This window comes from Brucella lupini (assembly GCF_002252535.1).
In the GTDB taxonomy this organism is placed as follows: Bacteria; Pseudomonadota; Alphaproteobacteria; order Rhizobiales; family Rhizobiaceae; genus Brucella; species Brucella anthropi.
In genome coordinates, this window is sequence record NZ_NNRN01000046.1 from 458,850 (window position 1) to 504,816 (window position 45,967).

Below are 45,967 nucleotides of genomic sequence, written 5' to 3' on the forward strand. Positions count from 1 at the left end.
TCCTGCGCAATGCGCCGGACTGGGTTGCCGACTGGACCGGCTTCCGCCCCGACAGCGCCCCGCCCATCGAAGGCGGCGAGCGCATCATCGAATGGTGGAAGTCCCGCGGCAAGGATCCGCGCGAAAAGCTGCTGATTTTTTCCGACGCGCTTGATGTGGACACGATCGAGGAGACTTACCGTCATTTCGAAGGGCGTGTGCGCATGAGCTTCGGCTGGGGCACCAATCTCACCAATGATTTTGCAGGTTGCGCCCCGAAGGAAATCGAAGGGCTGAATGCCATCTCGCTGGTCTGCAAGGTGACGGATGCCAACGGCCATCCGGCGGTCAAGCTTTCCGACAATCCGCAAAAGGCGACCGGCGATCCCAAGGAAGTGGCGCGTTATCTCAAGTTCTTTGGAAATGAGGAGCGGGTGGAGCAGCTCGTCCGCGTGTGACGAGCTGCAACGAGCGATTAAAGCGCGTTTCGATCTGACTGGATCAGATCGGCGCCCTAATCTTTTGTTTTGACGCACATCTTATCCGAAAACCGTTTCACACTTTTCGGGATGCGCTCTATTCCATCAACCGTGCGGTGCCGGAAACGCGGATAGAGCCGCCGCGCTCATTGCCGATCTGGGCGCGCAGATGTGACGGACTGCCCATATCCTCGCCCTGAAAGACTTCGATCTCGCCGCCATGCGGCCAGCCGCTATCACGCAGATAGGCGGCAAAGGCCGCCGTGGCCGCGCCAGTCGCCGGGTCTTCATAAACTCCGCCGGAGGCAAACGGGTTGCGGCTGTGGAAGCGCTTCGGCGTCTCGGAATAGATGAGCAGGATCGTCGTCCAGCCTTGCCGCTTCATCAGGATGCGCCCGCGCGCCATGTCGTAATGCATCGAAGCCAGCTTTTCGCGTGAACGAAGCGGAAGCACGATATGATCCGCCCCGGCATGGATCAGGGCGGGTGCCAGACCGGGTGCCAGATCATCCTGTTCGAAACTGAACAGTGCCAGCGCCTGTTCCACTTCCGCATCATTGGCGGCACGCTGGCGCGTCGGCGGCGATTGCAGGCTGGCCGCAAACAGCTCGCCTTCCTTGCGGCCTTCGACGCTGATATCGCCATTGTTGAGCTTGAGTGCGAAACGTCCATCGCCCATGCGCATGGCCAACGCAGCGCCGAGAGCAATGGTAGCGTGACCGCAGAACGGCACTTCCATTTCCGGTGCAAAATAGCGAACGCGCCAGCTATCGTCCTCCGGTGCAGCAAAGGCGGTTTCGGAAAAGCCCACATCCTTTGCAATTTTCTGCATATCTTGCGGGGAGGGGAGGCGATCGGCGATCAACACTCCAGCGGGATTGCCGCCCTGATTGCCTTGCGAAAAGGCAGCAATGCGCAACACGTCCATGGTTTCTCCTCGCCAGTCTGATTCGTGTCCCGCCCACCCCTATAAAAGGCGTGAAATGTGGCTGGTCAAGCAGTCTGTCGGCTAGCGGAAACTATCAACAGCATAGGTCGTTCCATCTCCTCCGACAGTGCCGGCCATGCCGCGATCTGCTCTGGCGACGGATGCCATTCCTCCAGCCGGTTGATGGCAAATCCGGTTTCGATCAGCGCGTTGACGGTGGTGCTGAGGCGGCGATGATACTTGATGACGCCCTCTGCCAGCCAGTCAGTTCGCCTTTCACCTTCCACTGCATAATGATCGACCGGCCAGCGCTTCTGGCCGTTGCCTTCCTCGATCCAGCCCGGCGTAAGCGGCGCCATGAAGATCGGATGCTCGATCGTGAAAACAAAGCGACCTTCTGGCCGCAAAGCTGCATGGATCGCTTTCAAAAGACGCGGGAAGTCGCGGATATAGTGAAAGGCCAAAGAACTGTAGACGAGATCGAAGCTTGCTTCCGGCAGTTCCAGCCCTTCCATATCCGCCTGAATGTAGCGAACGGCGTCATCCTGTGTGTCGTGGCGCGCACGTTCGAGCATGTTCTCCGAAAGATCGTAGCCGGTGAGGGAGGCAGCTCCCTGTTCGCGGGCAAAGCGGCAAAACCAGCCGAAACCGCAACCAAGATCGGCAACGTCACGGCCGGTCAGATCAGGCAAAAGCGAACGGACAAGTGGCCATTCAGGCGCGCCTTCCAGCCCATGCACGGAACGTGGCAACTGGCTGTAAGCGGCGAAGAAGTCGTCGCGATCATAAATATTCTGGGCCATGGTCTATCGTTCGGTCAGTGCGAGTTTTGCCCCGAGCGCGACGAAGGCGGCAGCAAAGCTGCGGCGCATCCATGCAAGCACAGCGGGGCGCGAGATGATCTGGTTACGGACGGCGGCTGCGAACACACCGTAGAACGCAAACACCACGAATGTCATCGCCATGAAGACGAGAGACAGTTCCACCATGCGGGCAACCGTCCCGCCCTGCTGCGTATTTACGAATTGCGGCAGGAAGGCAAAGAAGAATATCGACAGTTTGGGGTTCAGCAGATTGACCAGAATTGCCGACCAGATGACCTCACGGTCCGAACGCGGTGCGTCATCGGTTTCGATCTTCAGTGTGCCATGCTCCTTGAGCGTCATCCACGCCATATAGAGCAGATAGGCAACGCCTGCATATTTGATGACCTCGAAAGCAAGTGCGCTGGTATGGAGCAGAGCCGCCAGCCCTGTCACGGCAGCCAGCATATGCGGCACGATGCCGAGCGTGCAGCCGAGCGCGGCAATGACCGAGGCCCGTGCGCCACGGGACAGCCCTGCCGCAAGCGTTACCAGAACGCCAGTACCAGGCGATGCAACGATGATGAAGGATGTCAGCAGAAATTCGATGCTCATGATGTTCTGGACTCCTGTTCGGGCCTTGTCGGAAAAGGTCGACGCAGGCCGGACGCATCATGTCACGGCTTTGCCTTGCGTCAATCTTTCATCTCATGCGCCCATGGCGGGTTTGCACCTGCACGCGAGACGGTGACGGCAGCAGCCCGGACCCCGAGCGCGACGGCGGAATGAATCTGGTCTTCAGTCAGTCCGGCAAGCGCGTCCTTGTCGAGAAGGCCCTGATTGTGAAGGCTGGCGAGAATGCCCGCATTGACCGTGTCGCCGGCGCCAACGGTGTCAATCACGTCCACTTTCACACCCGGCACGCGCACGGTTGCCCCGGTCGTATAGGCGTCAGCGCCATGCGCGCCCTTGGTAATGACCACCAGTTTCGGTCCGAGCTTCAGCCATTCGGCTGCGATTTCGTCGTGGCTGCCCTTTTCGCCAAACCAGGCGAGATCTTCGTCTGAAAGTTTCACGATATCGGCGAGCGCGATCATGCGCTTCATGCGCGCCAGATGTTTTTCGCGGTTGGTGATGAAGCCAGCACGAATATTCGGGTCGAGGAACATGACCCGCCTTGGTGCCTCACGCGTCATCAGCGCTTCATAGACGCTGCCGCACGGTTCGGAAATCAGGCTGATGCAGCCGAACAGCATGGCGTCGATGGCATCATCGACATAGGGCATGTCGCTCTCGGCCAGCATGCGGCCAGCAGTATTTTCATCATAGAAGGCGTAACGCGCCTGCCCATCGACCAGACGCACGAAAGCCAGTGTCGTTGGTCGATCCGAGATTGCGGCAAAGGAATAATCGACATTGGATCGCGCCAGATTATCGCGCAGTACCTCGCCAAAAAAATCCGACGAAATGCCTGAAAAGAAACCGGTCGGGACTTCGAGGCGTCCAAGCGCGATGGCCGTGTTGAAGACGGAGCCACCTGCGAAAGGCTGGAACGCGGTTTCCCCCGTTGCGGTTTCGCGTGGCAGCATGTCGATCAGGGATTCACCGCAGCAAAGGATCATGAAGGCACAACTCAGTTGTTAAATCGATTGAAACAGACATAACCACAAAAGCGCGAAGAATTTCAATCTCCGCGCTTTGTTAAGATGTCAGACGTGCTGGCCGCCATTGATATGAATTTCCGAACCCGTCACATAGGATGAGGCCTCGGAGCAGAGGAAGTAGATGGTTTCCGCCACTTCCGATGTCTTGCCGAGGCGGCGCATCGGAAGCTGTTCCACCAGCTTGTCGGTTCCCGGTGAAAGGATCGCCGTATCGATTTCTCCCGGTGCAATGGCATTGACGCGGATACCGTAAGGGCCGAAGTCGGAGGCCATTTCGCGGGTCAGGGCAGCAAGTGCGGCCTTCGATGTAGCATAGGCGGTTCCGGCAAAGGGGTGCACGCGGCTCCCCGCGATCGAGGTCACATTGACCACCGAGCCATGTGCAGCCTCGAGTTCCTTGAACAGGCCACGTGCCAGCATGATCGAGGCAAGGAAGTTGACCTGAAATACATCGCGCCAGACCGCCATGGGCGTTTCGATGGAATTCATGCGGCGTCCGCCCTCCGCCTTCGGCGAAATGCCTGCATTGTTGACCAGTGCATGAAGCTTGCTACCATCGGCTTCGAGACGGCGGCGGATCTCGGCGATTGCCTTGCCGACGTCTTCCTGATCGGCGAGGTCGACCTTGATGTGATCTTCCGGACCGGCAGGCCAGGGGCAATTGTCGGAAAAATCCTGTCGCGAGCAGGTGATGACGCGCCACCCGGCCCGCGAAAAACGCTTCACCGTCGCATGGCCGATGCCACGGCTGGCACCGGTCAGGACCAGAGTTTTACGTTCGGTATCCGCCTTGGGAGTATCGGAACCGGCAACGTCTGTTTTGGTGACTTGGGACATGGAAACCTCGCTCTCCAATCTTGAATAGACCAAGCCGCTCAAGATTTCGAGGGGAATTAAAGCGCATCACGAAAAGTGTGAAACGGTTTTCGGAAACTGTGCGTGTTAGCGGAAATAGTGAGAGCGTTGATCTGACTTAATCAGATCGAAACGCGCTCGAACAAGCTTGGATTGAAGCTGCTTCACTTGATCGCGAGTAAAGGCCGCCAGTGGCGGCCTCTATTGATGTTACTGTGAATTACCCATGATGATATCGAGCAATGTCGTGGATTTTCCTGGCTGCTGCGGCTGCCCGCCGCCCACGTCGCCTGGCGGCATCGGGCGGTAATTGTCATTGGCATTGGCCGGGTAAGTCGTAGCGCCGGGCTGTTCGGCGAGTGGGCGGCCCGTCTCATTCGACTGCTGGATGCTGTTGCGGGCCGTGGAATCCGGAGCAGGTGGCCAATAGCCGTCATCACCATTAGCCGCCATCGGCTGATTGCCATAGGAATCCTGCGGCATCATGCCGGGATCGTAAGGCGCATTCGGATCGATGCCATCGCTGCCACCGGGAACGACGTTCTGGATATCGTAATGGCCGGGAAGCTCGGCAACCGGCACGCCCTTATGTGCTTCCTTCATGAAGTTTTTCCAGGCGGCGACCGGTAGGGTCGAACCGAACACGCGCTTCATGCCCTTGCCGTCATCATTGCCGAACCATACACCGGTTGTGAGGTTGGCCGTATAGCCGACAAACCACGCATCGCGGAAATTCTGGCTGGTACCGGTCTTGCCTGCAGCGGGCCAGCCGAAGGCGGCGCGCTTTGCCGTCCCGTCTTCCACCGTGCGCCGCAGCATGGCGTTCATCATGCCGACATTGCGTTCGTCGATGACACGCGGGCCAACGCCATCTTCCTTCTGATAAAGAGTCTTGCCGTCGGAATCCGTCACCTTGGTGATGAAATAGACCGGCGCGCGATAGCCGCCATTGGCAAAAGGCACATAGGCATCGGTCAGTTCCAGCAGGGTCACTTCCGACGTGCCGAGTGCCAGCGAGGCATTGGCTTCGAGTTTGGACTGAACGCCGAGCCGGTGGGCCGTGTCGATCACGGTCTGCGGGCCGACTTCCATCACGAGCTGCGCCGCAACGGAGTTCAGTGAATGAGAAAGGGCGGTAGCCAGCGTCACCTGTCCCATATATTTGCCGTTATCGTTGCTCGGCGTCCATTTGCCGATACGAACCGGAGCATCGTTGCGTACCGAGTCCGGTGTCCGCCCCTGTTCGAGCGCTGTCAGATAGACGAAGGGCTTGAAGGATGATGCAGGTTGGCGGTGAGCATCGGTGACACGGTCGAACTGGCTTGTGGCATAATCGACGCCGCCGACCATGGCGCGCACTGCGCCGGTACTGTCAATGGAAACGAGCGCACCCTGACTGGCGTTCATCTTTGTGCCGCTCTGGGAAATCTGGTCCTTGATCGCCTCTTCACCTGCGCGCTGCAGGTTCAGATCGATGGTGGTCTGGACGGTGATGTCTTCCTTCGCTTCACCGATCAGCTCGGGTAGTTCCGCCACAACCTTGTCGGCAACGTAGTTTTCCGAGCCCTGCCAATAGGATGGCGCGCGCGTCATCGGTTCGCTTTCGGCGATGGCCATCTGGCTGTCATCGATCATACCTTCCTCGCGCATGGCGCCCAGCACCAGCTTGGCACGTGCGGCGGCGGCTTCCGGATCGCGGGCAGGCGACAGGCGCGATGGTGCCTTCAGAAGACCGGCAAGGGTTGCCGCTTCCATCAGGTTCACATCCTTGGCGGGCTTGCTGAAATAACGCCGGGAGGCCGCATCAACACCGAAAGCGCCGGAACCGAGATAGACCCGGTTCAGATACATCTCGAGAATCTGGTCCTTGGTGTATTTGTGCTCAAGCCAGAGCGCGAGCATGACTTCCTGCACCTTGCGCTCAAGCGTGCGGTCGGGAGAAAGAAACAGGTTCTTGGCAAGCTGCTGGGTCAGCGTTGATCCGCCCTGAACGGCGCGGCCCGAAACAACGTTGGTTACTACTGCGCGGGCAAGGCCGATGGGGTCAATGCCGAAATGCGAATAGAAGCGGCGATCCTCGATAGCGATGACGGCCTTCGGGATAAAGGGCGACATTTCATGCAGGCCCACGGCCTCGCCGCCGGTAGTCCCGCGATTGGCGATCAGGTTTCCGTTGACGTCAACGATACGCACATTCGGTGGACGATCAGGAATGGCCCAATCCGTCGTCGGCGGCATCTTGGCGGCGAAATAGACCAGCATGCCTGCAAAGGCGATACCGCCCCAGAGGCCGAGCACGAGGCACCAGTAGATCGAGCGGCGCAGAAAGCCGAAAAAGCCATGCGGCTTCTTCTTGCCACGTCGTGAAGCGCGTGGTTCCGGTTCTTCTGATTGCCTGCGTCGGCGCTGCTGTGAGCGTGCCATGCGATCCTCCTCGTCGACGCGAAAAACCTCGTCATCTTTTTTCTCTTCGCCACCGAAGGAAGGTTCGATGCGCCGGTTTTTATCGTCACGCGATGTCATGTCAGCCTGGATCCGCCCACCCGTTTGCCGGTCCAATCGTGATGTGGACCGGTCATTCTGAATAATGTCTGCGTGCTTTACGGGATTTTGTGCCGCAAAAGCAAATAAGGGCCTAATCCGGTGCAGGGTAAATGCGGCAGTTTAAAGGGACGTAAATCGTTCACACACAAAAAAGGCTCCGCGGGGGCGGAGCCTTTTCTCAGTTATAAGCCCGATTATGTGCTTATCCCAGGGCGACGAAATGCTAACGCATCATGCCCTGAAAATGCTCAATCGCCGCACAGGCTTAACCAAACGCGATGAGCCAAACTCATCGAGTTTGGTATTAGAACTTGTAAGCAACACCGAGGCGGATATCGTTGGTCTTGAACGAACCGCGTGTCGCGGTGTTGCCAAGGTCGAAATCCTTGTTGCCGAAATCGGTATAGCGATATTCGAGGCGCAGAAGGACATTGTCGGTCGCAGCGTAGTCAACGCCGGTACCAACAGTCCAGCCGGTCAGGGTCTTGTCGTTGTTATAGTCGCTGCCGCCGACATTGAGCGAGTTCTTCACGCCGCCGAAAGCAACGCCACCGGCGATGTAGGGCATGAAGCGGTCAACGGCATAACCAGCGCGTGCGCGAACAGCGCCCGACCACTGCAGCTTCGTTTCAGCTGAAGTCTGAACAGCGTTGCTGTTCGAAATATAGTCGTGCGACTTCTTCAGGTCGTTGTAGTCGAAGTTGCCGTCAACGCCGAGAATGACATTGTTGCCCATGTCGAAGTTATAGCCAGCATAGACGCCACCGATGAAGCCGTTCGGCTTGAACTCGTTGGACTGATCCGTGGACTTGTCATCAAGCTTGGCGCGGCCCCAGCCCCAGCCAATTTCACCACCGATATAAGCGCCGCCCCATGAGAAGGCGGGAGCTGCCATTGGGGCAGGTTCCTGCGAAACGATTGCGTCGGCTGCATAAGCACCGGTGCTGGCGACGACTGCAAGCAGGGAAGCGCCAAGTAGAATTCTGAACTTCATCGAAAACTCCTATAAAATATGTTCGATATGGATTTTTAGATAGTATTTCTATGTCATGATGTATGTATCATTATGGCAACATAAATATAGTTTAGAAATAACTTAATATACAATTTGTTATTATTCAATTTTTGCTTTACTAAAAAGCAAACTCCGAATGTTTTTCGTTCTATGTATTTTAGTTATCAATAAATTTTATCCAAATAAATTCAGGCCTATGCCAACGAAAAAAGGCCCCGCGATGCGGAGCCTTTTCAGATATGTTTTCAACCAGAATTAGAACTTGTATGCGACGCCGAGGCGAACTTCGTTGGTCTTGAAGTCCTGATTGACATTCAGGCCGCCAAACTCAATGTCCTTATCGCCATAGTCGGTGTAGCGATATTCGAGGCGAACGATCAGGTTGTCGGTTGCGGCATAGTCAACGCCGGCGCCTGCAGTCCAGCCGGTAAGCGTCTTGCTTTCGGAGAAGCTGCCGATACCGTCAATGCTGCCGCTGTTTTTGATGTTGCCGAATGCAACACCGCCGGCGAGGTAGGGCATGAAGCGATCAACCGCATAACCGACACGTGCGCGAACGGCACCGGACCAGCGAAGCTTGGTTTCGAAATCGCCAACTGCGAGGTCGCCGCTGTAGACATCGATGTCCTTGGAAACATCGTTGTAGGTCACGTCGCCGTCGATACCGAGAACGATGCTGTTGCCGAGATCGAAGTTGTAACCGGCATAGATGCCGCCGAGGAAGCCATCCGGCTTGACGTTGCCAAAGCTATAGACGTCGCCGCTGAAATCGGACTTGCCCCAGCCGTAGCCGATCTGGCCACCGATGTAAGCACCGCTCCAGGTAAAGGTTGGTGCAACCACAACCGGAACTGGTTCCTGCTCGATGACAGCGTCGGCAGCCTTTGCGCCTGTAGCGGCCACAAGGGCAACAGTCGATGCAAGAAGAAGGGCCTTGAGCTTCATGATAAACCTCCTGAAGGAAAGTCTCAGAACCAATATTTGTCCCTAATATAAGCGATTGCTGTCAAAAGTCTGTAGCAAACGAGACACATCAAGGGGAATGTCGCCAGAGCGGTACACGTTAGCGTGAGCACCCTGTGAGGAGTCTTGATGTCGTCAGGCGCTATATGGCGCAGGCACGCCCAAGTTATACCGGATGTAATTCCGCCGTTGTCGCGTTATAGAAAGCGACAGAACTTGCGGGGGAAACGGAAATGCATGACACGAAGGGCATGAATGGTCGGGTCGACTGGGTCGATATTGCCAAGGGTATCTGCATCATCTTCGTGGTGATGATGCATTCGACGCTGGGCGTGGAGAAAGCAGCCGGCGCCCAGGGCTGGATGCACTATGTGGTCGCCTTTGCCAAACCCTTCCGTATGCCGGATTTCTTCATGATATCAGGCTTGTTTCTCAGTCTTGTGATCGACCGGCCATGGCGGCGTTATCTTGACCGCAAGGTCGTGCATTTTCTCTATTTCTATATTCTGTGGCTGACGATCCAGTTTGCGTTCAAGGCGCCGGGCATTGCCAGCGAAGCCGGAGTTTCCGGTGTGGTGAACGCCTATCTGATGGCTTTCATCGAACCGTTCGGAACGCTCTGGTTCATCTATATCCTGCCTGTTTTCTTCATCGCGACGCGGCTTTTGAAGCACGTGCCGGTAGGCGTGACCTTTACGGCGCTGGCATTTCTCGAAATCCTGCCGATCCATACGGGTTGGATTATGGTCGACGAATTCTGCTCCCGTTTCGTCTATTTCTATGCGGGCTATGCTTTTGCTCCCGCCATCTTCCGGGCTGCGGACTGGCTTCGACAGCGCCCGCTCATCGGTGTTGCCGGACTGCTGGTCTGGGGCTTGATCGAATACAAGCTCGTCTTCATGCCAGTGCCGGAAAGCCTTGCCGCGCTGATATCACCCGCAAGCGACCTTCTGGATGGGCGGGGCGCAATCAGCGATCTGCCGGTCGTTTCACTTCTCCTGGGTCTGGTGGGTGCGCTGGCAATCATTTCCATATCTTCGCTCCTCAGCCCGCTGTCAGCCAGAAACTGGCTGCATCGAGGCTTGAGCTGGCTCGGTGCGCATTCGATTGTCGTCTATCTGGCTTTCTTCCTGCCGATGGCCATTGCCCGCGCAGCGCTGCTGAAACTCGGCATTGGCGATATCGGTACAGTCTCGCTCCTGACGACAGCTAGCGGCGTCATCGGTCCGGTCATTCTTTATGGCTGTATCCAGTGGAGCGGTTACGGACAGTTTCTGTTCCGCCGTCCCGGCTGGGCCTATATCGATCAGGCGCCGCAAAAGAAAACGGCGGCTACCGCCGCCGTTTGATCTCATCACGAATGGGCGAAAATGTCGTCCTCGGGCCAGCCCATCAGATCGAGTTCCGAGCGCGTTGGCAGGAACTTGAAGCAGGCTTCGGCCTGTTTCGCACGGCCATCGCGTTCCAGCCGCTGTTCGAGCACGGCTTTCAGACGATGCAGATAGAGCACGTCGGAAGCCGCATATTCGAGCTGCGCAGCCGACAGTGTTTCCGCTGCCCAGTCCGATGATTGCTGCTGCTTGGAAATCGAAACGTCGAGAAGCTCGTTGCAAAGCTCTTTCAGGCCATGGCGGTCCGTATAGGTACGGGTCAGCTTCGATGCGATCTTGGTGCAGAACACAGGTTGCGGCATGGTGCCGAAAGCCTGCGCCAGCACGGCCAGATCGAAGCGGCCAAAATGAAAGATCTTGGTGATCGAGCGATCCTTCAGAAGCTTGACCAGATTGGGGGCCTTCTTCTGGCCGGCTTCAATCTGAATCACATCTGCCGTGCCGTCGCCGGGCGAAATTTGCACCACGCAAAGCCGGTCGCGATGCGGGTTCAGGCCCAGTGTTTCGGTGTCGATGGCGACCGCATCGACTTGATAGTTGTCGAGGTTCGGCAGATCGTTCTTGTGAAAACGGATGGTCATTCAGTTATCCTTACTTCGCGGCGATTGCCGCCATAATACGTGCCCAAGAGCGTTGTCCCTTGTGGAAGGAGTTCAGCTCGTATTTTTCATTGGGCGAATGGATGCGGTCATCTTCGAGGCCAAAGCCCACGAGCAGCGATTCCATGCCGAGGAACTTGTCGAAGTCGCCGACAATCGGGATCGAGCCGCCCATGGCGATCAACACGGCTGGCTTCGGCCATTCGTCGGAAAGCGCATTCTTGGCCTTGGAAACAAGCGGTGAATCGTAGGGTAGCTGGATGGCTGGCGAGCCACCATGCGGATGGAACTCGACCGAACAATCGGCTGGCAGACGTTCCTTGACGAATGTGCGGAAGGCTTCGCGGATTTTGACCGGGTCCTGCTTGTGGACAAGACGGAACGAAACCTTGGCGGAAGCTTCCGCTGCAATGACGGTCTTGAAACCTTCGCCGGTATAGCCGCCGGTGATGCCGTTGACTTCAGCGGTCGGGCGCGCCCATGTCAGTTCCAGAACGCTGCGGCCTTTTTCGCCGGATGGAATGGACAGACCGATCGGACCGAGGAAGTTTTCAGCCGTGCGGCCAAGGCTTTCCCATGACTTCAGAATCTGCGTCGGTGTTTCTTCGACGCCCTCATAGAAATCGGGAACTGTCACGCGCCCGGTTTCGTCGTGCAGGTCGGCCAGAATTTTTGTCAGGATGTGGATCGGGTTTGCCGCAGCACCGCCGAAGAAGCCGGAATGGAGATCGCGATCGGCTGCCTTGATGACGATCTCCTCGCCGACGAGACCGCGCAAGCCCACGCTGATGGCAGGTGTTTCTGCGTCCCACATGGCCGTGTCGCAGACGAGTGCCACATCGGCCTTCAGCTCTTGCTTGTTGGCGTCGAGGAACGGCTTCAGCGATGGCGAGCCGGATTCCTCTTCACCTTCAAACAGGAGTGTCACCTTGACTGGCAGATTGCCATTGATCGCCTTGTAGGCGCGGCAGGCTTCCACAAAGGTCATCAGCTGGCCCTTGTCGTCGGACGTGCCGCGACCGGTCAGGATCTTGCGGCCATTACCCACGTCCTTGATAGCCGGATCGAAAGGATCGTTTTCCCAAAGATTTAGCGGATCGACCGGCTGCACGTCATAGTGACCATAGAACAGCACGTGCGGCGCATCCGGTGTCGCGCCTTCATGATGGGCAACCACCATCGGGTGGCCGGGCGTGTCGCGCACACTGGCATCGAAACCGATTGTCTTCAAATCTTCGACGAGCCATTCCGCAGCCTTGCGGCAATCGGCCTTGTAGGCCGGGTCGGTCGAAATCGACTTGATCCGCAAAAGATCGAACAGGCGATCGAGGCTCTGATCGAGATTGGCGTCGAGGTGGCTGAGTACTTTGTCGAGCGATTGCGCAGACGATTGCTGGGACATGGAAATTTCCTGACGAGTCGTAACGTAAACTGGCGGCACACTACAACCAGCGTCGTCAGGATGAAACCCGGTTTGGAAGAAAGAAGAGCCTCGATAAAATGAATTGGCCGTTACGGTGAGGGGGTACCGCAACGGCCATGTCACTACACTCAAAGCGGTAGCCCGGAGAGGGGAATGAGGCTACCGCTAGCATCCGGCATCCAACGGGGGACGGGTCAGAAAACCGGCGACCGACGAACTGTCGATGACTGAGATTTGGCCTTTCAACTGTGGCTATTCAAGGGCACGGAAGATTACAAATCTGTAACAAACGTGTTACCGCGACGTGATGGGTTTTCTTTCACGTGGACGGATGTTTCTCCTGACACGGGAGTGGTTTTCTTTAGGCGTCATTTCCTCTAATTCTAGCTTATGAAAAAAGGCGATCATCTCTTTCTCGTTGACGGCTCGGGCTATATTTTCCGCGCCTATCATGCCCTGCCACCGCTGACCCGCAAGACGGATGGTCTGCCGGTCGGCGCCGTCTCGGGCTTCTGCAACATGCTATGGAAGCTCTTGAAAGATGCGCGCAACACCGATGTGGGCGTGGTGCCGACCCATTTTGCGGTCATCTTCGATTATTCGTCGAAGACGTTCCGCAATGAAATCTATCCTGAATACAAGGCCAATCGCACCGCGCCGCCGGAAGATCTCATTCCTCAGTTTGGCCTCATCCGTCAGGCAACGCGCGCGTTCAATCTGCCCTGCATCGAGAAGGAAGGTTTCGAGGCTGACGACCTGATCGCGACCTATGCCCGTATTGCCGAGCAGGCTGGCGGCGATGTCACCATCGTTTCGTCCGACAAGGATCTCATGCAGCTCGTGACGCCAAGCGTATCGATGTATGACAGCATGAAGGACAAGCAGATTTCGATCCCGGAAGTGATCGAGAAATGGGGCGTTCCGCCGGAAAAGATGATCGACCTGCAATCGCTGACCGGCGACAGCACCGACAATGTTCCCGGCATTCCCGGCATCGGGCCGAAGACGGCGGCGCAATTGCTGGAAGAATTCGGCGATCTCGATACGCTTCTGGCCCGCGCTTCCGAAATCAAGCAGAACAAGCGTCGCGAGAACATTCTGGCGTTTGCCGACCAGACGAAGATTTCGCGCGAGCTGGTTACACTCAAGACCGACGTGCCGCTGGATGTCGATCTGGACAGTCTGGTGCTGGAGCCGCAGAACGGCCCGAAGCTGATCGGCTTCCTGAAGGCTATGGAATTCACTTCGCTCACTCGCCGGGTGGCCGAAGCGACTGACACCGACGCATCGGCTGTCGAGCCGTGCCATGTGGAGACAGACTGGGGCGCGGATGCCCATGGTCCCGATGTCGATGTTCCCGCCAAGGCTGATAATGCTGCGTCGCAACCGACATCCGCTGTCGCTGCCTCGGATCAGGGCTACACGCCGAAGGCGCTCGCAGAAAAGCGGGCGACAGAAGCAGCCGCACAGACAATCGATACGAGCGCTTATACCTGCATTCGCGATATCGCCACGCTGAAACTCTGGCTCGCAGAGGCGGTTGAAACCGGTGTTTTGGCCTTCGATACGGAAACGACGTCGCTTGATCCGATGCAGGCGGAGCTGGTTGGTTTTTCTCTGGCCTTGGCGCCGGGCAGAGCCGCTTATATTCCGCTCCAACACAAGTCTGGCGCCGGTGATCTTCTCGGCGGCGGCATGGTCGAAGGACAAATTCCGCTGGATGAGGCGCTGGCCGCTTTGAAGATCGTGCTTGAGGATGCTTCCGTTCTCAAGATCGCGCAGAACATGAAATATGACTGGCTGGTCATGCGCCGCCATGGGATCAATACAGTCTCGTTCGACGATACGATGCTGATTTCCTATGTGCTGGATGCTGGCACGGGTAGCCATGGCATGGACCCGTTGTCCGAGCGCTGGCTCCGTCATACGCCAATTCCCTATAAGGATGTGGCGGGAAGCGGCAAGAGCGCTGTCAGCTTCGACATGGTCGATCTCGACCGTGCCACGGCTTATGCGGCAGAAGACGCCGATGTGACCTTGCGCCTGTGGCAAGTTCTGAAACCGCGTCTTGCAGCTGAAGGGCTGATGTCGGTCTATGAGCGTCTGGAACGTCCGCTGGTCGATGTTCTGGCGCGCATGGAAGAACGCGGCATTGCCGTTGACCGCCAGGTACTGTCGCGTCTTTCCGGCGATCTGGCACAGGCTGCCGCTGCCTATGAAGACGAGATTTACGAACTGGCAGGTGAAAGATTCAATATCGGTTCGCCCAAGCAACTTGGCGATATTCTGTTTGGCAAGATGAGCTTGTCGGGCGCGTCGAAGACCAAGACCGGTCAATGGTCCACGTCTGCGCAGGTGCTGGAAGACCTTGCTGCGGAAGGTCATCCGCTGCCGCGCAAGATCGTCGACTGGCGTCAGCTCACCAAGCTCAAATCCACCTATACCGATGCGCTACCGGGGTTCATCAACCCGGAGACAATGCGCGTTCATACGTCCTATGCGATGGCGTCCACTTCAACCGGACGTCTTTCGTCATCCGACCCGAACCTGCAAAATATTCCGGTTCGCACAGCCGAAGGCCGCAAGATCAGGACGGCCTTCATCGCCGAACCCGGCAACAAGCTGGTTTCTGCCGATTACAGCCAGATCGAACTGCGCGTGCTGGCCCATGTGGCCGATATCGCGCAACTGAAGCAGGCCTTTGCCGACGGCATAGACATTCACGCCATGACGGCATCCGAAATGTTCGGCGTGCCGGTGGAAGGTATGCCGTCGGAAGTGCGCCGCCGTGCCAAGGCGATTAATTTCGGCATCATCTACGGCATTTCTGCATTCGGCCTTGCCAACCAGTTGTCGATTCCGCGCGAAGAAGCAGGGCAATATATCCGCACCTATTTCGAGCGCTTCCCCGGCATCAAGGATTACATGGAGGCGACCAAGGCTTTCGCGCGCGAGAATGGCTATGTCGAAACGATTTTCGGGCGTCGTGCGCATTATCCCGATATCAGGGCATCCAACCCGCAGGTTCGTGCGTTCAATGAGCGCGCGGCCATCAATGCGCCGATACAGGGTTCCGCCGCCGACATTATCCGCCGCGCCATGATCCGCATGGAAGATGCGCTGGCGGAGCAAAACCTTGCCGCGCGCATGTTGTTGCAAGTGCACGATGAACTGATCTTCGAAGTGCCTGATAATGAAGTCGAAAAGACCATACCGGTCGTTCGTCACATTATGGAAAATGCGGCGATGCCTGCCGTCTCGCTTGCGGTGCCACTGCATGTCGATGCGCGCGCAGCGCATAACTGGGATGAGGCGCATTAGAGCGCATTCCGAAAAGTGTGAAACGGTTTTCGGGCCAAATGCGCGTCAAAAAGGACCAGAGCGGCGGTACGATTCAATCGGATCGAGTTGCGCTCAGAGGTTTGGCCGGTTGACCTGAGCGGTCCAACCCTATAGGGAAGCATCAATTCTGTTGCTTCGGTGGTCGTCAGGGGAGTCGTGGACAAGTGGGTTCACGACCAATGGGTATACGGCTTGAGAAGCTTTTTTCGTGAAAGTGGTTCATGTCTTTGCCCGAAACCATCGCTCCGGCTCTGTCCGGAGCATTAGCCGCTCGCGGTTATAATACACTCACCGCCGTTCAAAACGCCGTTCTGGCGCCTGAAACGCTTGATGCCGATCTTCTCGTTTCCGCACAGACCGGATCAGGCAAGACGGTCGCTTTCGGCCTCGCAATGGCCAACACCATCCTCGAAGACGAGCTGCGTTTCAGCGATGCCGGTGCGCCGCTTGCCATGATCATCGCGCCGACGCGCGAACTGGCACTTCAGGTTCGCCGCGAGCTGGAATGGCTTTATGCCGATACCGGCGCGCGCATCGCATCCTGCGTTGGCGGCATGGATATCCGCACCGAGCGTCGCGCGCTGGAACGTGGCGCTCATATCGTTGTCGGTACGCCAGGACGTCTGCGCGATCATATTACCCGTGACGCTCTCGACATGTCGGAGCTGCGTGCTGTCGTTCTCGATGAAGCCGACGAAATGCTCGACATGGGCTTTCGCGAAGATCTCGAATTCATCCTCGGCGAAGCACCGGAAGACCGCCGCACGCTGATGTTCTCGGCAACCGTGCCGAAGCAGATTGCCCAGCTTGCCAAGCGCTTCCAGAACGATGCACTTCGCCTCACCGTCCAGAGCGAAACCAGCCAGCACGCCGATATCGACTATGTCGCCATGCCGGTGCCGCCGCATGAGCGCGACCACGCGATCATCAATACGCTGCTCTATTACGATTCACAGAACTCGATCATTTTCTGCTCGACCCGCGAAGCGGTGAAGCATATGGCAAGCCGGCTCTCCAATCGCGGCTTTGCCGTGGTTGCGCTGTCGGGCGAACTGAGCCAGGCCGAACGCAACAACGCCTTGCAGGCAATGCGCGACGGTCGTGCCCGCGTCTGCGTGGCAACCGACGTTGCCGCGCGCGGCATCGATCTGCCCAATCTCGACCTCGTCATTCATGCCGATCTTCCGAACAATCCCGAGACGATGCTGCATCGTTCGGGGCGTACGGGTCGCGCCGGTCGCAAGGGCACCTGTGTGCTGGTTGTGCCGTTCTCGCGTCGCCGCACTGCAGAGCGCCTTCTGCATATGGCGAAGCTCGATGCGCAGACGGTTCCGGCACCAAGCATCGCTGCTGTTCAGGCCAAGACCAATGAGCGTATTTTGAATGCGGAAGTCTTCAACCAGCCGGTTGAAGAAGAATATCAGGATCTCCTGAAGGCGCTGACCGAGCGTTATACGCCGGAACAGATTGCCGCTGCTTTCCTCAACCGCGAAGTGGCTTCCTATCCGGCAGCGGAAGAAGTTTCCGATGCACCGGTGCATCCGGTTGGTGGCAAGAAACCCAGAGATCGTTTTGAAAAAGGCGAACGTTCTGACCGTGGCGACCGCTTCGAACGCGGCGAGCGTCGTGAGCGTGGCGAGCCGGGCGAACGTTTCGACCGCAATGCACACTTTGACGGCGTTTGGTTCTCGGTTTCTGCCGGTCGCAAGCATCGCGCTGATCCGAAGTGGCTGCTGCCGCTCATCTGCAAGGCGGGCGATGTTTCCAAGCGCGATGTCGGTTCGATCAAGATTTTCGACAATGAAACCCGCTTCGAAATCACGGCTTCGAAGGCCGATGAGTTCCGCCGTTCTGTCGAAGAACGCGGCACCGGTGAAAAGGGTCTTGTGATCCGCACTGCCGTTGCAGGTGCAGGCGGTGACGCTGCTCCGCGCGAAGGCAAGGGCGGTTTCAAACCACGCGGCGACAAGTCCAAGGAAGGCGGCTTCCGGGATGGCTACAAGAGCGACGGCTATAAAGGCGACCGCTCGAAAGGCGACAAGTGGGACAAGCCACGTGATTTCTCCCGTGGAGACGACTTCAAGAAAGACGGCTTCAAAAAGGGCGGTAAAAAGCCTGAAGGCGGCGGTTACAGCAAGAAGCGTCGCGGCGAGTAAATAACCACGATAAAAGAAAAGCCCGCTAAATAGCGGGCTTTTCTTTGGGTACTATAAAACCCCGAGAAGCTTTCCGGCTTTTCGGGGTTTGTGTTTTTTAAACGTCCAGATTGGCAACGCTCAGCGCGTTTTCCTGAATGAACTCGCGCCGCGGTTCCACGTCATCGCCCATCAAGCGCGAAAAGAGTGAATCAGCATCGGTCGCATCCGTCACCTTGACCTGCAGTAGCGAACGCACATTCGGATCGAGCGTGGTTTCCCAAAGCTGTTCGGCGTTCATTTCGCCCAAGCCTTTGTAGCGCTGCAGGGTCAGGCCCTTGCGGCCCGTCGCAAAGATTGCGTCGAGCAGGCCCATCGGGCCGGAAAGTGTCTCCACCTTGTCCTTGCGGCGCAGCACAGGCGGCTCGGCAAAGACCTCTGACAGACGCGAAGCCACGCGGTCGATCTGACGAGCATCGGCAGAACCGAGCAATGCCATGTCGAGAATGGCAATGTCCTTCACGCCGCGCACCATGCGCTCAAAGCGATAGCCGCCATCTTCCGTCACATGTGCTTCCCAACCACGTTCGGTTTCTTCCGAGATCATGTCGAGACGCTTTGCAACAGTATCGGCGGAACGCTGTGCGGTTGCATTGTCCCTTGATGCATCCGGATGCAGGAGCCCCGCGATGGCAGCCTGCTCCACCACGCGACGGTCATAGCGCGTGTGAAGACCCGCCAGAAGCTGACGCATGGTGCGTGCATCTTCCACCACCGAACGCAAGTCAGGCCCGGCGCGAACTTCGCCGCTTGCCATTTCCAGCGTGGCTTCTTCAAGACCCGTCTCAATGAGGAAGTCTTCGAAGGCGGCCTCGTTCTTGATGTATTGCGAGGACTTGCCACGCGAGACCTTATAGAGCGGCGGCTGGGCGATATAGATATGGCCGCGCTCGATCAGTTCCGGCATCTGCCGGAAGAAGAAGGTTAGCAGCAATGTACGAATATGCGCGCCGTCGACGTCAGCATCGGTCATGATGATGATCTTGTGATAGCGCAGCTTGTCCGGGTTGAAACCGTGCGTTTCATCCTTGCCGATTGATGTGCCGAGCGCAGTAATCAGCGTGCCAACCTGATCGGATGAGATCATGCGGTCGAAGCGGACGCGTTCCACATTGAGGATTTTGCCGCGCAGCGGCAGGATGGCCTGGTTCTGGCGCGAACGACCGCTCTTTGCAGAGCCACCTGCCGAGTCACCTTCGACGATGAAGATTTCAGATTTGGCCGGATCGCGCTCCTGGCAGTCGGCGAGCTTGCCGGGCAGGGACGTCACGCTCAGATTGCTCTTGCGGGTGATGTCGCGCGCCTTGCGGGCAGCTTCACGGGCAGCGGCTGCCTGAATGACCTTTTCGACTACAATCTTGCCGCCAGCCGGATGTTCTTCCAGCCACGTCGAAAGCGCTTCATTGACGAGGCTTTCCACAACCGGGCGAACTTCCGAGGAAACCAGCTTGTCCTTGGTTTGCGACGAGAACTTCGGATCAGGAACCTTGACCGAAAGAACGGCGGTCAGTCCTTCGCGGCAGTCATCGCCGGTCAGCGTCACCTTTTCCTTTTTGGTCATGCCCGAAGCATCGGCATAGCCCGTCACCTGACGGGTCAGCGCGCCGCGGAAACCGGCCAGATGCGTGCCGCCATCGCGCTGCGGGATGTTGTTGGTGAAGCACAGCACCTTCTCGTGGTAGGAATCGTTCCACCACATGGCGACTTCAACCGTCATGCCGTCTTTTTCACTGCGGATATAAATCGGCTCGTCCAGAAGCGATTTCTTGCTCTGGTCGATATATTTCACGAACTCCACAAGCCCGCCGTCATAGTGCAACTCATGCTCCACCACGTCCGCATGACGGCGGTCGGTGAGCTTGATGCGAACGCCGGAATTGAGGAAGGCGAGTTCGCGCAGGCGGCGCTCCAGCGTATCGAAATCGAATTCGACCATGCTGAAGGTATCGGGCGAGGGCAGGAAGCTGACTTCCGTACCCGTCTCCGCACCGGCATCACCGGTTACCACGAGCGGGGCATCGGCCACGCCATGGGTAAAGCTCATCTCATGAATCTTGCCGGCACGACGGATCTTCAGCTTCAGCCAGATCGACAGCGCGTTCACAACCGAAACGCCAACTCCGTGCAGACCACCGGAAACCTTGTAGGAATTCTGGTCGAACTTACCACCGGCGTGAAGCTGGGTCATGATGACCTCGGCCGCTGAAACGCCTTCTTCCTTATGGATGTCGGTCGGAATGCCACGACCATTATCGGTCACGGTGCAGGAGCCGTCCGGGTTGAGGGCGACGGTGACAAGCGTGGCATGTCCTGCCAGCGCTTCGTCGATCGCATTGTCCACGACCTCGTAGACCATATGATGCAGGCCGGAGCCGTCATCCGTGTCACCGATATACATGCCGGGACGCTTGCGAACAGCATCCAGGCCTTTCAGAACACGAATGGAATCCGCGCCATACTCGGCGGGGGCTTCGGAATTCATCTCGGGCATCTCGCTCATGAAAATCTTTCGAAAAACGCGCTGCGAATGCAGCTTCAAAGATATGTCGAATCACGCGACAAACATGGCTTTAATATAGGTGCTAAAGGCTTTTTTTCCAAATTTTGGCGGTAAATTTGCCGGGGATTCCGGCAGTTGGTTCATATGAGAACAGTACCGGCACCGCTTGGCTTCTGGAACCGCCACAATTGACGCTTATATCGGGTTTGACGGGGGCGTTCTCGACCTGTTTTATGACGAAAGGAACGCTTGATGGAAATTGCGAACGTCATGAGCGAAAGACCGGTTCCATTTGTGCCGCCCGCACCGCGCCCGCGCGAAAAGCCGGTGGGGCGTTTCGAGATGATGCAGGTCGTCTACAAGAACCCGCTCGAGCTTTGGGGTGAGCCTTCCTATAACGAGCGGTGGATTTCCGTCAGCTGGTTCGGCATGAAAACCATCATCGCCAATGATCCGGGGCTGATCCGCCATGTGCTGGTCGACAATGCAGCCAATTATCCCATGTCCGCCATTCGTCAGCGCGTGCTGCGCCCCTTGTTGCGCGACGGCCTGCTGACGGCTGAAGGCCAGGTGTGGAAGCGGTCACGAAAAGCGATGGCGCCGGTTTTCACGCCGCGTCATATCGGTGGTTTTGCCGAGGCCATGCGGGACCGGTCGCTGCAGTTCGTTGAGCGATACAAGACCCCCGGTACGATTACCGATGTCGCCCATGACATGACGCTCCTGACCTATGATATTCTGGCGGAGACGCTGTTTTCCGGCGAGATCGCAGGCGATCCAAACGATTTCGCACATCAGATCGACAAGCTGTTCGAGACCATGGGGCGGGTCGATCCGTTCGACCTTCTGGGGCTGCCCGACTGGCTGCCGCGCCTCACGCGGTTGCGCGGACAGCAATCGCTGGGTTTCTTCCGCGAGCTGGTCTCAAACACCATCGCGCTGCGTAAAACGCGCATGGACAGGCAAGAAGACGTGCCGAGCGACTTCCTTACCCTGCTGTTGCGGGCCGAAGGACCAGATGGCCTGAGCCGCTCCGAAATCGAGGACAACATCATCACCTTCATTGGTGCCGGTCACGAGACCACCGCTCGCGCGCTTGGCTGGACGCTCTATCTACTCGCGAAGGCTCCGCGTGAGCGCGAACGTATCGAAACGGAAATCGACGGCTTTTTTGCAAAAGGCGGACGTGATCTGCCGCCGCAGGAATGGCTGGCATCGCTGCCTTTCACACGTGCGGCCTTCGAGGAGGCTATGCGGCTATATCCGCCAGCGCCGTCGATCAATCGCGAGGCGGCGACCGACGATACATACGATGACTTGAAAATCCCGAAGGGCGCGACCGTGCTGGTTATGCCATGGGTCATTCATCGTCATAGGCTCTACTGGGACCAGCCGGACGCTTTCATGCCTGAACGCTTCTGGCCCGAAAACCGCGACAAGCTCGACCGCTTCCAATATTTGCCCTTTGGGGCAGGCCCGCGCGTCTGTATCGGCGCGAGTTTTGCCTTGCAGGAGGCTGTGATTGCGCTTGCCATCTTGCTCGACGGACGTCGCTTCGAGGTGCTGGAAACGACGAAGCCATGGCCCGTGCAGAAGCTCACTACTCAGCCGCAAGGTGGTCTACCGATGAAAGTGATGAAGCGCTGATTAGCTCTTAAGGCGTTCAGCGTGCCATTTCAGATGATCATCCATGAAGGTCGAGATGAAGAAATATGAATGGTCATAGCCTTCACGCATATTGAGCGTGAGAGGAATGCCAGCCTTCTTGCAAGCCTCTTCCAGAAGCCACGGACGCAAGCCATCATCGAGAAAACCGTCTGCGGTACCCTGATCGACCAGAAATTCCGGGAACCGATAGCCGTCTTCGATGAGCAGCGTGGCGTCATAGGCGCGCCAAGCCCGTTCTTCCGGTCCGAGATATTTTTCCAGTGCCGGTCTGGACCAGCCTGCAGTAGAAGGTTGGACGATAGGTGCAAAGGCGGATGCTGACTTGAAGCGGTCCGGGTTCTTGAGCGCAATTGTCAGCGCACCATGTCCGCCCATGGAATGGCCGGTGATCGCCTGTCGCGACATATCGAGCGGGAACTCGCGTCCCACCAGATCGGTCAGTTCCTTCGTAATGTAGCTATACATCTGATAGTTTTTGGCAAATGGCTCCTGCGTGGCATCGACGTAGAAACCAGCACCTTTGCCGAACTGCCAGTTGTCCGGCTCATCCGGAATGTCATCGCTCCGCGGGCTTGTATCTGGGCAAATGACGGCAATTCCCAGCTCTGCGGCCATTTGCCGATATTCGCCCTTGTCCATGACATTCTGATGCGTGCAGGTAAGGCCGGAAAAATACCAGAGTACCGGTACCGGACCGCCTTTTGCCTGCGGCGGCAGGAAGACGGCAAAGGTCATGTCGCACTGGTTCGTCTCGCTTTTGTGGCGATAGACGCCTTGCATCCCGGCGAAGCTCTTTGCGGTCGAAATGGTTTCCATAGAGAATTCCCAGTTGTGTTCAGCTTCCGAGCGCCACTGCGACATTGACAGACGCGGCGACCAGCACGGTGTTGAAGAAGAAGGAGACGATGCTGTGCAGCAGCGTGACCTTGCGCATCGCAGGCGTCGTCACACTCGTATCGGAGGTTTGCGCCGTCATGCCGATGACATAGGCGAAATAGGCAAAATCCCAGCCGGAAGGTTCCGATGTTCCGGGAAATTCAAAGCCACCGCGATAACGGCTGGCATGGCTGGTATCGTCGCCAGCCGGTTCGCCCGGCTGCCAGTATACGTGTGCATAATGCAAGGCCGTCATCATATGAATGGTGAACCAGCCGAGTGGGACAGACGCAAGTGTCATGACCAGTGAGAATGTATCGGCCTTTGTTTCGCTGTTGATGAGAAGGAACAGCGAGACGATTGCGACGAGAACGGTCGCGAAAGTCACCAGAAAGATGATCCAGACAGGTTCGTCAGCACTTGCGGCGTGCTTTTTCAAAAAGCTGACCGTGAGCTTTGGCAAGGCAGACGCCGCCAGCCCCAGATAGAGCACGAAGAAGCAGTTTGCACCGATGACCGGGGCAAGAGAGCTTTTGAAAAGCCAGGCAATGATGAATGTTGTTACGCCACCAAGAGCGCCAAGATAGAACGACATATGGCGGCGCAGCAGAAACATCAGGCTGCTACTTCCTTTGGATCTAACCGCATATCGACATGCGGTATACCATCTTCGAGATACTCTTCCGAAATCGCGACAAAGCCGAACGACCCGTAGAATTTCTGCAAATGGCTCTGTCCGCCAAGTTCGATCGCTATGCCCGGAAAACGGGCATGAGCGAAATCGATTGCCTCTTTCATTAGGCGCTGACCAAGCTTGTAACCACGATAATCCGGCGCCACGACGACGCGCCCGATTTTCACCGGCTTGCCAGCCTGTTCCGGTGGCAGAACTCGCAGCGATGCTGCAAGTTCCTCGCCGTCGAGAATGCGCAGGTGAAACGCCTCGAAATCCTTGCCGTCGATTTCCGGGTAAGGGCATTTCTGCTCCACCACGAAAACGTCCACGCGCAGCTTCAGCATCGCATAAAGCGCGCGCGGGCTCAGATTGTCGAGTTCATCCCATTGGGAAACGAGAAGCTTTTCACTCATCAGTAGACAATCACCGAACGGATGGACTTGCCTTCATGCATCAGGTCGAAGGCCGTGTTGATTTCATCGAGCGGCATGGTGTGGGTGATCAGATCGTCGATGTTGATCTTGCCGTCCATGTACCAATCGACGATTTTCGGAACATCCGTGCGACCGCGTGCGCCGCCGAATGCGGTGCCTTTCCAGACGCGGCCTGTGACCAGCTGGAACGGACGCGTGGCAATTTCCTTGCCCGCTTCTGCCACACCGATGATGATCGATTCACCCCAGCCGCGATGGCAGCATTCCAGCGCCTGACGCATGACGTCGGTATTGCCGGTAGCGTCGAACGAATAATCCGCGCCGCCATCGGTCAGGTCCTGAATGGCCTGCACCACCTTGTCATTGCCGACTTCGCGCGGATTGATGAAGTCGGTCATGCCGAACTTCTTCGCCATCTCGACCTTGGATGGATTGATGTCCACGCCGATGATCTTGTCGGCGCCGACCATGCGCGCGCCCTGAATGACATTGAGGCCAATGCCGCCAAGACCGAACACTACGACATTGGAACCCGGACGAACCTTGGCGGTATAAATCACTGCACCAATACCCGTGGTCACGCCGCAGCCGATATAGCAAATCTTGTCGAATGGCGCGTCTTCACGCACCTTGGCAACCGCGATTTCCGGCAGAACGGTGAAGTTCGAGAAGGTCGAGCAGCCCATATAATGAAACACTTCGCCGCCATCGCAGGAAAAGCGCGTGGTCTTGTCCGGCATCAGGCCCTGACCTTGCGTAGCGCGGATCGAGGTGCAGAGGTTCGAGCGCTGCGACAGGCAAGTTTTGCACTGGCGGCATTCCGGCGTGTAAAGCGGGATCACATGATCGCCCGGCTTGACCGAGGTCACGCCTGCGCCCACTTCGCGAACAATGCCCGCGCCTTCATGGCCAAGGATCGCCGGGAATTTGCCTTCGGAATCGAGACCCGAAAGGGTGTAGGCATCTGTATGGCAAACGCCCGTCGCCATGATTTCGACCAGCACTTCGCCAGCCCGTGGACCGCCAATCTCGACTGTTTCGATGGTGAGCGGCTTTTTCGCCTCCCACGCAACGGCTGCGCGTGATTTCATGACGATGTTTCTCCCTTTCAGTCTATCTTAGAGCAACGCACTCATTTGAGGTAGGTGCGTAGAATCCGCATGATTTCGTCGATTTGTGTATCGGGATCAGCTTTGGTTTCCTGTCCAAATGTCTCGCGGAAATGACTTTCCAGCACTTCGGCCATCAACCCGTTGGCAGCACCCCGCAGTGCCGCAATCTGCTGCAACAATGCCGCGCATTCCGTGCCAGCCTCCACCGCACGCTCCAGTGCTTCGGCCTGTCCGCGAATACGGCGCAGGCGCGTCAAGGCGCGCTTTTTGTCTTCCGGTGAATGCGGCATGGAATCTCCCGATCTCAGCGAAATCTATATACTCTAGGGGAGTATGTCAATTGTCGGTCGCCAGCCGCAGATGCAGGAGTGGATAGGGGCGTCCCTGATCGTCTGTCTCTGAACGTCCGGTTTCGATAAAACCCATATGCCGGTAAAAGCCGACACCCTGCAGGTTCTGCTCGTTCACATCGACTGTCAGCGGACTGCCGAACGTTTTTGCATGCGTTATCAACTGTTTGCCGATGCCTTTGCCGCGCTGGTCGGGTGCGATGAACAGGCTGTCGATATGACGCTCGCTCATGCCCATGAAGCCGACCGGCTTGCCAGCGTCTTCAATAAGCCAGACTTCGACGTTCGGCAGATATTGCTCGGCCACCAGCTTTTCGATTTCCAGAAAATCATCGCGGCTCAGGAAGTCATGCGTAGCGAGAACGCTGGCGCGCCAGATTTCAGTCAACGCGGGCGCATCGGCCCTGTTCGATTTTCGAATATGGATCATGTGCGTTCCCTGTGTGATAAGCACGAAAGCGGAAGCCTTATCTGACGGAAATTATTTTGACGAGCCTGCCCGACCTTCCTGTGACACGAATTCTGCCTCAGCTGGATGAGGCATTGGCGCATCATGCGAGCGCAGTCCTTGTCGCGCCGCCCGGTGCGGGCAAGACGACACTGGTACCTATTCATATGCTGAACGCGGACTGGCGCAAGGATGGCACGATCGTGCTGCTTGAACCGCGTCGTCTGGCGGCACGTGCAGCTGCTCGCCGCATGGCGCAGCTCCTGGGCGAGGAACCGGGTGAAACGGTCGGCTACCGGATGCGCCTTGAAAGCAAGGTATCAGGGAAAACCAAGATCCTCGTCGTTACTGAGGGCGTCTTTGCGCGCACGATCCTGGACGATCCAGACCTCAAGGGTGTCGCCGCAGTCCTGTTTGATGAGTTCCATGAACGCAGTCTCGATGCGGATTTTGGACTGGCGCTGGCGCTGGATGTGCAGGCAGCCTTGCGTGACGACCTCAAAATTATTGTCATGTCGGCAACACTGGATGGCGCTCGCGTGGCTCAACTGTTGGGCGATGCGCCGGTGATCGAAAGTGAGGGGCGCGCTTATCCCGTCGATATTCGCTATCGCGATCGCAAAGCGGATGAACGGGTCGAGGACGCGATGGTGCGTACGATCCGTGATGCGCTGGCAAATGAAACCGGCAGTATCCTCGCCTTCCTGCCGGGGCAGGGCGAGATTGAGCGCACGGCAGGCATTCTGGAAAAATTACTGCCTGCCAATATCATTCTGGCACCGCTTTACGGTGCAATGGAAGGCCGCGATCAGGATGCGGCAATCAAGCCTGCACCGGCAGGCCACCGTAAGGTGGTGCTGGCGACCTCGATTGCTGAAACCTCCATCACGATTGATGGCGTGCGCGTGGTGATTGATAGCGGGCTTGCACGCCAGCCGAAATATGAACCGGCCACCGGCCTCACCCGGCTTGAAACCGTGCGGACTTCGCGTGCGAGCGCCGATCAACGTGCCGGCCGTGCGGGTCGTACCGAGCCGGGCATTGCCATTCGCCTCTGGCATCAGGGGCAGACGGCGTCGCTCCCCGCTTTTTCACCACCGGAAATTCTCGAAGCTGATTTGTCGGGCCTTGTGCTGGATGCGGCTGCGTGGGGTGTGACCGATCCGGCAATATTATCGCTGCTCGACAAACCGCCGGCACCTGCGCTCAAAGAAGCCAAGGCGCTGCTTATGCGGCTCGGTGCGCTGGATGAAGCGGGACGATTGACGCCCGACGGTGAAGCCATGCGCTCTTTGGCCCTGCCTGCACGTCTGGCACATATGGTTGCAGAAGCTGGCAAGCGCGGCGAGGTGCAAAAGGCTGCTGAACTCGCTGTTTTGTTGACCGAACGCGGCCTTGGCGGCAATGAAACCGACCTTGATACGCGCATGTCGCGGTTCCGCAATGACCGATCAGATCGTGCACAGCGTGCAAAAGGGCTGGCACGGCGGCTTGCAGCAAATGTCCCAAACAAGGGTGAGGTGGCAGGCTCAAGCGTAGGTCGTATGCTCATTGATGCTTATCCGGACCGCATAGCCAAGGCTCGCGGGCAGATGGGGCAGTTTCTTCTGGCCAATGGACGTGGCGGCGAGGTCGATCCCGCTATCAGCCTCAGCAGGGCGCCATGGCTTGTGGTTGCCGATATGTCTGGAAGAGCGGGCCGCGCCCGCATTCTTTCTGCCGCGGAAGTTTCGGAAACCGAAATCCGCGCAGCCCTTGGTAACAGGATCGAAAGTGGACGACAGGTCGTCTATGACGCGGAAAAGAACGCCCTGCGGGCTCGTGAGGCTGTGCGCATTGGTGCGATAGCTCTCTCCGAAAAGCCGCTCGCCGCTCCTTCGGGAGCTGCCGCCGACGAAGGCGTGATTGCCGCCGTGCGTGAACATGGCCTCGATATTCTGCCATGGGGCAAGGAAACCGATATTCTGCGTCGTCGCCTTGGCTGGCTTCATCGCGGCCTTGGTGATCCGTGGCCTTCGATGGATAGCGACCATCTCATCGAAAGGCTGGACGATTGGCTGCTGCCCTTCCTGACGGGCGAAGCGCAACTTGACCGCATTCCCGGGCACGTGTTGAAGAACGGTCTGATGAGCCTTGTACCCTTCGATCTGCAGCGTAGTGTCGACCAGCTTGCGCCGACGCATTTCGAAGTGCCGACCGGATCGAATATTCCGATTCGCTATGACGCCGAAGAGCCGGTGATCGCAGTTCGTGTCCAGGAGCTTTTCGGTCTTGGGGTGCATCCGGCCATCGCCAATGGCAAGGTGCCGCTCTTGCTGGAACTTCTTTCTCCAGCTCATCGCCCGATCCAGATCACCCGTGATCTTCCCGGCTTCTGGAAGGGATCATGGGCGGATGTGCGCGCCGACATGCGCGGACGCTACCCGAAGCATGTCTGGCCGGAAGACCCGGCCAATGCGGAAGCGACGCGTCGCGCCAAGCCACGCGGAACCTGATTCCAACCTGCGACCGGATAACGCAGTTCCGCTTGCGTTGAGACCCGACCTTGTCTCATAAGGAGCGAGTAGAGGGACTCATGCACGCAGAATTCGAGAATCGCGCTTCCAATCTTTCGCGCCGCCCGCGCCTGACCACGTTGATACGTGTGCGCTGGCTGGCCATTGCCGGGCAGACCGCCGCCGTCATGTTCGTGGCGCTCTATCTGCAATTTCCTTTTGCAGTCGGCATCTGTTTTGCTCTGATCGCCTGTTCAGCATGGCTCAACCTTTATCTGGCCTTCCGCTTTCCGACCAACCACCGGCTCAATCCGGCGGCGGCAAGCCTGGTTCTGGCGTTCGACGTTCTGCAATTGGCAGGGCTGCTCTATCTCACTGGCGGGTTGCAGAATCCTTTCATCATTTTGATGATCGTACCCGTCATTATCTCGGCGACGTCGCTTTCGGCTCGTCATACGCTGGTGCTCGCCTTGCTGGTGGTTGCCTGTACGTCGGTGCTTACCATCAGGCACGAACCGCTGCCCTGGTATCCGGGCGAAACGCTGGACCTGCCGTTTCTGTTCGTCATCGGCATCTGGTGCGCCATTATTTCGGCGCTCGGATTCACTGGCGTTTACGCCTATCGTATCGCCGAGGAAGCGCGTCAGCTGGGCGATGCATTGAGCGCTGCCGAACTTATTCTCCAGCGTGAACAGCATCTGTCGGCGCTGGATGGTCTGGCTGCCGCAGCCGCCCATGAATTGGGCACACCGCTGGCAACGATTGCGCTGGTGGTAAAGGAAATGCAGCGCGCCCGCACCACCGATCCGGGCCTTGCCGAAGACATCGCCTTGCTCCATTCCCAGACCCAGCGTTGCCGTGAAATTCTTCAGCGGCTGACCAGCCTATCTTCGGAGGGCGAGGAGCACATGTCGCGCCTGCCGCTCTCCTCTCTCATCGAAGAGGTGATTGCGCCGCACCGCAACTTCGGTATCACGATTGACGTGCAGAAGACGGAAGGTCCGAAACCGGAACCCGTCACCCGGCGCAATCCCGGCCTTCTCTACGGTCTCGGAAATCTGGTGGAAAATGCCGTCGATTTTGCACGTGGTACGGTCAACGTGACCTGGGGCTGGACCGACGGTAATGTGAGCGTGACCATTCAGGATGATGGCGAGGGGTTCAAACCGGAAATCCTCGATCGTATCGGCGAGCCCTATATGACGAGCCGCGACAATACGCGGAACGGCGGCGGACTCGGCCTTGGTCTGTTCATCGCCAAGACTTTGCTGGAACGCTCAGGCGCGCATATCACCTTCCGCAATCGCAACAATCCCGGACAGGGCGCAGAAGTGAAGGTGGTGTGGCCGCGTTCAGCATTCACATCAGGCTGAAGAAGGATGCAGCATGACGATTCCGCTTGAAATCCAGAGGGCGACGGAGGAGTTCGACAAGTTTCTCCATATGGCTCGGGATGAGGCAGGGCTCGCTACACGCAATCAGGCCTATACGATGGTGGAAGCTGTGCTGCTCACCTTCCGCCACCGGTTGGAGGTCGATCAAGCGATTCGCTTTGCCACGATATTGCCAACCGTTCTTCGTGCGGTTTTTGTAGCAAACTGGGATATTGGTGAAGCGAAACAGCCATTTCTGAGCCGACAGGCATTGACCTGTGAAGTGCAATCTCTGCGCAAAGATCATAATTTTGCACCGGATTCAGCTATTTACGATGTTGCCAAGGCGCTGCGTGCGCATATCGATCAAGTGGAGCTGGACAGCTTTCTGGCCGGGCTATCCGCCGAGGCCCGGCAATATTGGGCCATCTGAGCAAAAGACTGCAGCTTACGCACGATTTTGCTATCAATTCCTTGTGTCCATTTTTAAAAATATTCCGAAAATACAATGGCTTGCATTGTTCTTGCGTATGGGCGAATGCTGAAATTGCTTCAACAATTCAATGGCTATTTGACTTTTTGACGCAGGGGTATCAATAAGGAAAGAAAAATACAGGCAGGAAGCACCCGATGGACGACTTGAAGCAGGAAGACACCGAAGCCATAGGCAACGATCCGACCCTCCTTCTGGTTGATGACGACAAGCCCTTTTTGCAGCGCCTTGCCCGCGCCATGGAGAGCCGGGGTTTTCAGGTGACAACTGCGGAATCGGTTGAGGAAGGCATTGCTGCCGCCAAGGCCGCCGCCCCGGCCTATGCGGTCGTGGATATGCGCCTCGGCGACGGCAACGGCCTCGACATCATAGAAGCTATTCGTTCGCGCCGTGCCGATACGCGCGCCATCGTTCTCACCGGATACGGCAATATCGCAACTGCTGTGAACGCTGTTAAGCTGGGCGCAATCGACTATCTGTCGAAGCCTGCCGATGCGGATGAGGTCTTCGCAGCATTGACCCGCCGTCCCGGCGAAAAGGTTGCGCCGCCGGAGAATCCGATGTCAGCCGACCGGGTTCGCTGGGAACATATCCAGCGCGTCTATGAAATGTGCGAACGCAATGTCTCCGAGACCGCACGTCGTCTCAACATGCATCGCCGTACATTGCAGCGCATTCTGGCCAAACGCGCGCCTCGTTAAATTGGACAGCTAAATCAATCTATTTCTGTCTCGGGTACATCGAGACCCGCAAGTTCGGCGATTGTCAGGCGGGCGGCGCCCGCCCGCGCAAAGCGTAGCATCAACGCCTTTCGGGTTGCGCCGGGCAATTTATGTTCTGGCGCATCACGCATAATTTCCGCCCCATATCCATCAGAGAGAATGAAGCCGCATTCTTGCGGAAATATTTCGCGCGGCACCGCCGGATGGGTGGCGAAGAACAGCCGGTCGCAGTAAGCGCGATATTCGGGCCATTTGTGATCTGCCTTCCAATCCTCGATCGACGATTTGATCTCCACGATCCAGATTTCACCCTTGCGGTTGACCGCCATCAGGTCGGCGCGCCTGCCGGATGCCAGCGGCAGTTCAGGCAATGTTGCAAGCCCCATTTCCAGAAAAAGACGCTGCACGCCACGCCGCACCAGCATGGCGTTCTCCGACTGTCGGCCGTCGGAAAGAGGATGGGTCTGGTTGGGAATCACGATCGGCATGGGCGCATTTTGTGCGTGGATTCAGATCGAAACAATCGGAAAACTGGGACGAGCCGTACGAAAACCGCGCTACCAAGGCAAACATGGCCAAAAAATGTCTTATTCAAGGAATTTTCAATTTACGGTTAACGCCTGGTTAACAATACTACCGCATCTTCGACAAGAATGAGCGATTCGCTTCTATCTCCGGCCCATCGTGGTCCCATTGACGGAATGAACCAATCTGGGGGAATGCATGAATTCTCGCGTCCTTAAACTGACGACGGCTCTTTTTCTGACAGGTGCATTGGCAGGCTGCTCGACCGTAGGCGGCACTTTCTATACCGCCTCCTATTCTTCGGTCACCGACGCCGGCTATGTCGTCCCGGCCATCCCGAGCGAAAAGATCCAGGCGCAATATCGCCGCCAGATCGTCAAATATCCAACGGACGAAGCCCCCGGCACGATCATCGTCGATACGCGGGAAAAGTTCCTCTATCTCATTATGCCGGAAGGCAAGGCCATGCGTTACGGCATTGGTGTTGGTCGTGAAGGATTTGAATGGTCCGGTACGGCGCGCGTCGCCATGAAGCGGGAATGGCCGACCTGGACGCCGCCTTCCGCCATGATCAAGCGCCAACCGGAACTGGCAAAATATCGCAACGGCATGGACCCCGGCCTGCGCAATCCGCTCGGCGCGCGCGCTCTATATCTCTACAACAAGGGTGGCGACACGGGCTATCGTCTGCACGGAACGCCGGAATGGTGGTCCATCGGCAAGGCAATGTCTTCCGGCTGCATCCGCCTCATGAATCAGGACATCATGGATCTTTACGACCGCACCGAACAGGGTGCCAAGGTCATCGTGAAGCAGTAGGTCCAGATGATGACAGATATGAAAAAGGCCGCTTCAAGCGGCCTTTTTCTTTACAAGTCTCAGCAAGGTCAGATCTGTTCGACCTGCTGCACTTCCGGCACGAAATGGCGCAGGAGGTTCTGAATGCCGTGCTTCAGCGTTGCAGTCGACGACGGGCAACCAGAGCATGCACCCTTCATGTTCAGGAACACGGTGCCGTTCTCGAAACCGCGGAAGGTGATGTCGCCACCATCCTGTGCAACTGCCGGACGAACGCGGGTCTCGATCAGTTCCTTGATGATCTCGACGGTTTCGGCATCGGCTTCATCGAAAAATTCTTCTTCGCCATGAGCGGCAGCAGCGTCTGCATTGCTGTTGCCAGCCATTGCAGGTGCGCCCGACATGAAATGTTCCATGATCGTGCCAAGAATGGCGGGCTTCAGATGCTGCCACTCGCCGTCTTCCTTGGTGACGGTGATGAAGTCATAACCGAAGAAAACACCGGTCACGCCCGGAACCGAAAAAAGCTTGGCTGCGAGCGGCGATGTGTTGCCCGCGGTGGAGGCGTCGCGGAAATCGGCGGTACCTTCCGGCATCACGACCTTGCCGGGAAGAAACTTCAGGGTCGCCGGGTTGGGCGTGGTTTCAGTCTGGATGAACATGCCAGTTGTCCCGCTTTCAGATTTTGGAACGATTCTCGTAAGCGCAGATACTCATGGACGCAAGTGCTATCCCGATGCTGCGTGTATCAGTTGTCATCAATATAGGGTGATTAGGTCACCGCATCAATGTCATCGTCGCTCATACCTGCCGGAATGACCGTAACCGGGATCGGGAACTGGGAGCGGCTGGCAAGCGATTGCACGAGAGGGCCGGGGCCTTCCTTGCCCGAACCGGCAGCCAGAACCAGAATGGCGATGTCCTGATCTTCTTCGATGAGGCTAATCAATTCCGAGGCGGTTTCGCCCTCACGGATGTTGATTTCCGGCTCGATGCCTTGGGCTGCACGCACAGTTGCGGCGAATTTTTCCAGCGCTGCGCGAGCACGTTCCTGCGCTTCGGAACGCATGATTTCGCCGACACCCAGAATTTGCTGGAAATCAGAGTCATCAATCACGAAAAGCAGGATGAGAGAGCCGCCCGTATTTTTTGCACGGCGCGCGGCATATGCAACGGCGCGCCCGCATTCGGGCGTCTCATCGATGACGGCAAGAAACTTGCGGCGGTGACCGGCTTCCCGGCTAAGTCGTTTTGATACCATGGCCGCAATTTGCCATCGGGATTGACCGTCTGCAAGCTGACATTTGGTAGGTACTTGAAGATCGGATGATGATTTTCAAGTGAAGAGCGGCGGCAGCAAAAATGTTGCCGCTCGCTTGATCATTGAGAAGTTTAGTTCTGCAGCCAGCCGACGATGTCGCGAACATGGCGCATGGTCTGTTCGGCAATCACGCCAGCCCGCTCACCACCGTCGCGCAGAACGCTGTCGATGTAAGCCGGATCAGCGACCAGACGGCGCATCTCATGAGTGATAGGCGAAAGCTTTGCCACCGCGAGATCGGCAAGTGATGCCTTGAATTCGGAGAACTGGCGTCCGCCGAATTCGTTGAGCACGTCTTCCTTCGACTGAGAGGAAAGTGCTGCATAGATGCCAACCAGATTATCGGCTTCCGGACGACCGGCGAGACCGTCGAGCTCGGTGGGCAGGCCGTCCGAGTCGGTCTTTGCCTTGCGGATTTTCTTGGTGATGGTCTCTTCGTCGTCGATCAGATTGATGCGCGACAGATCGGACGGATCGGACTTCGACATCTTCTTGGTGCCGTCGCGCAGCGACATGATGCGCATGGCAGGGCCGGAGATCATCGGTTCCGTCATCGGGAAGAAGCCGGAAACCTGCTCGTCACCAACCTGCATATCCACGCCCACGCCGAGCGAAGCGATGCGATCCGAATAATCGTTGTTGAATTTCTGCGCGATGTCGCGGGTCAATTCCAGATGCTGCTTCTGGTCCTCACCCACCGGCACTGCGGTGGCGCGATAAAGCAGGATGTCGGCGGCCATCAGACTTGGATAAGCGAACAGGCCGAGCGAAGCGTTTTCGCGGTCCTTGCCTGCCTTGTCCTTGAACTGGGTCATGCGGCTCATCCAGCCGATGCGCGCGATGCAGTTAAATACCCATGCCAGCTCTGCGTGCTGCATGACGCGGCTCTGGTTGAAGACGATGCTTCTCTTCGGGTCGATACCGGCAGCAAGGAAAGCCGCGGTGACTTCACGGGTCGATTGCATCAGCTCAGCCGGATCGGGCGAAATGGTCAGCGCGTGCATGTCCACGACGCAATAGATGCATTCCTGCGTTTCCTGAACCTCGACCCACCGCTTGATCGCCCCAAGGTAATTGCCGAGGTGAAGATTTCCGGTCGGTTGGACGCCGGAGAAGACAAGCGGTTTGAACGTGCTCATGGCTTTATCCTAAAAAAGTTAGCCCCGCCGGTGGAGAGCGGGGATTTTGAATGCTGGTCTTTTCGCAGAGACGCAGCCGCCTTTCAAGCTTGAATTATTGCTCGCTTTCAGGGGCTTTCTTTGCCGCACCGCGCTTGATGTTGCGACGGATCATTCCCGTATTGGCGCCACCCAGACCGAAGGCCAAACCGAAATAGACCACCATTGCCGCAACAACGATAGCGGTGACGGTTCCCGCCCGCAGAGCAAGCGGCGCTGCGGAGGAAAGCTCGTAGGCAAAATGGCCGATGGCATAGTGGATTCCGAATGCCATGATCGCGGCAGCGATGAGGAGACGCGGAATACGGGTGAGCAGCGGAATATCCCGCCCCCAATGGCCGCGCTTCACGAGCATGGCGAACAGCAGGATAGCGTTGACCCATCCGGCAACGATTTCAGCCGTGGCGATGCCGGTCGGACCGAAATGCGGGAAAAGCGTGATGGCGAGCGAGACGTTCACCGCCACCGAAATGGCAGCGAAGATCATCGGTGTGCGGGTGTCTTCGCGGGCAAAAAAACCGGGAATGAACGCCTTGATCAGCACGAACGCGGGCAGGCCGAGGCCGTAGATGGCCAGAATATTGGAAACGACGAGCGTGGAATCCGGGCTGAACTTGCCGCGTTCGAACAGAAGCCGGACGATAGGTTCCGACATGACGAGCAGGGCAGCAGCGGCCGGTAGCGTTAGAAACAAGGTGAACTCAACCGAGCGGTTCTGAAGGTTCGACGCTTCTTTCATGTGCCCGCCACGCAGCGCGCGTGACAGTTCCGGGAGAAGCACGGTTGCGACGGCGATGCCGACGACGCCGAGCGGAAGCTGATAGATGCGGTCCGCATAGACGAGCGACGATACCGCGCCTTCCATGCCGGATGCGATATTGGTGTTGATGAGCAGGTTGATCTGCGTGATGCCGCCGGTGATCGCTGCGGGCAGTGCTAGCACGAGAAGCCGTTTGACGTTCGAGGTCAGACGTGGACGGCGGAAGCCGATCTTGATACCTGCATTGCGCACGGCGATCCACACAATGGCAAGCTGGACCAGACCTGCAGCCATCACGCCCCACGAAAGGCCATAGCCGACCGAAAGCGCGTCATAGCCACGCCACCACGCGAAAGCCAGAACCCCGATCAGGATGATGTTGAGGAATACCGGCGCAATGGCCGCTGCAAAATAGCGATGCAGCGAATTCAACATCCCGCCCATCATCGCCGCCAGCGACATACAGGCGAGATAGGGGAACATGATAACGGCGAGACGCACCGTATTGTCGAACTTCACCGGATCGTCGGTGAAACCCGGTGCAATTATCGTCCGTACGATGAAGGGCATCGAAAGTTCCATCACGATGGTCAGGAACAGAAGCACCGTGAAGAGAACGCCGAACACTTCTTCGGAAAAACGGCGCGCGCCGTCCATGCCGTTCTTCTCTATTTCCTTGGCAAAAAGCGGCACGAAGGCTGAATTGAACGCGCCTTCGGCAAAGAGCCGGCGAAAGGTGTTCGGGAACCGGAAAGCGGCATTGAAGGCGTCGGCTACTGGACCGGTGCCGAGCGCTGCCGCCATGAACATCTCGCGCGTGAAGCCGAAAATGCGGCTCATCAGCGTTCCGGACGCGACCGTGGCGAACTTTTTGACCAAACTCATTTACTGAAAAACCTATGCTGCGGCCTGAGATGAGCGGCCGTTTGTCTTGCTGCCATTTTCGCCGCTGAGAACACCAAGCAGCTTGCGCCTGATATTGCCCTGACGGGTGGCGTTTGAAATCTTGTGGCCCACAAGGTCAGTCACATAAAAACTGTCGATCACTTTCTCGCCGAAGGTGGTGATATGAGCCGATGCAATATCCAGCGAAAGGTCGGAAATAAGGCCAGTCAGTTCTGAAAGCAAACCGGGCCGGTCCAGACCTTCCACTTCAATGACGGTAAACTTGTTCGAAAGCGTGTTGTTGATCTCGACTCGCGGTTCCACCTTGAACGCCTTGGCGGCCCTCTTCGGCTTGGTGCGCTTGGCCAGCACGTCGGGCAGATGGGCCTTGCCGGACAAAACATCCTCAATGACCTTGCCGACGCGTTCGGCACGGCGGCGCTCGTCGTCATCAGTGTCGAACTCGCGGCTGATGAGAATGGTATCCAGTGCGCGTCCATCGCCAGTGGTGAAAATCTGCGCGTCGACGATGTTGGCGCCAGCCGCTGCGCAGGCGCCGGTGATGATCGACAACAGACGCGGATGGTCAGGCGCCAGTACCGTGATTTCCGTAACCGCCTCGAAAGTATGCGGCTTGGCCATGGTGGCCAGCGCCCGCTCGTTGCGGTCGGCTTCGCGAATGAAATGGGCGTGCCGGACCTGATCCTCGAGGCTGACAGTCAGGAAATAGTTGGTGTAATGAAGCGCCAGATATGCATCGCGCTTGTCCTTCGGCCAATCAGAGAGCCGGTCCGCCAGCGCCTCTCGCGCCTGATGGTCGCGGTCGGCACGGGACAATTCCGAAAAGCCACCGGTCAGGACCAGTTCGGTTTCGTAGAAGAGCGTGCGCAGAAGCTGGCCCTTCCAGCCATTCCACACGCCGGGACCAACCGCCTTGATATCGCAGACGGTCAGGATCAGGAGGAGCTTCAACCGCTCCATGGTCTGCACGGTGTCGGCGAAGTCGATGATGGTCTTGCGATCGTTGAGATCACGTGACTGCGCGACCATGCTCATGGTCAGATGTTCGCGCACAAGCCATTCAACGGTTTCTGTTTCGGTAGGGGTAAGACCCAGCCGTGGTCCCAGCCTGCGGGCGATGCGCGCACCAGCAACGGAATGATCTTCCGGGCGCCCCTTGGCGATGTCGTGCAAGAGCAGCGCCACATAAAGCAGGTTGCGGTCGCGCTTGACTGTCGTGATGAGGTGGTTTGAAAGCGGGTGCTCGTTTTCAAGCTCACCATGCTCGATTTCCGACAGCACGGCGATGCAACGCAACAAATGCTCGTCCACCGTATAATGGTGGTACATGTTGAACTGCATCATGGCGACGATCTTGCCGAAGTCAGGAATGAATTTTCCAAGCACGCCGGATTCGTTCATGCGACGCAGGATGAGTTCGGGGTTGCGCGGCGAGGTCAGGATTTCAAGGAAAAGCTTGTTCGCTTCAGGATTTTCACGCAGATCGGAATTGATGAGTTTCAGCGAGCGGGTGAGGCTTTGCATCGCTTCGGGGTGAAATTCCAGCCCGTGTTTGTCGGCCAGATGGAAGAGACGAATGATATTGACCGGGTCTTCCTTGAAAACCTCTGGCCGTGCGATGTTGATGCGGTGATTTTCCGAAACGAAGTCGCCGTCGGCGGAAAGCTTGCGTTTGCGTCGCGAGAACGTAAGGAAAATGCGGTTGAAGCCCGGTACATGCTTGGCCTGCTGCTCCTCCAGCGCTGCGCTGATGATGCGGGTGAGATCGCCCACATCCTTGGCCACGAGGAAGTAATGCTTCATGAAACGTTCGACATAGTTCTGGCCGGGATGCGCCGTATAGCCAAGGCGTTGGGCGATTTCCGGCTGGATGTCGAAGGAAAGGCGTTCTTCTGCCTTCAACGTCGCGAAATGCATGTGGCACCGCACCGCCCAAAGAAAATCTTCCGCCTTGTTGAACAGCTTCAGCTCGGCTCGTGACAGAACGCCGAGCTTGACCAGCTCTTCTTTCGTTTTGACACGGTAAAAATATTTGGTGATCCAGAACAGCGTATGCAGGTCGCGCTGGCCGCCCTTGCCTTCCTTGACGTTCGGCTCAACCAGATAGCGGGTTTCGCCTGCCTTGCGGTGGCGCTGGTCGCGCTCGGCAAGCTTGGCCTGGATGAATTCCGGGCCGGTATCCTTGACGATTTCCTCGTCGAAGCGGGTAACAAGCGTTTTGAAGAGCTCGCGATTGCCGGTGAGAAATCGCGCATCGAGAATTGCCGTGCGGATCGTCATGTCTTCGCGCGAAAGCCGGATGCACTCATCGATGTTGCGCGTGGAATGACCGACTTTCAGTCCCATGTCCCACAGCATGTAGAGCATGTATTCGACAACTTGCTCGCCCCAGGGGGTCTGCTTGTAGGGCAGCAGAAACAGAAGATCGATATCTGACCCAGGCGCCAGCCCGCCGCGCCCGTAACCGCCGACCGCGACGATAGCCATGTTCTCGGCCTTCGACGGGTTGATCATCGGATAGGCTTTGGTGGTGGCGAATTCAAACAGCGCCTCAATCAGCGTATCCATGAGAAAGGACAGGCGTTTGGCGCAGAGCGTGCCGCCACCATCCTTCATCAACATGCCTTCGGCATTGGCGCGACCGCGCACCAAAGCGTCCTTCAGAGCCTGAAGCACCACTTTTCGCACGGTAGGACTGGTGTAGTTTTCGTCCGTGGAATCCGCCAGTTCGTTGAGCTTGCGGCGTAGCGTCTCGGGATTGACGATCTCTTCCAGCTTAAGGTCGTGTGCGCTCATGCGGCATGTAGATCCGGTTTGCGGAGAAAAGGATAGTGGACGATGGCTATCCTATAGCCGCTTTTATGGATGATGAATATCCAAAAGCAAAGGCCGGGAAAACCCGGCCTTTGTATTGCTCTTCGCTGATCTTTCAGTTCGTCGCGTTATAGGCGGTAATTGCCGCCATATTGACGATGTCGGAATCCTTCGCTCCGATGGTGACGATCTGCGCTGGCTTGTCGAGACCGACGAGCAACGGGCCGATAATCGTTGCGCCACCCAGTTCCTGCAGCATGTCGGCGGCAATCGAGGCCGAATGATTGTCCGGTGTGACGATCACATTGGCCGGGCCCGACAGGCGGATGAACGGATATTGTTCCATCAGCTTCGGGTTCAGCGCCACATCGGCACTCATTTCGCCGTCGAATTCGAAATCGACATGACGCGTTGCGAGAATGCGGACGGCTTCCTGAATGCGCGCGGAGCGTTCACCGCCCATATGACCGAAGGTCGAGAAGGCGGTCAGTGCAACACGTGGTACATAACCCATGCGGCGCGCCATGCCCGCAGCTTCAACCGCAATATCGGCAAGCTCGGCTGCGGTCGGCATTTCATGAACGGCGGTATCGGCGATGAACACCGTGCGTCCACGGCAAAGTGCGATGGAGACGCCAACCATGCGGTGGCCGGGCTTGGAATCGATCACACGGCGCACATCGTCGAGACCTGTCGCGTAATTGCGGGTCACGCCCGTCACCATGCCATCGGCATCGCCGAGCGCCACCATGCAGGCCGCAAAATGATTGCGGTCATTGTTGATGAGCCGGTGGCAATCGCGCGTCAGATAGCCCTTGCGCTGCAGTTTCTCGTAGAGGTAGTCGGCATAGGCCGCATTGCGGCTCGAAAGGCGCGCATTGATGATTTCGATGCCGGGACGGTCGAGATCGAGACCAGCAGCTTTGGCTGTATCCCTCACCCGTTCCTCGCGGCCAACCAGAATAGCGGTGCCGAGACCCTGATTGACGTAGGAAACGGCGGCACGCATCACCTGTTCTTCTTCACCTTCGGCAAAGACGATGCGCTTCGGCTGACGACGCACGCGCTCATAGATGCCGCGCAGCGTCGAGGCAATCGGATCGCGACGTGCCGACAGTTCGCGCTTGTAGCCTTCGATGTCGGCAATGGCACGCCCGGCAACGCCGGTTTCCATCGCTGCCTTGGCGACGGCAGCCGAGACGGATGCAAGCAGACGCGGATCAAACGGCACCGGAATGATGTAACTTGAGCCGAAACGCGGACGGCTGCCCTGATAGGCGGCAACCACATCGTCCGGCACGTCCTCGCGGGCAAGTTCGGCCAATGCATTGACGGCTGCGATTTTCATCGCATCGTTGATGGTGGTTGCACGTACGTCGAGTGCGCCACGGAAGATGTAAGGAAAACCAAGGACATTGTTGACCTGGTTCGGATAATCCGAACGACCGGTGGCAACGATGGCGTCATCACGGATGCGCGCCACTTCTTCGGGCGTTACTTCCGGGTCAGGATTGGCCATCGCGAAGATGATCGGGTTCGGCGCCATGGAACGGACCATGTCTTCGGTGAACGCGCCTTTGGCCGAAAGGCCGAACACGACATCCGCGCCGTTCATGGCATCTGCGAGGGACCGCTTGTCGGTCTTCACCGCATGGGCGGACTTCCACTGGTTCATGCCCTCTTCGCGGCCCTGATAGACGACGCCCTTGGTGTCGCACAGGATGACGTTTTCCGAGGCAAAACCCATCGCCTTGATAAGCTCGATACAGGCAATACCCGCCGAACCCGCGCCATTGCAGACGAGCTTCGTCGTCTTCATGTCGCGGCCGGTCAGATGCAGCGCATTGATCAGGCCGGCAGCGGCGATGATAGCCGTTCCATGCTGGTCGTCATGGAAAACCGGAATGTCCATCAGTTCGCGCAGGCGCTGCTCGATGATGAAGCAGTCGGGCGCCTTGATATCTTCCAGATTGATGCCGCCGAACGACGGTCCGAGATAGCGCACCGCATTGATGAAGGCATCGATATCGGTCGTATCGACCTCAAGATCGATGGAATCGACATCGGCGAAGCGCTTGAACAGCACGGCCTTGCCTTCCATCACCGGCTTGGATGCGAGCGCACCCAGATTGCCGAGGCCGAGAATGGCGGTACCATTCGAGATAACGGCGACGAGATTGCCCTTGGCCGTATAGTCATAGGCGCGGGCTGCGTCTTCGGCGATTGCCTTCACCGGCACGGCAACGCCCGGAGAATAGGCGAGCGACAGATCGCGCTGCGTGGTCATGGGCTTGGTGGGGTTGATCTCCAGCTTGCCCGGGCGACCCTGCGCGTGAAAGTCTAGCGCTTCCTTCTCACTGGCTGTGGGTGCGCGTTCTGATGTGTTGCCCTTCGGCGTCGAGGCTGGCATGTTCCCTCCGGTTTCATCTGCGGGAGAACCTCGATAGCGCCAGTCACGCATCGTGTAAACAGTGCTTCGAGGAATAGATATTCATCCAAAAACGATGGAATACGAAATTTTATAACTTTAGCCTCGTCGGCTAAGCAATAAATGAAGGTTTTTAGATGGAAACGACGGCTAACGAACACGGCTCGGAAGCGGAAGAAAACACCGCCGAGGCAGCGCCCGTTCGCCTGACGCCCATGATGGAACAATATATCGAGATCAAGGCGGCAAATGTCGATTCGTTGCTCTTCTATCGCATGGGCGATTTTTACGAGCTGTTCTTCGATGATGCAGTGGAAGCCTCTGCGGCACTCGGCATCACGCTCACCAAGCGCGGCAAGCATCTGGGCGAGGATATTCCCATGTGCGGCGTGCCGGTCCATGCCGCCGACGATTATCTGCAGAAGCTGATCGCCAAGGGTTATCGCGTCGCGGTTTGCGAACAGGTGGAAGATCCGGCAGAGGCGAAGAAGCGTGGCTCCAAATCGGTGGTGAAGCGCGATGTGATCCGTCTCGTCACACCGGGCACGCTGACCGAAGAAAAGCTGCTGGATCCGTCCGAAGCCAATTTCCTGATGGCGATGGGGCGCACGCGCGGCGATGGTGCGCTGGCGCTCGCCTGGATCGACATTTCAACCGGAACTTTCCGTGTGGCGGAAACCACGCCGGACCGGCTTTTCGCCGATGTGATGCGGGTCGACCCGCGCGAACTGGTTGTGGCTGACAGCGCCTTCCATGATGAGGAGCTACGCCCGGTCTTCGATCTGGTCGGCAAGGCGGTAACGCCGCAACCGGCGACCCTCTTTGACAGCGCGGCTGCGGAAACGCGCATCCAACGCTATTTCAACGTCGCGACATTGGATGGTTTCGGCCAGTTCAGCCGCCCTGAACTTTCAGCTATTTCCGGGGCAATCGCCTATATCGAGAAGACGCAGATTTCGGAACGCCCACCCTTGATGCGGCCCGAACGCGAACACGAGGGCGGCACGCTTTTTATCGACCCGGCCACACGCGCCAGTCTGGAACTTGCCCGCACCATGTCGGGCAATCGAGACGGCAGTTTGCTGAAGGCGGTTGATCGCACGGTGACGGGCGGCGGTGCGCGACTCCTTGCCGAACGCTTGACCGCGCCGCTGACCAATCCGAAGGAAATCGCGCTGCGGCTCGATTCCGTTTCCTGGTTCCTGAGCGAGCAGTCGCTCTGTGAAGCCATGCGTGCAGAACTGAGGGGCGTGCCGGATATGCCGCGCGGTCTTTCGCGCCTTGCCGTCGGGCGCGGTGGCCCGCGTGATCTGGGTAGCCTTGCCCGAGGCTTCGAGGCTGCGCATGTCATTGCGAGCCTGCTGGAAAGCGCTTTGCTGCCCGACGAACTGGCACATGCCCGCGATGCCGTCAGTGCCATGCCCGCCATCTTTACCGCCCATCTCGACCGGGCCTTGGCCGACGAATTGCCGCTTCTGAAACGCGATGGCGGTTTTGTGCGCGGAGGCTATAATTCCGAACTCGATGAAATGCGGGCTTTGCGTGATCAGTCACGCCGGGTGATCGCCGGTCTGCAGGCAAATTATATCGAAGAAACCGGTATCAAGTCGCTGAAGATCAAGCATAACAATGTGCTTGGCTATTTTATCGAGGTGACGGCCAACAATGCCGGGGCGATGACGGATACAGATGAAGCCAAGAGCCGTTTCATCCATCGCCAGACCATGGCCAATGCCATGCGCTTTACTACGACCGAACTGGCGGAACTGGAAAGCAAGATCGCCAATGCTGCCGACCGCGCATTGTCAATCGAGCTTGCCGTGTTTGAGGAATTGACGGCGGAAGCGGTCTCCCATGCTGATAGCATCCGTGCCGCCGCATCGGCGCTTGCTGTTTTCGACGTCTCGGCAGCGCTTGCTGTGCTGGCGGAAGAGCAGGGTTATTGTCGTCCACAGGTCGATGACAGCCTGTCCTTCAACATCGTTGCGGGTCGTCATCCGGTTGTCGAGCAGGCCCTGCGGCGTCAGGCGGCCAATCCGTTTGTCGCCAATGATTGCGATCTCTCGCCGCAAGCAGACGGCGGCAATGGCGCGATCTGGCTTCTGACCGGCCCGAACATGGGCGGTAAGTCAACCTTCCTGCGCCAGAATGCGCTGATTGCGATCATGGCACAGATGGGCTCCTTCGTGCCTGCGGGTTCTGCACAAATCGGTGTCGTGGACAGGCTGTTCAGTCGTGTCGGTGCTTCCGACGATCTGGCACGCGGGCGTTCAACCTTTATGGTTGAAATGGTGGAAACGGCTGCGATCCTCAATCAGGCAGGCGAACGCTCGCTGGTGATCCTCGATGAGATCGGGCGCGGTACAGCCACTTTCGACGGATTGTCCATTGCCTGGGCAGCGGTTGAATATCTGCATGAAAAGAACCGTTGCCGGGCTTTGTTTGCCACGCATTTTCATGAAATGACTGCACTTTCAGAAAAGCTTGAGCGGCTTTCCAATGTCACCATGCGAGTCAAGGAATGGGACAATGATGTCGTCTTCCTGCATGAGGTGGCGAAAGGGGCAGCTGACCGTTCCTATGGCGTGCAGGTCGCGCGTCTGGCGGGGCTGCCCGAAGCGGTTGTCAATCGCGCGCGCGATGTGCTGCACCAGCTTGAAGCGGGCGAAACCTCGGGCAAGGCGGACAAGCTGATCGATGATCTGCCGCTGTTCTCTGTCGTCTTGCAGCAGGAAAAGCCGAAGCAGCAGGTTCAGGGGAAAGATAGTGAACTGACCAAGGCTGTCTCTGCAATCAGTCCAGACGAACTGACTCCGCGAGAAGCGCTGGACCTGATCTACAAATTAAAGGAACTGGCAGGCAGGGCGTGAAACTAAAAAGGCGAAACAGATGTTTCGCCTTTTTGCTTACACAAAGCGGTTCGCTTCCGCGCCGTAATAGGTGATGTAGCGGCTGGAAATGCGCTCAATCGGCAGGATGATGAAGACATCGGTTGTGCCGAATGCCTCGTCGATCACTGCGCCGTCGCCGATCATTGCGCCGAGACGCAGATAACCCTTGACCAGTGGCGGCATTGAGAACAGCGCAACCTTGTTGTTGATGGCTTCCTTCGGCATCAGGTCCATGGCCTGATAACGATTGGGCAGGGCACGAACGTCCCAGTCATCGGTGGCACGGCAGTTGTGATGGAGGAACGACAGGCCGAGCGCGTGCGCTGCAGGCACCGCGCCGTGGAATGAAGCACAGCCGAACATCACATCGATGGAATGGCGGCGGCAATAGGCCCAGGCACCTTGCCAAAGAAGCTCGACAGTGCGCTTGGAGCGGTATTCCGCCTTCACGCAGGAGCGACCCAGTTCAAGCAGGCGGAGGTTCGGGCGTGAAAGGGCCAGACGCTGCACGTCATATTCATCGGCAGAATAAAAGCCGAGCGCCTGTTCCGCCTGATCGCTACGCATCAGACGATAGGTGCCGACAATCTGCTGATGCTCCGGCACGGGCAGGGCGGTGTCGTAAACGAGCAGATGATCGCAAATAGCGTCGAAACGGTCAGCGTCTCGAAGCTCCACCGCTTCGATGCTTTCCCTGCGCGCGCCCATTTCGTCGAAGAAGACGCGGAAACGCAATTCCTGCGCGGCTTCTACCGCCTCGCGTGAATTTGCAAGCCGTACTTCCAGCGATCCGATGCGTCCCAGAACGATGGGATCGCCGTTGGACGCGAACAGCGCCTGTTGTGCTTCTAAGCCTGACATGACCGTATCATCAATGATTTGCTGGTCCATTCCAAGCAGTACTGTCATGATGATGGCTCCTGATTTGTCTATTCACGTATTCCTGAACGGCTTTCCCACGGATATTTCAGCGAGAGCTAAAGCGTGTCGCATTTATTCGGCCTCATACCCAGCAGCCT

General features: G+C 57.5%; 36 protein-coding genes (1 of these 36 running past the window's edge). 11 read left to right on the top strand and 25 right to left on the bottom strand.

All coding sequences use genetic code 11. The annotated features are described in order from the left end of the window. A protein-coding gene (gene pncB / locus CES86_RS13715) for a nicotinate phosphoribosyltransferase (protein ID WP_094514677.1) crosses the window boundary here: on the top strand, positions 1-437 show its 3' end. It extends 868 nt beyond the left edge of the window; only the last 437 of its 1,305 coding nucleotides appear in the window; the start codon falls outside the window, past its left edge; it ends in the stop codon at positions 435-437. Between the two features lie 118 nt (positions 438-555). On the opposite strand, the gene CES86_RS13720 is transcribed toward pncB, so the two are convergent. The 8 genes from CES86_RS13720 to CES86_RS13755 form a co-directional block, all read right to left on the bottom strand. Further along, positions 556-1,386, bottom strand: coding sequence for a PhzF family phenazine biosynthesis protein (locus CES86_RS13720; RefSeq protein WP_011982342.1), 831 nt, complete (start codon positions 1,384-1,386; stop codon positions 556-558). A 65-nt stretch (positions 1,387-1,451) separates the two neighbouring features. Next, positions 1,452-2,189 (bottom strand): class I SAM-dependent methyltransferase, encoded by a 738-nt coding sequence (locus CES86_RS13725; protein ID WP_094514638.1) that lies wholly within the window; start codon positions 2,187-2,189, stop codon positions 1,452-1,454. A gap of 3 nt (positions 2,190-2,192) precedes the next feature. Further along, positions 2,193-2,804 carry a LysE family translocator gene (locus tag CES86_RS13730; RefSeq protein ID WP_094514640.1) on the bottom strand — a complete coding sequence of 204 codons (612 nt, stop codon included), beginning with the start codon at positions 2,802-2,804 and terminating at the stop codon, positions 2,193-2,195. Between the two features lie 80 nt (positions 2,805-2,884). Beyond that, complete coding sequence (locus CES86_RS13735; RefSeq protein ID WP_094514641.1) at positions 2,885-3,811, bottom strand: carbohydrate kinase family protein; 927 nt, start codon at positions 3,809-3,811, stop codon at positions 2,885-2,887. A gap of 87 nt (positions 3,812-3,898) precedes the next feature. Then, positions 3,899-4,690, bottom strand: coding sequence for an SDR family NAD(P)-dependent oxidoreductase (locus tag CES86_RS13740; protein ID WP_010657966.1), 792 nt, complete (start codon positions 4,688-4,690; stop codon positions 3,899-3,901). Positions 4,691-4,918: 228 nt separating this feature from the next. Further along, complete coding sequence (locus tag CES86_RS13745; protein ID WP_094514643.1) at positions 4,919-7,231, bottom strand: transglycosylase domain-containing protein; 2,313 nt, start codon at positions 7,229-7,231, stop codon at positions 4,919-4,921. 325 nt (positions 7,232-7,556) lie between these two features. Beyond that, positions 7,557-8,246 carry an outer membrane protein gene (locus CES86_RS13750; protein WP_011982346.1) on the bottom strand — a complete coding sequence of 230 codons (690 nt, stop codon included), beginning with the start codon at positions 8,244-8,246 and terminating at the stop codon, positions 7,557-7,559. A gap of 276 nt (positions 8,247-8,522) precedes the next feature. Further along, the gene (locus tag CES86_RS13755; protein WP_010657969.1) at positions 8,523-9,212 is read right to left on the bottom strand and encodes an outer membrane protein; all 690 of its coding nucleotides are present in this window, start codon (positions 9,210-9,212) and stop codon (positions 8,523-8,525) included. Between the two features lie 251 nt (positions 9,213-9,463). Between CES86_RS13755 and CES86_RS13760 the strand changes: the two genes are divergently transcribed. Then, positions 9,464-10,579 carry an acyltransferase family protein gene (locus CES86_RS13760; protein ID WP_094514644.1) on the top strand — a complete coding sequence of 372 codons (1,116 nt, stop codon included), beginning with the start codon at positions 9,464-9,466 and terminating at the stop codon, positions 10,577-10,579. 5 nt (positions 10,580-10,584) lie between these two features. On the opposite strand, the gene CES86_RS13765 is transcribed toward CES86_RS13760, so the two are convergent. Continuing rightward, positions 10,585-11,202 carry a ribonuclease D gene (locus CES86_RS13765; RefSeq protein WP_011982348.1) on the bottom strand — a complete coding sequence of 206 codons (618 nt, stop codon included), beginning with the start codon at positions 11,200-11,202 and terminating at the stop codon, positions 10,585-10,587. A 10-nt stretch (positions 11,203-11,212) separates the two neighbouring features. After that, complete coding sequence (locus CES86_RS13770) at positions 11,213-12,622, bottom strand: dipeptidase (RefSeq protein ID WP_010657972.1); 1,410 nt, start codon at positions 12,620-12,622, stop codon at positions 11,213-11,215. Between the two features lie 411 nt (positions 12,623-13,033). Between CES86_RS13770 and polA the strand changes: the two genes are divergently transcribed. Beyond that, complete coding sequence (gene polA, locus CES86_RS13780; RefSeq protein ID WP_094514646.1) at positions 13,034-15,964, top strand: DNA polymerase I; 2,931 nt, start codon at positions 13,034-13,036, stop codon at positions 15,962-15,964. A gap of 242 nt (positions 15,965-16,206) precedes the next feature. Beyond that, the gene (locus CES86_RS13785; RefSeq protein WP_010657974.1) at positions 16,207-18,141 is read left to right on the top strand and encodes a DEAD/DEAH box helicase; all 1,935 of its coding nucleotides are present in this window, start codon (positions 16,207-16,209) and stop codon (positions 18,139-18,141) included. Positions 18,142-18,238: 97 nt separating this feature from the next. On the opposite strand, the gene gyrB is transcribed toward CES86_RS13785, so the two are convergent. Continuing rightward, entirely contained in the window at positions 18,239-20,680 is a 2,442-nt protein-coding gene (gene gyrB, locus CES86_RS13790) for a DNA topoisomerase (ATP-hydrolyzing) subunit B (protein ID WP_094514647.1), read from the bottom strand. A gap of 252 nt (positions 20,681-20,932) precedes the next feature. Between gyrB and CES86_RS13795 the strand changes: the two genes are divergently transcribed. Next, on the top strand, positions 20,933-22,327 hold the full coding sequence (locus tag CES86_RS13795; RefSeq protein ID WP_181834080.1) for a cytochrome P450: 1,395 nt from the start codon (positions 20,933-20,935) through the stop codon (positions 22,325-22,327). Here CES86_RS13795 and fghA read toward each other — a convergent pair whose 3' ends face one another. Genes fghA through CES86_RS13825 form a run of 6 tightly spaced genes read right to left on the bottom strand, consistent with a single transcriptional unit; the run spans position 22,328 to position 26,226 of the window. Next, positions 22,328-23,164, bottom strand: a complete 837-nt coding sequence (gene fghA, locus CES86_RS13800; RefSeq protein WP_094514649.1) for an S-formylglutathione hydrolase — start codon at positions 23,162-23,164, stop codon at positions 22,328-22,330. It abuts the gene before it with no gap. A 19-nt stretch (positions 23,165-23,183) separates the two neighbouring features. Continuing rightward, positions 23,184-23,840, bottom strand: a complete 657-nt coding sequence (locus CES86_RS13805) for a DUF1345 domain-containing protein (protein WP_094514651.1) — start codon at positions 23,838-23,840, stop codon at positions 23,184-23,186. After that, complete coding sequence (locus CES86_RS13810) at positions 23,840-24,313, bottom strand: GNAT family N-acetyltransferase (protein ID WP_094514653.1); 474 nt, start codon at positions 24,311-24,313, stop codon at positions 23,840-23,842. The genes CES86_RS13805 and CES86_RS13810 overlap by 1 nt, the downstream gene beginning before the upstream one ends. Further along, a complete protein-coding gene (locus CES86_RS13815; RefSeq protein ID WP_011982356.1) occupies positions 24,313-25,425 on the bottom strand; it encodes an S-(hydroxymethyl)glutathione dehydrogenase/class III alcohol dehydrogenase in 1,113 nt (370 codons plus the stop codon). The genes CES86_RS13810 and CES86_RS13815 overlap by 1 nt, the downstream gene beginning before the upstream one ends. Positions 25,426-25,466: 41 nt before the next feature. After that, a complete protein-coding gene (locus CES86_RS13820) occupies positions 25,467-25,736 on the bottom strand; it encodes a metal/formaldehyde-sensitive transcriptional repressor (RefSeq protein WP_010657981.1) in 270 nt (89 codons plus the stop codon). A 46-nt stretch (positions 25,737-25,782) separates the two neighbouring features. Further along, positions 25,783-26,226 carry an acetyltransferase gene (locus CES86_RS13825; protein WP_094514655.1) on the bottom strand — a complete coding sequence of 148 codons (444 nt, stop codon included), beginning with the start codon at positions 26,224-26,226 and terminating at the stop codon, positions 25,783-25,785. A gap of 56 nt (positions 26,227-26,282) precedes the next feature. Here CES86_RS13825 and hrpB point away from each other — a divergent pair, with 56 nt between their 5' ends. From hrpB to regA, 4 genes are all read left to right on the top strand, one after another. Next, complete coding sequence (gene hrpB / locus CES86_RS13830) at positions 26,283-28,739, top strand: ATP-dependent helicase HrpB (protein ID WP_094514656.1); 2,457 nt, start codon at positions 26,283-26,285, stop codon at positions 28,737-28,739. An 80-nt stretch (positions 28,740-28,819) separates the two neighbouring features. Further along, positions 28,820-30,112 carry an ActS/PrrB/RegB family redox-sensitive histidine kinase gene (locus tag CES86_RS13835; protein WP_010657984.1) on the top strand — a complete coding sequence of 431 codons (1,293 nt, stop codon included), beginning with the start codon at positions 28,820-28,822 and terminating at the stop codon, positions 30,110-30,112. 13 nt (positions 30,113-30,125) lie between these two features. Beyond that, positions 30,126-30,545 carry a DUF2267 domain-containing protein gene (locus tag CES86_RS13840; protein ID WP_011982359.1) on the top strand — a complete coding sequence of 140 codons (420 nt, stop codon included), beginning with the start codon at positions 30,126-30,128 and terminating at the stop codon, positions 30,543-30,545. A gap of 197 nt (positions 30,546-30,742) precedes the next feature. Beyond that, entirely contained in the window at positions 30,743-31,306 is a 564-nt protein-coding gene (gene regA, locus CES86_RS13845) for a global response regulator transcription factor RegA (protein WP_006465866.1), read from the top strand. 14 nt (positions 31,307-31,320) lie between these two features. On the opposite strand, the gene CES86_RS13850 is transcribed toward regA, so the two are convergent. Continuing rightward, entirely contained in the window at positions 31,321-31,815 is a 495-nt protein-coding gene (locus tag CES86_RS13850) for an MmcB family DNA repair protein (RefSeq protein WP_011982360.1), read from the bottom strand. Between the two features lie 235 nt (positions 31,816-32,050). On the opposite strand from CES86_RS13850, the gene CES86_RS13855 reads away from it, so the two are divergent. Next, a complete protein-coding gene (locus CES86_RS13855) occupies positions 32,051-32,671 on the top strand; it encodes a L,D-transpeptidase (protein WP_011982361.1) in 621 nt (206 codons plus the stop codon). A gap of 68 nt (positions 32,672-32,739) precedes the next feature. Here the strand turns inward: CES86_RS13855 and CES86_RS13860 are convergent, their stop codons facing one another. The 6 genes from CES86_RS13860 to CES86_RS13885 form a co-directional block, all read right to left on the bottom strand. Further along, positions 32,740-33,312, bottom strand: coding sequence for a NifU family protein (locus CES86_RS13860; protein WP_010657988.1), 573 nt, complete (start codon positions 33,310-33,312; stop codon positions 32,740-32,742). Between the two features lie 110 nt (positions 33,313-33,422). Further along, on the bottom strand, positions 33,423-33,911 hold the full coding sequence (locus tag CES86_RS13865) for a universal stress protein (protein ID WP_010657989.1): 489 nt from the start codon (positions 33,909-33,911) through the stop codon (positions 33,423-33,425). 131 nt (positions 33,912-34,042) lie between these two features. Further along, positions 34,043-35,110 (bottom strand): tryptophan--tRNA ligase, encoded by a 1,068-nt coding sequence (gene trpS / locus CES86_RS13870; RefSeq protein ID WP_010657990.1) that lies wholly within the window; start codon positions 35,108-35,110, stop codon positions 34,043-34,045. 94 nt (positions 35,111-35,204) lie between these two features. Next, on the bottom strand, positions 35,205-36,794 hold the full coding sequence (gene murJ, locus CES86_RS13875) for a murein biosynthesis integral membrane protein MurJ (protein ID WP_010657991.1): 1,590 nt from the start codon (positions 36,792-36,794) through the stop codon (positions 35,205-35,207). 12 nt (positions 36,795-36,806) lie between these two features. Further along, on the bottom strand, positions 36,807-39,611 hold the full coding sequence (locus tag CES86_RS13880; RefSeq protein ID WP_011982362.1) for a [protein-PII] uridylyltransferase: 2,805 nt from the start codon (positions 39,609-39,611) through the stop codon (positions 36,807-36,809). A gap of 133 nt (positions 39,612-39,744) precedes the next feature. Further along, complete coding sequence (locus CES86_RS13885; RefSeq protein WP_029925933.1) at positions 39,745-42,039, bottom strand: NADP-dependent malic enzyme; 2,295 nt, start codon at positions 42,037-42,039, stop codon at positions 39,745-39,747. A 155-nt stretch (positions 42,040-42,194) separates the two neighbouring features. On the opposite strand from CES86_RS13885, the gene mutS reads away from it, so the two are divergent. Next, a complete protein-coding gene (gene mutS / locus CES86_RS13890; RefSeq protein WP_094514658.1) occupies positions 42,195-44,927 on the top strand; it encodes a DNA mismatch repair protein MutS in 2,733 nt (910 codons plus the stop codon). Positions 44,928-44,963: 36 nt separating this feature from the next. Here the strand turns inward: mutS and CES86_RS13895 are convergent, their stop codons facing one another. Continuing rightward, a complete protein-coding gene (locus tag CES86_RS13895; RefSeq protein WP_029375852.1) occupies positions 44,964-45,857 on the bottom strand; it encodes a GNAT family N-acetyltransferase in 894 nt (297 codons plus the stop codon). Between the last annotated feature and the right edge of the window lie 110 nt (positions 45,858-45,967).

What these genes read in the sequence shown, in the direction of transcription:
- CES86_RS13720 (WP_011982342.1), bottom strand. Translation starts at nt 1,386, where the DNA reads ATGGACGTGTTGCGCATTGCTGCCTTTTCGCAAGGCAATCAGGGCGGC.
- CES86_RS13725 (WP_094514638.1), bottom strand. Translation starts at nt 2,189, where the DNA reads ATGGCCCAGAATATTTATGATCGCGACGACTTCTTCGCCGCTTACAGC.
- CES86_RS13730 (WP_094514640.1), bottom strand. Translation starts at nt 2,804, where the DNA reads ATGAGCATCGAATTTCTGCTGACATCCTTCATCATCGTTGCATCGCCT.
- CES86_RS13735 (WP_094514641.1), bottom strand. Translation starts at nt 3,811, where the DNA reads ATGATCCTTTGCTGCGGTGAATCCCTGATCGACATGCTGCCACGCGAA.
- CES86_RS13740 (WP_010657966.1), bottom strand. Translation starts at nt 4,690, where the DNA reads ATGTCCCAAGTCACCAAAACAGACGTTGCCGGTTCCGATACTCCCAAG.
- CES86_RS13745 (WP_094514643.1), bottom strand. Translation starts at nt 7,231, where the DNA reads ATGACATCGCGTGACGATAAAAACCGGCGCATCGAACCTTCCTTCGGT.
- CES86_RS13750 (WP_011982346.1), bottom strand. Translation starts at nt 8,246, where the DNA reads ATGAAGTTCAGAATTCTACTTGGCGCTTCCCTGCTTGCAGTCGTCGCC.
- CES86_RS13755 (WP_010657969.1), bottom strand. Translation starts at nt 9,212, where the DNA reads ATGAAGCTCAAGGCCCTTCTTCTTGCATCGACTGTTGCCCTTGTGGCC.
- CES86_RS13760 (WP_094514644.1), top strand. Translation starts at nt 9,464, where the DNA reads ATGCATGACACGAAGGGCATGAATGGTCGGGTCGACTGGGTCGATATT.
- CES86_RS13765 (WP_011982348.1), bottom strand. Translation starts at nt 11,202, where the DNA reads ATGACCATCCGTTTTCACAAGAACGATCTGCCGAACCTCGACAACTAT.
- CES86_RS13770 (WP_010657972.1), bottom strand. Translation starts at nt 12,622, where the DNA reads ATGTCCCAGCAATCGTCTGCGCAATCGCTCGACAAAGTACTCAGCCAC.
- polA (WP_094514646.1), top strand. Translation starts at nt 13,034, where the DNA reads ATGAAAAAAGGCGATCATCTCTTTCTCGTTGACGGCTCGGGCTATATT.
- CES86_RS13785 (WP_010657974.1), top strand. Translation starts at nt 16,207, where the DNA reads ATGTCTTTGCCCGAAACCATCGCTCCGGCTCTGTCCGGAGCATTAGCC.
- gyrB (WP_094514647.1), bottom strand. Translation starts at nt 20,680, where the DNA reads ATGAGCGAGATGCCCGAGATGAATTCCGAAGCCCCCGCCGAGTATGGC.
- CES86_RS13795 (WP_181834080.1), top strand. Translation starts at nt 20,933, where the DNA reads ATGGAAATTGCGAACGTCATGAGCGAAAGACCGGTTCCATTTGTGCCG.
- fghA (WP_094514649.1), bottom strand. Translation starts at nt 23,164, where the DNA reads ATGGAAACCATTTCGACCGCAAAGAGCTTCGCCGGGATGCAAGGCGTC.
- CES86_RS13805 (WP_094514651.1), bottom strand. Translation starts at nt 23,840, where the DNA reads ATGTTTCTGCTGCGCCGCCATATGTCGTTCTATCTTGGCGCTCTTGGT.
- CES86_RS13810 (WP_094514653.1), bottom strand. Translation starts at nt 24,313, where the DNA reads ATGAGTGAAAAGCTTCTCGTTTCCCAATGGGATGAACTCGACAATCTG.
- CES86_RS13815 (WP_011982356.1), bottom strand. Translation starts at nt 25,425, where the DNA reads ATGAAATCACGCGCAGCCGTTGCGTGGGAGGCGAAAAAGCCGCTCACC.
- CES86_RS13820 (WP_010657981.1), bottom strand. Translation starts at nt 25,736, where the DNA reads ATGCCGCATTCACCGGAAGACAAAAAGCGCGCCTTGACGCGCCTGCGC.
- CES86_RS13825 (WP_094514655.1), bottom strand. Translation starts at nt 26,226, where the DNA reads ATGATCCATATTCGAAAATCGAACAGGGCCGATGCGCCCGCGTTGACT.
- CES86_RS13835 (WP_010657984.1), top strand. Translation starts at nt 28,820, where the DNA reads ATGCACGCAGAATTCGAGAATCGCGCTTCCAATCTTTCGCGCCGCCCG.
- CES86_RS13840 (WP_011982359.1), top strand. Translation starts at nt 30,126, where the DNA reads ATGACGATTCCGCTTGAAATCCAGAGGGCGACGGAGGAGTTCGACAAG.
- regA (WP_006465866.1), top strand. Translation starts at nt 30,743, where the DNA reads ATGGACGACTTGAAGCAGGAAGACACCGAAGCCATAGGCAACGATCCG.
- CES86_RS13850 (WP_011982360.1), bottom strand. Translation starts at nt 31,815, where the DNA reads ATGCCGATCGTGATTCCCAACCAGACCCATCCTCTTTCCGACGGCCGA.
- CES86_RS13855 (WP_011982361.1), top strand. Translation starts at nt 32,051, where the DNA reads ATGAATTCTCGCGTCCTTAAACTGACGACGGCTCTTTTTCTGACAGGT.
- CES86_RS13860 (WP_010657988.1), bottom strand. Translation starts at nt 33,312, where the DNA reads ATGTTCATCCAGACTGAAACCACGCCCAACCCGGCGACCCTGAAGTTT.
- CES86_RS13865 (WP_010657989.1), bottom strand. Translation starts at nt 33,911, where the DNA reads ATGGTATCAAAACGACTTAGCCGGGAAGCCGGTCACCGCCGCAAGTTT.
- trpS (WP_010657990.1), bottom strand. Translation starts at nt 35,110, where the DNA reads ATGAGCACGTTCAAACCGCTTGTCTTCTCCGGCGTCCAACCGACCGGA.
- murJ (WP_010657991.1), bottom strand. Translation starts at nt 36,794, where the DNA reads ATGAGTTTGGTCAAAAAGTTCGCCACGGTCGCGTCCGGAACGCTGATG.
- CES86_RS13880 (WP_011982362.1), bottom strand. Translation starts at nt 39,611, where the DNA reads ATGAGCGCACACGACCTTAAGCTGGAAGAGATCGTCAATCCCGAGACG.
- CES86_RS13885 (WP_029925933.1), bottom strand. Translation starts at nt 42,039, where the DNA reads ATGCCAGCCTCGACGCCGAAGGGCAACACATCAGAACGCGCACCCACA.
- mutS (WP_094514658.1), top strand. Translation starts at nt 42,195, where the DNA reads ATGGAAACGACGGCTAACGAACACGGCTCGGAAGCGGAAGAAAACACC.
- CES86_RS13895 (WP_029375852.1), bottom strand. Translation starts at nt 45,857, where the DNA reads ATGACAGTACTGCTTGGAATGGACCAGCAAATCATTGATGATACGGTC.